This window comes from Tepidiforma flava, from assembly GCF_027594505.1.
Classification (GTDB): Bacteria; Chloroflexota; Dehalococcoidia; order Tepidiformales; family Tepidiformaceae; genus Tepidiforma; species Tepidiforma flava.
This window is the reverse complement of the sequence record NZ_CP115149.1, coordinates 1,384,364-1,440,238: the sequence shown is the minus strand read 5'-3', so window position 1 is coordinate 1,440,238 and position 55,875 is coordinate 1,384,364. Positions and strand designations below refer to the sequence as shown.

The following is a 55,875-nucleotide window of genomic DNA, read 5'->3' as shown; positions in this document are numbered from 1 at the left end:
CGGTCGAAATCGTCCGTGCGCGGCCGGAGCGGTTCGCCGCGGTCATGCTGGACCTGGTGATGCCGGGAATGACCGGCTCGGAGACGTTCCGCGCCCTGACCGCGATTCGCCCGGACCTCCCGGTCATCGTCTGCACGGGCTACGCGGCGGATTCGCACATCGACACGGACGTGAAGCGGCGCATCGCCGGGCTGGTGCAGAAGCCGTTCACGGCGGAGCGCCTTGCGCGGGCGCTGGAGGCGGCCGGGGCGCGGCCGCCGCGGAAGTAGGCGGGAGCAGGCGGTTCAGAACGCCACGAAGGGCCCCGCCGGAGCAGGGCCCTTCGGTTCACCGCGGAGGGTGAGGGTTAGCGGGCGCGGCGGGCGACCGCCACACCGCCGATGCCGAAGGCGAGGATGCCGAGGCCGGCGATGGCGAGGAGCCAGCTGGCCGAGGCAGCGCCGCCGGCGGCGACGGTGTCGCCGGTGGCCGGCGGGCGCGGCGTCGCGGTAGGCGACGCGGTCGCGGTCGGCGTCGGGGTCGTGTAGGTGAGGTTCAGCTCATTGAGCTGGTAGTTCGCCCACGTGCCCGTCTCAGCGGCGCGCTTGCCGCCGATGTAGAAGGTGACGGTGGCGCCATCGACGCCGCAGTTCGGGGTTGCGCCGGGGTTCAGGGCCGGGACGTCGAGGACGTACCGGGACTGGTTGCCCTGCATGAACGTCTGGGTGACACCGCAGGCGGCATTCCCGATGCGGGCTTCGATGACGGTGCCGGCGGGAACCGGCTGGCCATCGACCGTGACCGTCCCGGCGAACCGGGCGGGCGGGCTCGGCGGCGATTCCGCGGAGACGGTGCCGGCGCCGAGGGTGCCGGCGGCCGCGAGGAGCGCGACGCCGAGGACCGCAGCGAGCCATCCGCCAGCGAGCACCTTGAGAACTTTCGTCATGGTTTGCTCCATTCCTGTCTGTTCGGCCACATCAACCGCCGGGGGCGGCGACCGCCCCTCCCGGAGGAGGGACGGCCGCCGGGGAACCCGGTGTTAGTTGATGTTGGTCGCGATAGTCCAGGTGACGGACGACGGACCGGTGATGGCGATCCAGTAGGCCTCGCCAGTCTTGAGGACGGTCAGGTCGTTCGCGCCGGGCACGTTGACGCCCGCCGGGAAGAACCCGAGCCACTGCTGGGCCGCAGCGTTCCAGCCGTAGATGGCGGTCACGCTGGCGGAGATGTCGTTGCCACCGGGGTTCTTGCCGGAGGAGCCGGTGCCCTTGATGGCATCCATCACCGGGATGTCGTTGGCGCCAGCCCAGGTGATGAGGCTCCAGCGGAAGGTGAGCGTGTAGCTCGTGGTGGTCGACAGGTCGATGACGCGGTCGAAGCCGATGTTGCCTTCGTCATCCTTGGCGATCGCGAGGACGTTGAGGATGCCGAGGAGGCTGTTCGAGACCTTGATCCAGGCCTGGCACTCATCGGTCTGGCCGGAGGCCGCGAGCGGGCTCAGCGGGAACTCCTTGATGCCGGTGACGGCCGGGTCGTTCGCCGCGACGGAGAAGGTGGTCACGCCGGTGGCGAAGCGCCGCCCATCGTTGATGGTGCCGCCGCCGGACTGGCCGACGATGATGCCCTCACCGCTGTCGATGAGGAAGTCGACGTTCTCGACCGGGTCGCCGTTGTAGCGGGCGCCGAGCGAGCTGAAGTCGTTGAGCGCATCCGCGCTGCTCAGGACCGGGTGGAGGCTGACCGCGCCGGCGGGCACGGAGCAGAAGCCATCGCGGTCGAGCGCGTGGAACACGATGTACTTGAACTGGTCGGTCTCACCGTCGTGGACGGTGACGTCCTTGTAGCCGCCCCAGGTCCAATCGACCGTGACTGCGTTGGAGAGCACCGGGAAGTGCTTGCCGCGGAAGTCCGGGTAATCGGCGGTGGCGGTGATGGTGGCGCGGCCGACGTTGTCGCCCGGCTTGCAGTGCTTGCCGCCGGCGAGGGCGTTGGTCGCGCACTGGCTGAGGTCGGTCTTGAAGTCGCCGTTCGCGGCAACCATGAACTCGCCGTGGTTGTCCGTGTAGACGACCAGGTCGCGGGCGATCGTGCTGTCGCCGTAGTAGGTGCGGATGAGCCCGAGCTCGGCCACGTCGGTTGCGTTGAGCGACGGGTCGCCGATGCCGGCGCTGTTCACGCCGATGCGAACCGGCGTCCAGAACGGGTACGGCCCCCTCGGGGCGCCATTGGTGCCCCAGCTATCCCACATGTAGCCGCCGCCAGCCGCGACTGCGCTGATGAACGGGCTCTCGGGGATCTCCGTCCAGTAGTACGGGTTCGGGTAGACCTGGCTGGCGGTGTTCGGCGTGCCGAGGTAGTAGACCTCGTCCTTCAGGACCATCTTGATGAAGCCGGTGCCGCGGAGCGCGACGCTGACCGGGGCCGGCGGCATCGGGGCATCCCACCAGTCGACGTCGCCGTCCTTCCAGGCGGTGTCCCGGACCGCGTACGGCGACAGCGTCGTCGGCGCGGTGGTGCCGAAGCCGAGCGCCGTCAGGCCGACGATGTCGAGCGCGCTGTACGGGCCGATGAACGGCGTGCCGGAGGCGATCAGCAGCGTCGTGCCGGCAGCCGGGGCCGAGGAGAGCGCCGGGGTGAAGACGAGCAGCCCGCTGGCGCAGGAGACGACCGTCCGCGACGTCGCCAGCGAGGCCGGGAAGTAGAAGACCTGGCCCGCCGGCAGGTACGCGCAGCTGGCGACCCGGACAGGCGAGGTCGCGGAGCCGACGCCGGTGTTGTTCGGGGCGACCACGGTCGCGACGGAGTACCCGAGACCGGACGGCGACGCCAGCGAGAAGCCGCCGACGTTGTTCGGGGCGATCATGATGTCGTAGTACGGCCGGAACTGCTCGGCCGTGCAAGACCGGGTCGCACGGTCAGGGTCGCCGGGCCCGCAGATCTCTTCGCCGTCGGGACCGCCCGCGAGCAGCGGCCAGTCGTTCGGCATGACCCAGCGGTTGGCCGGGAGGACGTTGAGCGGGTTGCTCGTATCGGCCGGGCGGCCGGACGGGTTGCTGTTGACGAACCAGCCGGAGACGCGGCCGCGGACGAGGATGTCCTTCGAGACGTTCCACTCGGTGGTGCCGTCGGCGTCATCCTTGGAGGCGTCCCACGGGTTGCCCGGGGCCCAGTCCGGCAGGCTGCTGCTGTTGTGGAGCGGCTTCGAGACCTGCGTGACCAGCGAGAGGTTCACGCGCTCGATCTTCATGTAGTAGATGACCCACGCGACCTTCGAGGCCGGGGCGCCCTGGGGGCCGCCCTCGCCAACGAAAGCGAGCCACGCCTCGACATCGACCTGGCCCTGGTCCTCCGACTCGTAGACGGCGACGGAGGTGCACGCCGGGTACGCGAAGCCTTCGACGGTCGCGCTGCCGCCGGCCGGAGCCGTCAGGCCAGCGAGCGCTTCGTCGCTGCCGATGATGCTGTAGACGGTGCCGCCGGGGATGAAGTTGCCGGGGCCGCCGCCCTTCACGTACTGAGCGCCGATTGCACCACTCTGCGTCGGGCAGGACTCCGCGGTGCTGCTGAGGCTGTTCGGGTTGAGCGCCCAGTTGTGCTCGAGGACGACGCGCTGGCCGGCCCAGGCGAGGAAGACGTGCTTCGCCGGGATCTGGGCGACGAAGGAGAAGGTGACGGTCTGGGTCACCGAGTTCGGCGTGCCGGAGCCGAGGGCGCCGGGCTCCGTGCCGGTGATGGTGATCGTCGCGGTGTTGCCCGGGGCGCACCCGGTCGGGTCGAAGGTGACGTTCGGCTGATTGTCGACGACGTGGGTGTTCGGGCCGGAGGCCGGGGTGCTGGTCAGCGTCGTCGTGCCGGAGCCGAGGCCGCTAGCGGAGCCGCAGCCGCTGAGGGTCGCGACCCAGTTGACGCCGGCGAGCGGCATCGGGCCTTCCTTCTGGCCGGCGCTGTTGGTGTGGCTGCCGTTGAAGACGTCGGTGATGGTCACCGTGCTGCCCGTGTACTGGCCGTTGAGCGGGTTGAGGACGAGCGGAACGGTGAGCGGCAGGTTCACGTTCGCGCCGGTCGCGGTGCCGGAGGCGCCGCCGGAGGCGCTGACGGTGCTCGTCTCGAGCCGGTTCCACTCCTTCACGACGCCCTGGGTGCCGCTGAACAGCACGTTGTACTGCTGGCTGCCGACCGTGTAGACGATGCTGATCGTCTGGTCGCCGGCGTCGAGCGAGCGCCAGATGATGCAGGTGGCGCCGTTCGGGCCGTTGGTGCCGTTGCCGACGAAGATCTGGACGTCGGTGAAGGTCGGGTCGGTGTCCGCCGTCGAGGCGTAGCCGCCGCCGTTGGTGACGACGATGTTCGAGAGCGTGATGCCGACGGGGAGGGCGAGGCCGGCGTTCGTGTTCGGGTCGACGGTGCAGACGGTGTGCTGCGAGCCGCGAACGTTGTTGTTGACTTCCTGCTGCGTGATGACCGAGCCGTCATCCGCGATGTGGCGGAGCTGCGGCAGGATGACGTTCACGGTGGCCGCCTGGCCGTTCGCCGCGCAGTCCGTCGTGACCGGGCTCGTTGCGAGGTGCGTGCGGAGGGCAACCGTGAACGAGCCAGTGAAGCCGGGGGCCGGCGCCACGGTCACGGTGACGACGTTCGGGTTGTTGTTGCCGTCCGTCGTCGCCGAGACGAAGGTCGCAGCGGTCGGCGGCGTGATGACCACGTCGGACGCGGTCGGGACGAACGAGCCCACGTCGGAGGCCGTGACCTCGCCGCAGACGTCGAGGCCCGCGGGGATGGTGAACGACACGGTGGCGTTCCCGCCGGCGGCAACGGTCGCGCCGGTAGCGGTGACGCCGTTGATGGTCAGGGTGCCGAGGCCCAGGCTCGGGGAGGCAGGGATCGGATTCTCCGGGCCGGCATCGTCGGCAGAAGCTGACGCCACCCCAACGGTGCCGGAGGCCGCAGCAGCGACGGTCACGGTCATGTTGCCGCTGGGAATGGCGGCCGTGAGGATGCCGCTGGACGTGCAGGTGAGCGTGCCACTGCCGGCGCCGGCTCCTGTCCAGGTGATACCCGCGCCGCCTGTGTTCGCCGGGGGACAAGTGACCGCGGACGTCGAGGTCTGAACGCCCGACGGCAGGGTGACCGTCAGAACGACGGCCCCCACCGTATTCGGCGCTGAGGTCTGGATGTTCAGGGTATAGGTGATGGTCGCGCCGGGGTTGATGCTGCCGGGGCTCGCCGGGGACTGGGACAATGCCAGCTGGGTGGTCGGCAGCGCCGCGTCGGACTTTCGCCACTGGGTGCCCAGGGCTGCCACGACGGCGAAGGCGGCGAGGAGCGCGAGGAGCCATGCGACGCGCTTGCCGCCTACGGTCTGAGCAAGTTCCTTACTCAAATTCTGTTACCTCTCCAGTCATGTGAGCGGTTTCGGTTCGTTCCCCGCCGGCGCCCCGGGCGGGGGTTCGGCGGGTGGCGGAGCGAAACGCTCCTGGCTGCTGGCGGGGGCGTGTGCCCCCCTTACGTGTTCAGGGTTGCTGGCGGGCGGCTCTGCACCCTGCGGGGGTGCCGGGCTGCCCTGTTCCGGATGCGCCCGGACTGCGGGCGATGGTGCACTTCGCTGCCGGCGGCGCCGGCTTCGGTTGCTGGCGAGGTCGCCCGCTCGTCTGCCGCGCCTGGCCTGGCGCAGGCCGTGGGCGGATCCGGGCATTCCCTCTGGTCGGTTCGTGTGTCGGATTTCGTTGGTGCGGAGCCTGGGTGCCACACGGGAGCGTCACGGCGTTCCCGGCGCCGGGCGCCCGGCTGCGCTCAGCGAAGCCCTCCTTTCGTGCCGAGTGTGGTAGCCCTGCCACCCCGCGGCCCGGCGTGGGGCGCGCGGAGGTTGGAGGAGAAGGAAGGGAAGCGGGAACCGGGACGCGGGAGCGCCGAAGCGGGTGCGGCAGCGGGGACGGCGCGGCCGGCGCGGGGCGCGCCGGGGAGCGGGGCCGTCGCGGTGCTGCGGGCGAAGGGCATGGCGCCTCCCGGGATCGACACGGAGTATCGCCGCGGGGCATGCCCCGGGCGAGGGTAAAGTCTTGCGAAAGGTACTGACCGGTGGCGCAAGGGTCAATCCTTTCGTCGGCGCGCGGGGAAGCGCGGGGTACGGCGAGCCCGCGGGGGTGCTCTCCGTCCGGGAGGTGTAACGCGCGAGGGGGAAGGGGGGTTAACGGGGGAGGGAGGTTGGAGGTTGAGAGGTTGGAGGTTGGAGGTTGGAGGTTGGAGGTTGGAGGTTGAGAGGTTGGAGGTTGAGAGGTTGGAGGTTGAGAGGTTGGAGGTTGAGAGGTTGGAGGTTGAGAGGTTGGAGGTTGAGAGGTTGGAGGTTGAGAGGTTGGAGGTTGAGAGGTTGGAGGTTGAGAGGTTGGAGGTTGAGAGGTTGGAGGTTGAGAGGTTGGAGGTTGGAGGTTGGAGGTTGGAGGTTGGAGGTTGAGAGGTTGGAGGTTGGAGGTTGAGAGGTTGGAGGTTGAGAGGTTGGAGGTTGAGAGGTTGCGTGCGAGTCTAGTCGCCCGCTGAGCGGAGCCGGTCGATGAGCGATGCAAGCATCGCGCTCACTTCCACAGCCCGACCGTGCAAGGCAACGTAGGTCGCATCTTCGATGAGTTGCCGCTCGGCAGCGAGGTACAGCCAGTAATCCAGTTCGAACACCGAACCGCGAGCCTTGGCAGCGAACCCCGCGTAGTCGTTCCGGGTTCGTCGTCCGCGCCCCTCAGCGATGTTCGCTGGCACCGAGGTCGCCGCCCGGCTCAACTGGTCACGGAGGAACGGCACCCTGCGAACCCGCGGCGTCTCCGCGAGGTCCAACACGTCCATCGCCAGCCGGTGCGCCTTCCGCCAGACCTCCAGCTCCCGGTACGGCAGGTCCACCCGCGCATCCTACACCAACCTCCAACCTTCAACCTCCAACCTCCAATCTCAGCCGACGATTTCGAGGCGGGCGGAGCCGCGGGCGGGGATGCCGTCGCAGCGGGGCTGGACGCGGCCGTTTTCGCGGCTGGCGGTATCGAGGGCGGCCCATTCGGGGACGGTGAAGGTCCAGCTGACGCGGCCGCCGGGGCCGGTGGGCGTCGGGCCGCCGCGCGCGAGTTCGTTGAGGGCGACGTCGTAGGCGGTGTAGCTGCAGCGGATGCCGGCGGGGCCGGGGACAGGGGTGCCGCCTTGGCCGGGGGGTTCCTGCACGATGATGGTGACGGTGACCTGCTGGCCGCGGCTGACGCGGATGGGGTCGACGTGGACGAGGAGTTCGAGCACGGGCCCGGGGGTCGGCGTGGGGGTGGGGCCGAAGGGCTGGGCGGGGTCGCAGTCGGCGCTCCCCGCGAGGGCGAAGCTGAGGACGGGGGCGAGTTCGATGCCGCTCGGGGCGCCGTCGGTGCCGGAGGGGCGGGGTTCGCCCCAGGCCGGGATGCCGGCGAGCACGGCGCGGCCGCCGAGGGGGCGCCACTGGCTGGCGGTGGGGACACCGCAGGCCTGGAGGAAGGCGACGCGGGCGGCTTCCATGGCGTCGCGGTCGGCCGGGCTGGCGCCGGCGGCGCATTCGGGGGAAGGGAAGCTGGCGCGCAGGAGGGGGCCGTCGGGACTGGTGGAGATGAGGAGTTCGACGCCGCCGCCGGGGGTGCGGATAGCGGCGCGGAGCCAGGCGTCGAGGGCGACGGCCTGTGTTTCGGTGCCGGGCTGGCGGGGGCTGGCAGAGGCCAGGCCGGCGGGCCGGTCGAGGGCGAGGAGGCCGCCGATGGAGCCGTTCGCGGGGGTGCGGTCGACGGCCGCCGCGGCAGGGTCGCTGAGGGTGCGAACGGGGCCACGGTAGCCGCAGGCGGCGCTGGCGGGGGTGCCGGTCGGCGCGGGGGTGGGGGTGGCGAAGGCGGAGCTGCCGGCGGCCGAATCGGCGGCGAGCGCGGGGAGGAGGAGGCGGTGGGGGAGGGAGGAGGCGGAAGTTTGGAGCTGGGAGTTGGGAGTTGGGAGCTGGGAGTTGGGAGTTTGGAGCTGGGAGTTGGGAGTTGGGAGCTGGGAGTTGGGAGCCTGGGCGGCGGCGATGGTGAGGAGGAGGGCGCCCGCGAGGGCGGGGAGGAGGGCGGCGAGACGTCGCATGGGTGACAGTTTCGCCGGGGAGCGGGGGTTGGGGGAACGGGGGCGGGTAAGGGGCGGGCAAATTTGCGGGGAAATCCCGGGGTTCGGCGTTCCGCGTTCGGGCCGGGGGGAGGACACTGGAGGGGTGCGCGGGATCGGGCTTCGCGAAGTGGTGGCGCTGCTGGCGCTCGCGGTGGTCGGGGTGATTTTCTGGCAGTTCCTCGGACCCGGCGGCGAGCGAGGGGGGCGGCCACGGGGGGGTTCGGCCGAGCCCGACGGTGAGCCGCGGGCTGCCGGCGCCGGAGCCGACGTCGACGCCTGCGCCGACGCCGACGCCGCTGCCGCCGCCGCAGGAGCTGGCGCGGCCGGCGCGCTTCCGGGTGGAGTTTTTCGATGACCGGCCGACGAGCGGGCACGTGAAGGTGGCGGACGGCGCGGTGGACGGCCTGGCGCTCTCGTACGCGGGGGCGCCGTTCGTGGACCTGGTGGACGACCGCTGGAGCCTGGTGGCGAGCGCGCAGGTGGAGCTGCCGGCGGAGGGGCGCTACCGGTTCGTGCTGGCGTACCGGGGGGAGCTTTCGGTGCGGGTGGACGGGGAGGAGGTGGCGCGGGCGGCGGGGCCGTCGGAGGCGGGGCGGCTGGAGGTGGTGTTCGCGCACGGCGGGGGGCCGGCGCAGCTGGAGATCGAGCTGCGGGACCGGGGCGGGGAAGCGGCGGTGAGCTGGGAGTGAGGAGTTGGGAGTTGGGAGTTGGGAGTTTGCGGTAGGAGGGGAGCGTTGGGTGTTCTAGGATTGCGCTGTGTCGGAGCTCCCCTACCGGAGGTTGCTCGCGTGGCAACGCGCCCACGCGCTCGCGCATGAGGTGCTCGACCTCGCCGAATCCGAACCTTTCGCGCGCCGGCCGTGGTTCCGGGACCAGGTCGCCCGCGCCGCGCTCTCAGTGTCGGCGAATATTGCCGAAGGGAGCGGACGCCACTCCCGGCGCGAGTTTGCTTCGCACGTCGCGATAGCCCGGGGATCGCTCTTCGAACTCGACAGCGCGTTGCTCCTGGCACGGGAGCGGGGCTGGCTCGAGCACGAACGGGGTCGCGAGCTGCAGTCGGCGATCCAGGAGCTCAGCGCCATCCTTTCCGGGTTGGGACAGTCGCTCAGAGACTCTTGACTCCCAACTCCCAACTCCCAGCTCCTCACTCCCAACTCGCGAAGCGAAGGTAGATGAGGCGCCAGGCGATGGTGAGGGAGGCGAGGAGGGCGACGAGGGCGAGGGCGAGGTAGCACTGGCCCAGGATGGCGCCGATGGCGAGGAGGAGGCTGCGGACGTCGCGGCTGGCGAGGCCGAAGATGCTGTCGAGGTTGCCGCCGCGGACGGCGCCGGGCAGGTCGGCTTCGATGCGGGCGCGGCTGTAGCTGATGATGAGGGAGGCGCCGAGGGCGAGCATGCCGACGAATTCGGGCCGGGGCCAGTCTTCGAAGCGGACGGCGTAGACCGTCATGCCGGCGATGATGGCGGCGTCGGCGTAGCGGTCGGTGACGGCATCGAAGATGGCGCCGAAGCGGGTGGCGGCGTTCTTGAGGCGGGCGAGTTCGCCGTCGACGCCGTCGATGACGGAGACGGCCTGGATGGCGATGCCGCCGGCGATGTTCCAGCCGGCGGCGAGCATGGCGCCGGCGGCGAGGGCGAGGAGCAGGGTGGCGGCGGTGACCTGGTTGGGGGTGACGGGCGTCGGGCGGAGCGCGCGGGCGGCGGGCCGGCTGAGCCGCCGGTTCAGGTGGCGGGAGACGAGGCCGTCGTAGGTCATTGGCGGGCGGCGAGGAGGGCTTCGGCAGCTTCGAGGTCGGCGCCGGTATCGATGTCGTACCAGTGGGCGCCGCCGATGTCGACGGCGCGGAGGGTTCGCCCGGCGGCGAGCCGGGCGAAGATGGCGGAGAGTTCGCAGCTTTCCGGGGCTGCATCGACGGCGCGCCACGCGGCGGGGTCGAGCAGGAAGGCGCCGGTATCGAGAGCGTCGTACGGTTCGATGCGCTTACCGATGGCGGTGACGAAGCGTTCGGGGTCGAGCGCGAGCCGGGTGGCTTCGTCGCGGTAGTCTTCGGGCCAGCGGGCGGGAGCGTCGGCGGCGACGAGGGAGACGCCGGCGGGCTGCGCTGCCCGGGCTTCGACGAGGCGCCGGAGGATGGGCGCGGAGAGGAGGTGGTCGGCCATGAGGAGGAGGAAGGGGTCGCTGCCGGCCCAGTGGCGGGCGGCGGCGAGGGAGAGGGAAGCGCCTTCGCGGAAGCGGGCGTTATATATGAAGGAAAGGGCGAGGCCGTGCGGGGCGGCGGCGAGGGCTTCGCCGAGCTGGGCGGCGCGGTAGCCGAGGATGACGGCGACGTCGCGGATGCCCGCGGCGGCGAGGGCTTCGAGGGTGTAGGCGATGATGGGACGGCCGGCGAGCTCGACGAGGGGCTTGGGCCGCTCGCGGGTGAGGTGGCCGAGCCGGCCGCCGTCGCCGGCGGCGAGGATGACCGCCTTCACCTGCTGCCCCGCGGTGCGCTGCGCATGGAGATATCGTAGCGGTTCGGCAGCGGCGTCGCGTGTGGGCGCGGGGGGAGTTACGATGAGGGCGCCGGGCGAAACGCGCCGGAGTCCAACGGGAGGGTGGACTGCCATGTGGCAGACGATTGGCTGGCTGACGCTGATCTGCGGCGTCTTCATCGGGATGCTGATCTCGCTGTCCATCATCGGACTCAAGGCCTGAGGCTGCCGGGCCGCACGGCAGCGGGCCCGTCGCAGGAATGAGGAAGGCGGCCAGCCGGAGGGAAAGGCTGGCCGCCTTTTCGTGCGCATCCCGCAGGGGGAGCTGCTCAGCGCCTGAGTAGTGTGCGCGGGGTGACGTTAGCCGATGGTTAACCGGGCGATCTTTCATTCCGGCCGCGTTTGCGTCAGGCTAGACGCGTGACGCAGGCGGCACAGGCTCCGCTCCCCGGGCTGCAGGAGGCGGCGCAGCTGCGCGGGCTCAGCTCCGCGGAGGCGATGGCGCGGGCTGCCGCCGGGCTGACGAACCGGGACGGGGGCCGCATCCGGAGCGACGCGGACGTCATCCGCGCGAACGTCCTCACCTTCTTCAACGTCATCCTCGGCTCGCTCATCATCGCGCTGCTGGCGATTGGGGAGTTCAAAGACGGCATCTTCGTCGGCCTCGTGGTCATCGCGAACGTGCTGGTGGCGACGCTGCAGGAGCTGAAGGCGACGCGGACCTTGCGGGAGCTGCGGGCGCTGACGGCGCCGCACGTGACGGTGGTGCGCGACGGGCAGGAGCTGGACATCGCGGCCGAGGACGTGGTGCAGGGCGACCTCATCCACCTGAAGAAGGGCGATCAGGTGGTGGCGGACGGCCGGGTGGTGGCGCGCGAGGCGGAGGTGGACGAATCGCTGCTGACGGGCGAGTCGGACTCGGTGAAGCGCGGCCCGGGCGATGAGCTGCGGAGCGGGAGCTTCTGCACGGCGGGCGACTGCTACTACCTCGCGGAGAAGGTGGGGCAGGAGGCCTACGCCATGCGGCTGACGGCCGACGCGCGGCAGCTGGTGAAGCGGCTGACGCCGCTGCAGATCCGCTTCAAGCGGATCCTGCGGGTGCTGCTGACGGCGACGGGCGTGCTGGCCGCGGCGCTGATGATCCAGTACCTGATGACGGGCCGCGAGCTGGCGGATGCCCTGAAGGCGACGACGGCGACAGTGACGACGGTGGTGCCGACGGGGCTCCTGCTCGGGATGACGGTGGCGTTCGCGGTCGGCGCGGTGCGCGTGTCGCGGTCCGGCGCCATCGTGCAGGACATCAATGCGGTGGAAGCGCTGAACTACACGGACGTCATCTGCCTCGACAAGACGGGGACGATCACGGCGAACCGGATGTCGCTGCGGGAGGTGCGGTGGCTGCCGGGCGCGGAGGGGTATGCCGGCTGGCTGGGGGCGTTCGCAGCGGCGAGCCGGGAGGAGAGCAAGACGGCGGAGGCGCTCGCGGAAGCGCTCGGGAACACGACGAACCTCGCGCGGCCGACGGGCTCGGTGCCGTTCAATTCGGAGCGGCGGTGGAGCGCGGTGCGGCTGGAGAAAGACGGCGAGGTGCGGGTGTTCGTCCTCGGGGCGCCGGAGACGGTGCTGCCGCGGTGCGCGAACGGCGCCGAGCTGGAGCCTGCCTACCGGGAGGCGGCGGAGCAGGGGCTCCGCGGGGTGGTCTTCGCCGAGGCGGAGCAGCTGCCGGGGCCGGGGACGGACCCGGGGCCGCTGCGCGCGCTGGCGCTGCTGACGCTCGGCGATGAGCTGCGGCCGGAGGTGCGGAACGCCTTCGCGATGATGGAGCAGCTGGGCATCGAGCCGAAGATCATCTCCGGCGACAACCCGGAGACGGTGCGGGCGCTGCTTGCGCAGCTCGGCATCCGGCTGAAGGGCGGGGTCGTCGCCGGGCCGGAGCTGGAGCCGCTGCAGGGGGAGGCGTTCCAGCGGGCCGTGGAGGAGCACAGCGTCTTCGGGCGCGTGACCCCGGCGCTGAAGGCGCGCATCGTGGAAGCGCTGAAGGAGAACGGGCACTTCGTGGCGATGGTGGGCGACGGCGCGAACGACGTGCAGGCGCTGCGCACGGCCGATGTGGCGGTGTCGATGGCGAGCGGGACCTCGATGACGCGGGCCGTGGCGGGCATCGTGCTCCTGAACGATTCGTTCCTCGCGCTCATCCGGGGGGCGAAGGAGGCGACGGCGGTCCTCGGGAACGCAGCCCGGCTGAGCAAGCTGTTCATCGCGAAGAGCCTGTACGCCTACCTGATCATCGTGGCCACGAACATGCTGGGGCTCGATTTCCCGTTCCTGCCGCGGCACGGTTCGCTGACGGCGCTGCTGACGCTGGGCATCCCGGCGGTCTTCATTTCGATCAGCGTGCCGCCGCCGGATGCGGGGCGCGATTTCACGCGGAACGTGCTCCGCTGGGCGCTGCCGGCTTCGGTGGCGCTGGCGGTGGCGGCGATTCTCGTCCACCTGCTGACCGAAGGGGTGCTGCGGCGGGACATCGCGGAGGCGCGGACGCTGGTCTCGCTGACGATGGGCATCACGGGGCTGTTCTTCATGGTGGAGGTGCTCGGGTTCCAGGGCGCCTCGTGGCGGAGCCTGACGCGGCCGGTGCTGACGAGCTTCCTCGGGCTGCTGCTGGTGGCCGGCTTCCTCGTGACGATCTACACGCCGCGGCTGCGGCAGTTCTTCGATTTCACCGAGGTCCACACGGGCGACTGGGTGATCGTGCTGACGGCGGTGGCGGGGGCGCTGCTCGGGCAGTACCTGCTGAGCCGGTACTGGCAGCAGTTCCTCGATTTCCTGACGGCGGCGCCGGGGAAGCAGGACCGGCTGCGCGGCCGGGCGGTCTGACGGAGGTGAAGGCGGGACTCGCTGCGATGGCGGCTATCGCGGCGCGGCAGCGGGTGGCGTAGACTTCCCCGAATTACCTCAACGGGGGATTGAGCACATGCGCGGACGCCTGCTCGTTGCCCTGCTGGCGGCGGCCGCGCTCGCGACGGCGGCCTGCGGCGGCGGGGACAGCAACGAAGATCCGACACCGACATCGGCAGCCACCTCGGCGGCGACGCCCGCGGTCATCGCGACGCTGACACCCCAGCAAATCGTCGAGAAGCTTTCGACGTCTGTGGTCCGCATCCGGGCCACCTACCCCGAGGGGGTGGGCGGCGGCTCGGGTGTCGTCTGGGAGGACGGCCGGCACATCCTGACGAACGCGCACGTGGTGCTCGGCGCGGGGGCCATCAAGGTGGTCGACCCGAAGGACGGGCGCGAACTGAGCGCGAAGGTGGTGGCGCTGAGCCCCTGCGACGACGTGGCGCTGCTCGAAGTGGACCGGGGGAACTTCACCCCGGCGCCGATCGGGGACAGCGACAAGGTGGAACCGGGCGAGGAGGTGGTGGCACTCGGCTACCCCGGCACGTTCACCGACCAGGGTTCGACCAAGCTGACCGTGACGCGCGGCATCGTGAGCAAGGTGCACGACACGTTCGACGGGCTGAACGACCTCATCCAGACGGACGCGGCGATCAACCCGGGCAACAGCGGCGGGCCGCTGGTGAACAACCGGGGCGAGGTGATCGGCATCAACACGCTCGGATTCCGCGGCAAGCAGGCGCAGAACTACGCCATTGCGGTAAACGAAGCGAAGTTCGTCGCCGACAAGCTGAAAGCCGGGAAGAACCTGAACTACATCGGCGTGCGGCTCGAGCAGAACTACCGGGGACTGGCGCAGGAGCTGGGCATCCAGCTGGCCTATATCGACGGGCTCGTCATCACCGGCGTCGACGCCGGCAGCCCGGCCGACCAGGCGGGGCTCGGCTATTCGGACCTCGTCTACTACGTCGATAACGTGTGGGTCGAGACGGTCGGCGAGTTCTGCGATGTGCTGCGGTCGCGGAAGCCGGGCGATACGGTGCGGGTCGACATCACGCGAACGTACCGGGACGGGACGTACGAGGACCTGTACGCGAACGTGACGCTGAAGTAGCGGCGCGCGGGCGGGGCCCGGCGGGGGTAGACTCCGGCGCGGATTCCTGCGCGGGAGGTGCTGCGATGCCGGGCACGGTGCTCTACGAACGGGACGGCCGGGTGGCAATCATCACGTACAACCGGCCGGAGGCGCTGAACGCCATCAATGCGGAGCTGCGCGCGGACCTCGATGCGGCGTGGGCGCGGTTCCGGGACGATGAGGAGGCGTGGGTCGCCATCGTGACCGGCGCGGGCCGGGCGTTCAGCGCGGGGGCGGACCTGCGCGGGAGCGCGCCGCCGCGGGGAGCGACCCACTGGGAGACGCCGAGCCTGACTTCGCTGGAGAACGGGCTGGAGGTGTGGAAGCCCGTCATCGCGGCGGTGAACGGCTACTGCCTCGGCTTCGCCTGCACGCTGGTGGCCGCGTGCGACTTCGTCATCGCGAGCGAGCGGGCGGAGTTCGGCTTCCCGGAGGTGCGGCTCGGGGTGCCGACCATCCAGGGGGCGGTGCGGATGCCGCAGCGCGTCGGCTGGCAGCATGCGATGGAGCTCCTGCTCATCGGCGAGCGGGTGGATGCGCAGCGGGCGAAGGAGATGGGACTCGTGTGGAAGGTGGTGCCGCACGAGCGGCTGATGGACGAGGCGCGGGCGCTGGCCGACCGGCTGCTGAAGTCGGCGCCGCTGGCAGTGCGGGCAACCAAGGAGGTTGCCTGGCGCGGCCAGCAGATGCCGTGGGTGGAGGCGATCCGGTTCGGCGAGACGATGCGGCGGGTGGCGCAGGCGACGGAGGACGCGCGGGAGGGGATGGCTGCGGCGCGCGAGCGGCGGGAGCCGCAGTGGCGGGGCCGCTGACTCCTCAGCGGACGGCGGCGAGCAGGATGTCGCGCGCGATGGGGCCGGCCTCGATGGATCCGGATTTGCCGTCATCGAGGACGACGGCGGCGATGGCGCGCGGCTGGCGGGCGGGCGTCATGGCGACGAAGAGGGCGTGGGATTGCTGGTTCGCGTCCTCCGCGGTGCCGGATTTGCCGGCGAAGTTCGTGTAGCCGGCGAGCGCGAAGGCGGCGGAGGCCGTGCCGGAGGGGCCGGTGACGAGTTCGAGGCCGCGCTGGAGGTGGGCGTGCTGCTCGGGCGTGAGGGGCAGCGTGCCGCGCACGATGGCCTCGGCCCCGGCGAGGAGCCGTGGCGTGCGCAGCTGGCCGGTGACGAAGGTGCTGTAGGCGTTGGCGAGCTGGAGCGGGGTGACCTGGAGGTCGCCCTGGCCGATGCTGAGGTTCACTTCGTCGCCGGGATACCAGGGCTGGCCCGTTGCGCGGCGCTTCCAGGCGGCATCGGGCACGAGGCCGGCTTCTTCGACCACGCCAACGGTGCCAGTCGGCGCGCCGAGGCCGAACTGGCGGGCCATCCCGGCGAGGGCGTCATCGAAGTTTTCGTAGAGGCGGAGGCCGATTTCGTAGAAGACCGGGTTGCAGGAGCGCATGAGCGCCTCGGCGATGGTGAGCATGCCCTGCGCGCCCTCCCAGTTGCGGCGGGGCGGGTCGACGCCGTACCAGGCGGCGCCGCATTCGAGCCGGTCGGTCGGCGTGAGGCCGAGGTAGACCATGCCGGCCGCCCCGGTGATGAGCTTGAAGGTGGAGCCCGGGGCGTAGAGGCCGGACGCCGCGCGGTTGGCGAGCGGTGCGCCGGGGGCGGCGGTGATGGCGGCGAGGGCGGCGGCATCGCCGCGTTCGAAGGCGTCCGGGTCGAACGAGGGGGAGCTGACGAGGGCGAGGATGTCGTTCGTGGCGGGGTCGATGACGACGGCGGCGCCGGCGCGGCCGCCGAGCCGCTCGTAGGCGCGCTGGAGGGTCGGCGCGTCGAGGGTGGTGCGGATATCCTCGCCCTGGCGGAAGGGGCGGGAGATGAGCACCTCGGCGACGGCGCCGTCGGGGGCGATGAGGCGGAGTTCGGCGCCGATGGCGCCGGCGAGGCGGTCATCGAGGAGGGCTTCGAGGCCGACCGCGCCGGTGCGGTCGCCGGGGCGGTAGCCCTGGCCTTTGCGGGCGGCGAGCTCCTCGGCGGTGTATTCGCGGGTGTAGCCGACGACGTGGGCGGCGGCCGGGCCGAGGGGGTGGACGCGCTGGGATTCGACGTAGATGACGATGCCCTGGAAGGGGCGGAGGAGCTGGTTGGCGAGTTCGACTTTGTCCTCCGGGATGGGGCCGACGCGGACGCGGTGGTTGAGGGGCGCGGGGGAGGCGAAGGCGGCATCGACCTGCTCGCGGGTGAAGCCGAACTGGAGGAGGGCGGCTTCGAGGGCGGCCCGGTCGGTGATGACGCTGCGGTTGAGGCCGACGTGGCGGATATCGCGGGTGACGGCGAGTTCGATGCCGTTGCGGTCGTAGATGGTGCCGCGGACCGGGCGCTGGATGATGGAGTTGAAGGTGTAGCCGCCGGCCATGCGGGGATGGATGGCGGAGGGGTCCCAGGCGGCTAGGTAACGGGCCGGTGCAGGGACGAGCTCGAGGTCGGTGGAGTATTCGAGGGTGCCGAAATAGGCTGTATCGAGGCGCACGTCGAGGCGGGCGCTGGCGCCGTCGACAGCGGCGACGCGGACGGCGGTGCCGGTGACGGTGAGCTGCTCTTCGAAGGTGCGGTAGGCATCGGCGAAGGCTTCGAAGGCGTAGGCGCGCTGGGAAGCCGGGGAGAGGAGCAGGTAGAGAGCCTGGTAATCGCCGGCGCTCCAGGCGGCGGCGAACTCGGCGGCGGCAGCGGCGGGCGAGCCGGGCTCGGGTTCGGCGGCAGCCTCGCCGGGGCCGCCGCGGGATGCGAGGAGGCGCGCGCCGGCGACGGCGCCGCCAGCGAGGAGGCCGATGATGATGGCTGCGATGAAGGCTGCGCGCACGGGCATGCGCCGCTCCTCGTGGTTCCCCGCCGGGTGGATTGTAGCAGCGGCGGCCGTCGCAGCTGCCCTGGTCTTGACCGGCTGCGGCGGCAGCGGCGGGAACGGCAGCGGGGAGACCGCGCCGGCGGGGCCGGGGCCGGCAGTGGAGCGGCCGGAGCCGGCGGGCGAGCCGCGCTCGCTGCTGCTGGGCTTCAGCTCGCTGCCGCCGGAGCTGACGAGCGCGGCGTACATCCAGGCGTTCGCGACGGCGGCGCAGTACGCGGACCTCATCCTCATCCAGCGGACGCCGCCGTGGGCCGATTTCCTGCCCGGCGGGAATATCTCGCAGGAGACGGCCGAGACGACGCGGCTGGAGACGGCGCTCCTGAAGCAGTATGGCAACCTGAAGCTGTACTTCGCGATCGACCCGACGGACGGGGCGGTGCAGCGAAGCCGGCTGGCGAACCTGCCGCCCTCGGTGGACGTGCAGGCGGGCTTCACGGACCCGGGCGTGCGCGCGGCGTTCGTGGCCTACGCGGCGTATGTGGCGAAGAACTACCGGCCGGCCTACATGGCGCTCGGGGTGGAAGTGAACATGATCTACGAGCGCGCGCCAGAGCAGTTCGAGGCCTTCGTCTCGCTCTACCAGGAGGCGTACGCGGTGGTGAAGGGGAACAGCCCGGAGACGAAGGTGTTCCCGACCTGGCAGCTGGAGGACCTGGAGGGGACGTTCGGGCAGGTGCACCCGCCGCGGTGGGAGCTGCTGGAGCGGTTCCGGGGGAAGATGGACGCGCTGGCGATCAGCACCTACCCGTTCCTCGGCGAGGTGCGGAGCGTGGCCGACATCCGGGAGGATTATTACCGGCAGCTGCGGAACCGGTGGGACGGCGAGATCCTCATCGCGGAGACGGGCTACCCCTCGGCGCCGGTGGAGGGGCGCGAAGCGGTGGGCACGGAGGCGGAACAGCGGGCCTACCTGCAGCGGCTGCTGACGGAGGCGGAGCAGCTCGGGTTCACGGGGGTGGTGTGGTTCGCGCCGCTGGACCCGGCGTTCGCGACGACGGGGCCGGCGGTGGCCTTCCGGGATATCGGCCTGCGCCGGGCGGACGGCTCGAACAAGCAGGCGTGGCCGCTCTGGGAGGAGTGGGCGCGTCGGCCGCTGGCCGCGGGGAAGTAGGCGCGGGGCCGGGCCGGCGGCCTCAGGGGATGGCGGTGGGGGCGGCGGGCCGTTCTTCGTCGACGGCGGGGTTGTTTTCGCCGAGGGATTCGGCGAGCTGGAGCCGCTCGAGGATTTCGCGGCGGGTGACGAGGCCCACCATGCGGCCGTCTTCGAGGACGGGCACCTGGTTGAGCGCTTTTTCGCCGAGCATGGTGAGGATTTCGACGGCCGGGGTGGACGCCTCGACGGTGATGACCCGCTCGCGCGGGGTCATGACGGCCTGGGCGGGGGTGTGCGCCCACTCGGCGCGGGGGACGCGGCGGACGTCGCTGACGGTGAGGATGCCGAGGACGGCGCCGCCGTTGGCGACCATCACGGCGCGTTCGCCGTGGCCGACCATGTAGTCGTCGACGACGGCGGAGAGGGGCATGCCGGGGACGACGGTCGGGAAGTCGGTGCGCATGAGGTCGCGCGCGGTGAGGCGGCGGAGGACGCCTTCGAGCTGGAGGTTGGAGGCTTCGCCGCGGGCGGCGCCGAGGAGGAACCAGCCGATGAACATGAGCCAGAGGCCATCGAGGAGGAAGCCGCCGAGGAGGATGAAGAAACCGATGCCGAGCAGGGTGTAGCCGAACAGTTCGCCGACGCCGGCGGCGGTGCGGGTCGCCTTGCGGAAGCTGCCGGAGCGCTTCCAGGCGATGGAGCGGAGGACGCGGCCTCCATCGAGGGGGAAGCCGGGCAGCATGTTGAAGACGCCGAGGAGGGCGTTGACGGCGGCGAGGTAGAAGAGGATGGCTTCGAGCTGCTGGTTCAGCGAACCGAGGAGGAGGCCGGCAGCGCCCGTGAGGGCGGCGATGACGAAGCTGGTGGCCGGCCCCGCAGCCGCAATCTGGAACTCTTCGCCGGCGGAGGATGGCTGGCGCGCGAGGTGGGAGACGCCGCCGAAGATGAACAGCGTGATGCGCGGCACGGGGAGGCCGCGCCGCTTCGCGACGAGGGCGTGCGCGAGTTCGTGCAGGAGGACGGTGAAGAAGAGGAGGAAGGCGGAGGCGGTGCCGACGGCCCAGTAGGTGCCGGTGCTCCAGTCGTTGTAACGGGCCGGGAAGAGCCCTTCGGAGAGGGAGTAGGAGAGGAAGGCGATGATGAGGAGCCAGGAGGGGTGGATTTCGATGTCGATGCCGAAGAGGCGGGCGACGCGGAAGGAGCCTCCGAACATGGCGCCTAGCATAGCGCAACGGCGGGAACGGAAGGGTCAGGCGTCGAGGAGGGCTTCGTAGGCGCGGCGGAGCTCGTCGACCGGGAGGTCGACCGGGCCGAAGCGGAAGCGGGGCTCGCGGGTGGTGCGGCCGAGGAAGGTGACCGGGACGCCGAGCTCTTCGCCGAGGTCGCGCAGGCGGGCGAGGCCGCCGCCCTGCCGGAAGACGTCGGCGGCGATGGTGACGACGATGCGGGACTGGGCTTCGCCGAAGAGGGCGGCATCGAGCCGGCCGGGGAGGTCGCGGACGCCGTCGAGGCCCCAGCCGCCGAGGATGCAGCCCTCGGCGAGGGCGACGGCGAGGCCGCCTTCGGAGCAGTCGTGCGCGCTGAGGAGGAGGCCTTCGGCGTGGGCGCGGAGGACGAGCTGGTGGAGGCGCTGTTCGAGTGCGAGGTCGATGGCGGGCATGCCGGCGACGCGGCCGTGCTCGGCTTCGAGGTATTCGGAGCCGCCGAGGGCGGCGGCCGGCTGTTCGAGGCCGGCGCCGAGGAGGACGACCTGGCAATCGGGGCCTTCGAACCCGGCGCGGAGGTGGTGGCTGACGTCCTCGAGGAGGCCGAGCATGCCGATGATCGGCGTGGGGTAGACCGGGCGGCCGCCGGCTTCGTTGTAGAGGCTGACGTTGCCGCTGACGACCGGGGTGCCGAGCTGGAGGCAGGCTTCGGCGATGCCGCGGATGGCCTGTTCGAGCGTGTAGTAGACATCCGGGCGCTCGGGGTTGCCGAAATTGAGGCAGTCGGTGACGGCGACGGGCGCGGCGCCGGTGCAGACGACGTTGCGGGCGGCCTCGGCGACGGCGATGGCGCCGCCGGTGTAGGGATCGAGGTAGACGAGGCGGGCGTTGCAGTCAGTCGAGACGGCGATGCCGCGGGTGGTGCCGGGGACCCGGAGGACGGCGGCGTCGCCGCCGGGCGGGACGACCGTGTTGGCGAGCACCTGGTGGTCGTACTGGCGGAAGACGCCGCGCTTGGAGGCGATGTTGGGGCGGGCGAGCATCCGCAGGAGGGCGGGCGCGGCGTCCGCCGGCGCGAGGTCGGGCAGGGTGCCCGGGTCGAAGGCGTTCAGCTCGGCGAGCTCGGCAGGGCGGACGCCGTCGCGGCGGTACTGGGGCGGGTCTGTGGCGATGTCGACGGGGACGCGGGCGACTTCGACGCCGTGCTCGCGGACGACGACGTCGCGGCCGGCAGTGACGACGCCGATGGGGGCGCAGTGGAGCTCCCAGCGCTCGAAGAGAGCGGTGACCTCGGCGACGTGCTCCTTCTTCGCGATGACGAGCATGCGCTCCTGGCTTTCAGAGAGCATGACCTCGTAGGGCGTCATGCCCTGCTCGCGGCGGGGGACGTTTTCGAGGTCGAGGATGGCGCCGGAGCCGCCCTTCGCGCAGCATTCGACGACGGAGGAGGTGAGGCCGGCGGCGCCGAGGTCCTGGAGGCCGACGACCCAGTCGCGGTGCTGGGAGGCGAGTTCGTAGCAGGCCTCCATGAGGAGCTTTTCGAGGAAGGGGTTGCCGACCTGGACGGCGGGGCGCATCTCTTCGAAGCGGGCCTCGGGGTCGGTGCGGGAGGCGAGGCCGCTGGCGCCGTGGATGCCGTCGCGGCCGGTATCGGCACCGACGAGGAGGAGGACGTTGCCTTCGCCCTGGGCGCGGGCGCTGAGGAGCTTGTCGATTTCGGCGATGCCGACGCACATGGCGTTGACGAGCGGCGTGCCGGCGTAGGCGGGGGCGAAGAAAACTTCGCCGCCGACGGTGGGGATGCCGAGGCAGTTGCCGTAGCCGCCGATGCCAGCGACGACGCCGTGGAAGAGGTAGCGGTCCTGCGGGTTGTCGAGCGGGCCGAAGCGGAGCGAATCGAGGATGGCGACGGGGTAGGCGCCCATGGCGAAGATGTCGCGCACGATGCCGCCGACGCCGGTGGCGGCGCCCTGGTAGGGTTCGATGGCCGACGGGTGGTTGTGCGATTCGATCTTCATGACGACGCAGCGGCCGTCGCCGATGTCGATGGCGCCGGCGTTTTCGGCGCCAACTTTGGTGAGGATGCGTTCGCCGCTGGAGGGGAGGAGGCGGAGGAGGGGCTTGCTGTTTTTGTAGCCGCAGTGCTCGCTCCAGAGGGAGCCGAACATGCCGAGTTCGACCTCGTTCGGCTCGCGGCCGAGGCGCTGGACGAGGAGGTCGTACTCCTCGCGGCTGAGGGCGACGGCATCGAGGGCGGCCTGGTCGACGGGCATGGGGCTATGGTACGCGGGCGCGTTCGTACGGGATAAGGTGCGGGAGGGGGCGGAGGCGGCGTCAGCTCATGCTGAAGGGCGGGTACTCATCGGTGAGGAGGAGCATGTAGGCGCCGACGCGGGTGTTCCAGCGGAGGTAGCCGGACACGAAGTCGTGGATGAAGCCGGGCAGGCGGCCGATGAAGATGCCGGCGACCCAGCCGATGAAAAGGAGGACGCTCGCCACGATCTGGAGGATGTAGAGGACGATGGCGTGGGGGATGACCATGAACAGGCGGAAGAAGACGGTGAGGCGGCTGCGGCCGTCGAGCTTCGCTTCGCCCCAGAAGCGGACGGGGTAGGCGGCATCGGGGCCCATGGCGAACGGCGGGTATTTGCCGGTGAGGAGGTAGATGTAGGCCTGCATGCGCACGGCCCAGTGGTAGACGTTGAGGACGAAGCTGGCGAACCCGCCGGGCAGCTTGCCGGTGATGACGATGATGAACCAGGCAAGGACGACGAGGATTTCGACGACGAGGCTGAGGATGCCGACGACGATGATGTGGGGGATGGCGAGGAGGTAGCGGAAGAAGATGGTGAGGCGGGATTGCGGGGCTGGCGGATCGATGTCGAGTCCGAAGGGATAGGAGGGTGCGGCTGCGACCATCGGGAGCGACTCCGTGCGGCCGGCCCTGTGGGCCCGCGCCGGCGGACGCGACACGAGCGCGCCGCATCCGCGCCGCGGATTCTGCGCGGTCGCATGTTGCCGTGTAAAGATTTGGTTGACGTGGCGATGATTCGCGCCGCGTTAGCTGACGGCGGCGAGGGCGGAGCGGATGACGGATTCCCAGATGCGGTTGCCGTCGTCGCCGCCGACGAGCGGTTCGCCGGCGCGCTCGGGGTGGGGCATCATGCCGAGGACGTTGCCGCGCGCGTTGATGATGCCGGCGATGTTGCGGGCGGAGCCGTTGGGGTTCGCCTCCGGGGTGACGTTGCCGGCGGCGTCGCAGTAGCGGAAGACGACGAGGCCGCTGGCTTCGAGCCGGTCGAGGGTTTCGGGGTCGGCGTAGTAGTTGCCTTCGCCGTGGCTGATGGGGATGCGGAGGACGGCGCCTTGCGGGATGGCATCGACCCAGGGGCTGGGGCCGCCTTCGCGCCGGAGGTAGACCCATTCGCAGCGGAACTGGAGGCTGGCGTTGCGGACGAGGGCGCCGGGCAGGAGGTGGCTTTCGCAGAGGACCTGGAAGCCGTTGCAGATGCCGATGACGGGCTTGCCGGCCTCGGCGAAGGCGGTGACAGCCTCCATGATGGGGGAGAAGCGGGCGATGGCGCCGCAGCGGAGGTAATCGCCGTAGGAGAAGCCGCCGGGGAGGACGACGGCATCGAAGCGGGCGAGGTCGGTCTCCCGGTGCCAGAGGATTTCGGCCTGCTGGCCGAGGATGTCGTGGAGGACGTGGTAGGTGTCGCGGTCGCTCCAGGTGCCGGGGAAGCGGACGATGGCGAAGCGCATACGGTGATTGTGGGGCCGGGCGGCGCGGTGTGTCGAACGGGCGCGGCGGTTCAGGGGCTGCGGACGGGGGTTTCGCCGCGGGCGACGGAGGCGAGCTCTTCCGGGGTGGGCTGCGGGTAGCGGACCCGCGGGTGGTAGACGGCGCGGAAGGTGGCTTTGAAGGTGCGGGCGATCGCCTGGAGGTCGCGCATCGTGATGTCGCACTCGTCGAACTGGCCTTCGGCGAGCCGCTCGGCGATGACGGCGTCGACAGACTGGTCGATGGCGGCCGGGTCGTGGTCGCCGGCGCGGATGACGGCTTCGCAGGAGTCGGCGAGCATGACGATGGCGGCTTCGCGGCTCTGGGGGCGCGGGCCTTCGTAGCGGAAGTCGGCCGGGTCCGGCTGGCGGCCTTCGCGGACGGCAGTGCGATAGAAGTAGGAGACGAGCCGCGTGCCGTGGTGCTGGGGGATGAAGTCGCGGATGACATCCGGCAGGCGGTGCTTGCGGGCGAGTTCGAGGCCGTTGGTGACGTGGGCGCGGATGATGCGGGCGCTCTCCTCGGGCGGGAGGCCGTCATGGGGGCTGGGCGCGCCTTCTTCGAGCATGTTTTCGATGTAGTAGCGGGGCATGGCGAGCTTGCCGATGTCGTGGTAGTAGGCGCCGACGCGGGCGAGGAGGGGGTCGGCGCCGATGGCGATGGCGGCGCGCTCGGCGAGGGAGCCGACGAGCATGCTGTGGTGGTAGGTGCCCGGGGCCTCCTCCTGCAGGCGGCGGAGGAGCGGGTGCTCGGGCTGGGCGAGTTCGAGCAGCTGGATGCGCGAGGTGATGCCGAGGGCGAAGGCGAGGAGGGCGAAGATGCCGAGCCCGAGGACGGCGCTGGCGGCGCCGTGGATGCCGGCGGCGAGGCCGATCCATGCGAGGTCGATGTTGGCGCGGGGCATTTCGAACAGCCAGAAGGAGGCCATCGCGGCGGCGGTGGCGAGGGCGGCGGCGATGCCGGCGAGGGCGTAGCGGTTGATGCGCTCGGCGCGGTTGATGGCGGCGGCGCCGGCGAGGCCGCCGGCCGTGGCGACCGTGGCGAATTCGAGCGACTGGAGCGGGCCGATGTAGGTGGAGCCGGCGACCTGCGGGAAGCTGCCGCCGATGAATGCGGCGAAGATGCCGACGGCCGCGGCAACGACGGCCGCGTAGGAGAGCCGGGCGAACGAGCCGACGACGATCGCCGCCGTGGAGACGGGGATGGCGTGGAGGAGGAAGGTCCGCTCGGCATCGGGCGTGAGGACGGGGAAGGCGACGCGCGCCCCGAGCAGGACGGCGAGGATGGTGAGGGCGGCGGCGATGAGGCGGCGGTTGGCGGGGCTTTCGAACGGCTGCAGGAGGTAGGCGTAGAGGCCGAGGAGGAGGCCGAAGCCGGCAGCGATGAGGGCCGCGCCGCCGAGGGTGTAGGGGTCGAGGCCGGAGCGGAGGGTGCCGGTGGCGCGGAGAGCTTCGATCTCCTGCGCGGTGATGCGCTGGCCTTCGGTGACGATGACCTGCCCGGCGGTGATGGTGCGGACGACCGGGCTGACGGCGTCGCGGGCCTGCTGGCGGGCGCGCTCGGTCGCGGCGGCATCGACGCGGAAGTTCGAGACGGCGAAGGCGCGCAGGAGGGTGGAGAGGGCCGCGCGCTCGCCTTCGGAGGCGGAGCCGCGCTGGGCGATGAGCTGTTCGACGGCGGCGGCGATGTCGCGCTGCTGCTCCTCGGGCGTGGCGCCGCGGCCGATGGGGCTGCTCATCAGCGCCCGGAGGAGGTCGGCGGCGCGGGATTCGAACAGGGCGAGGCCGGTCGAGTCGAGCGAGATGAGGTAGAGGCGGGTGGTGCTCCCGATGGTGCCGGGGGCCTCGAGCGCGGCGACCTGATCGGCTTTCTGCTGGGTGGAAAGGTCGGTGCGGGCGACGATGCTGCGGACGCTGGCGAGGTAGCGCTGGAGGGCGGCAACCCGGGCGTCGGTGAGGGCAGGGTCGGGCGGGAGGGGGACATCCTGAACGGCGGCAGCGGCCTGCTCGCGGGCGGCTTCGGTGAGGGCCTCGGAAACGAACTGGGCGTCGTGGGCGGCCTCGAAGGTGCGCGGCGCGTAATCGCCCTCGGCGAGGTCGGAGCGGAGGCCGGCGACGGGCGCGACGAGGAGGGCGGCCCCGGCGGCGAGGATGAGGCCGAAGGCGGCGGCGGCAACCCGCGTGACGGCGGGGGAGGGCGGGCGGAGCATGACGGTGATGTCAGGATACCAGAGCGGGATGGGCGGGCCCGGGGGCTCAGAAGCCGTACCGGGGCGAGAGGCCTTCACCGAGGAGGTCGGCGAGGCCGGCGAGCCGTTCGATGACGAGGTAGCCCGCGGCTTCGCGCTGGCGGCCGCGGCGGTCGAGCAGGACGGCGCGGAGCCCGGCGGCGCGCGCGCCGGCGATGTCGGTCGCGGGGGTATCGCCGACGAAGATCGCTTCGTGCGGTTCGAGGCCGAGGTCGGCGAGCGCGCGGCGGAACGGGGAGGGGCTGGGCTTGGCGAGCCCGACGTCGGCGGAGGAGACGACGGTCTCGAGGTAGCCGGCGAGGCCGAGGCTGTTGATGAGCGGGTGCCAGAAGGCCGCGGGGAAGATGGAGTTGCTGACGACGCCGAGGCGGTAGCCGCGGTATTTCAGGGAGGCGAGGATGGCGCGGGCGTCGTCGTAGACCTCCTGGCCGCGGCAGGCGGCCTCGAAGAAGAGGCGGGCGGCAGCTTCGACGTCGCCGGCGGCGGCGGGCCAGCCGAGCCAGGTGAAGGCCTGGCCGAGGATGGCGCAAATCTCGGGCGCGCGGCCGCCGGGGTGCGGCCCGCGGTTGGGCAGGACGGCATCGAAGGCGCGTTCGACATCGGCAGCGCGGGCTTCGACGCCGAGTTCGCGGGCGGCATAGGCGGCGACGGCGGCGCAGGCTTCGGGAACCCGGTCGGCGCCGGGGCGGGCGATGGTGCCGTCCCAATCGAAGAGGACGCCGCGGATGGCCATGGCGGGCCGCCTCAGCCGCCGAGCAGGCTGCGGACGATCTCGTTGATGGTGCGGCCGTCGGCGCGGCCGGCGAACTCCTTCGTGAGCACGGGCATGACCTTGCCGAGGTCGCGGGCGGAGCTGGCGCCGGTTTCGGCGATGACGCGGCGGGCGGCGGCTTCGATCTCCTCGCGGCTGGCCTGCTGCGGGAGATAGCTTTCGAGGACGGCGACTTCGGCAGATTCTTTGTCGACGAGGTCCTGGCGGCCGGCCTTCTGGAACTGCTCGATGCTCTCCTTCCGCTGTTTGATCTGCTTCTGGATGAGTGCGAGGACGGCGGCGTCATCGAGGACGAGGGGCGGGAGTTCGGCCATGCGGGCGAGCTCTTCGTCGCTGGCGCCGGAGGGCGGGGTGCGGATCTCGGCGTTCTTGATGGCGGAGAGGAGCATGCGGAGGGTGGATTTCCGGGTTTCGTCGCGGCTGCGCATGGCGTCGGCGAGGTCGGCCTGGATGCGGTCGCGGAGGGTGGACATGGCGGTGCTCCAGAACGGGATGGCCCGGCGAAGGTGCCGGGCCATCGGTGTCGGTGGTGGTGCTGCGAGGCGGCTCAGCGCCGGGCGGCGGCTCGGGCTTCGCTGCGAAGCTGCTTCTTGCGGAGTTTGCGAAGGCGCGCTGCTTCCTTCTTCTTGCGCTTGACGCTGGGCTTTTCGTAGTGCTCGCGGCGCCGCGCTTCGGAAAGGATGCCGTCCTGCTGGACGCGCTTGTTGAAGCGCTTGAGGGCTACCTCGAACGGCTCGCCTTCGGCAACGATGACTTCGGACAAGAGCTGCTCTCACCTCGCCTTCTGGGTGGGATGGAGGGTGCGCGCGGAGGCGCGTCCTTTACTGTAACACGGCCGAGCGCCGTCAGGCGAACAGGTGGCGGAGGGCCGCCGGGATGCGGCTGTCGAGGCGCTCGAGGTGGTACTCGACCCAGATGCCGGGGCGTTCGGTGCGGATGCCGGGGGCATCGAGGTTGAAGCGGTCCTGCTGGCGGCGGATGTCGCGGGCGAGCTGTTCGTACCGCTGGCGGGCGTGGAGGATGGCTAGGCGGTGGCCTTCCCAGTCGCCGGTGGCGGCGGCCTGCTCGCAGAGCCGGCGGTGGGCCTCATCGATGCCGGCGAGCCGTTCGAGGGCGGCTTCGATCTCGCGCGCGAGGTTGAGCCATTCGGGGAGGACGCCGGCGTTCTTGAGGATGTGGTGGCCGAGCCAGTTCGGGTCGTTTTCGTTGCCGTCGAATCGGAGCGGCTTGCCGGCGCCGGGGAGGTTGTCGAAGAGGCCGGCGGCCATGGCTTCCTGGATTTGCGATTCGATGGCTTTCTCGAGCGACATGCGGACCGGCGCCGAACGGGAATGGCCCGCCGGGCGGCGGGCCATTTCATGGTAGCGGACTGCGGGCCGCGGGGGCTGTCAGTCGGCCGAGGGGAGGACCTTCGGCTGGAGGAGCTCCATCGGGCGGCCGTCGACGTTGAGGGCGCACGGGCCGGGCTTGACGACGAGCACTTCGATGCCGGTCTGCTCGTCGCGGTAGCGCTTGCCGAGCTGGACGGTTTCCATGCCGGTGGTGTCGACGGTGACGCTCGGGTCTTCCTGGCCGCGGATTTGCATGGGGACATCGCCGCAGCGGAGTTCGCCGTTGCCCCCCTTGGTGACGATGAATTCGGCGACGCCGCCGGGCACGACGTAGCGCTTGCCAGTCTGGGCTGCTGCCATCCCTTCTTCCCCTGTCCTGTGGAAATGGGCGCCCGGCGCGGCCGGGCGCGGTGTTTGGCCGGATCCTACGGAGGCGGCGGGCCGGGGTCAAACCGAGAGGGGGCCCTGCGGCCCCCTTTCGTGCGCTGCCGGCGGGCGAGGGTTATTCCTCGACCCAGATGTAGGCGAGCATCGGCGGGTGGTAGTCGCAGGTGACTTTGAACTCGCCCGGGGTGTTCATGGTGATCTGGCGGGTATCGCCCTGGCGCAGGTCGGGCCCCTGCACCTGGCCATTGAAGACGATGTTGTGGAGGCCGACGATGGAGGTGAAGGTGATGGTGGTGCCGGGCTTCACCTTCACGCCGCCCTGGTTGGGCGGCTGCTGCTGGCCGTCGGCGATGACGGTCCAGTCGCTGGCGTGGGCATCGATCTTCACGTCCGTGCTGAAGTTCTCGGGCTTGGTGATGCTCACCGGGGTGCCGAGGCCGGGAAGCGTTTCGAACACGGCGTTCGGGATGGCGTACTGGACGCAGGCGGTGCCGGGGTTGATGGCGTCAGGCGGCGCGGTGCCCCAGGCCGAATCCGGCAGCTTCAGCGCCGTGCCGATGGCGAGGATGCTGTTCGCCTGGATGCCGTTGGCCTCGGCGAGGGTGGCGGCGGTGACGTTGGAGAAGCCGGCCGCGACTTCTTCGAGGTTTTGTCCTTTCACCGTATAGCGGTCGATGTTCGGCAGGCGGATGACGACGTCCTGGCTGAGCGGCGTGGCCGGGTCAGCGTTGTTGGCGCGGGCGAGGTCGGCCACGGTGGTCTTGTGGTCGTTGGCGACCGACTGCCAGGTATCGGCGAGCCCGACGATATAGCGGGTGCCGGCGGGCAGGCGGATCTCCTGCCCGGGGTTCACGACCGGCGAGGCCGGGTCGAGGTTGTTGAGGGTGGCGAGGGCGGCGACGTCGGTGATGCCGTGCAGCTCGGCGATCTCGGCGAGCGTCTGGCCTTCCTTCGCGACGTAGACGAGGTTGGGCAGGGTGAGCCGGCGCCGATGCTCGAGCTCGGCGGTGTCGGCCACGCCGTTGAAGATGTCGGGGTTGAGGCGGCGAAGATCGGCAACGGCGATGCCGTGCTGCTGCGCGATGGAGGACGGGGTATCGCCGGCGGCGATGATATAGGTCGCGCCCTCGGGGAGCCGGAGCGTCTCGCCGGGGAAGAGGCCCGCGCGGGGCTGGCCGTCGGCGGTGAGCAGCTGCATCGTGGCGATGCCGCGCTTCTCTTCGTAGGTGTACTTCAGCCCGTTGAGGTCGGCGATGATGACGGGACCGACGAACTGGGCATCAGCGATTTTCCGCAGCGTCTCGTTGTCCTTGTAAACGGTGTAGATGTACCCGTTCGGCATCGCGCTGAAGCCGGGAATGCGGACGCGGGTGTACTTCGGCAGGACCTCGTCGACGTTTCGATTGCCGTTGGCCGCAGAGATTTCCGCGTAGCCGATGCCGTGGCGTTGGGCGATGGTGGTGAGGGTATCGCCGCTGACGAGGGCGGTGAGCTCGGTGTTGAGGTTGTGGGCGAAGTGCTCGGCCTCGAGCCACCATTTGGAGGTAGGAACGCCGTTGACCTCGGTGTCCTCGGGCGCCGTGATGAGGTTGATGAGGTGCTCGATCTGGATGGCGTTGAGGGAGCCGCCGTTCGTGTTGAGCCAGGCGGGCATGCGGGTGCCGGCGCGGCCGCAGTAGAGGGTGCGGCGGAGCATCGCCTTGTTGGCGGCGAGGGCGAGGGGGTCCTGGTTCTTGAGCTCAGGCGTATCGAGCGGCAGGCCGACGCCGCCTTCGCCGCGGTTGCCGTGGCAGGTGCGGCAGTTGTTGGCATACAGGAGGGCGCCGCGCTCGCGCGACTGGTCGAGGGTCCAGGTCTGCTGGGATTCAGCGCGGACGGGGAGGTCGATGGCGGCGTAGGCGGCGCAGCCGCCGACGGCCATGAAGAGGAGGGCGACGATCAGGATGATCTGCTTTTGGGTGTTCAATCGAACCTCCTCTTCTCAGGCGTACGGGACTTCGCGCAGCGGGTTTTCGGAGGAGCCGCTGGTGATCTGGCCGGTGTTGACGTTGACGGAGCCGTCGGCGTTGACGGTGAGGCGCATGGTATCCATGGAACGCGGCGCAGGCCCGTAGACGCGGACGCCGGCCTTCGAATAGGTGGAGCCGTGGCAGGGGCAGCGGAACCAGCCGATGATGCCGGGGAAGTTGACCTGGGCGCCGTTGAAGGCCGGGTTCCACGGGACGGTGCAGCCGAGGTGAGGGCACTTCCAGTAGAGGGCGAGGAGGCCGCCGGTGCCGCCGACCTGGAGGACGTCGCCCTCCGGGCCGTTGAGGTTGACGAGCCAGAACTTGCCCTCGGGGATGCGGACGGGATCGGCGCCGGGCCGGGGGATGCGGTCGGCGGTGACGGTGACGGTGCCGCCGAAGCCGGTGGGCCGGCGGAGGTTGAAGAAGCCGAGGAAGCTGGCGAGGAGGCTCCCGGTGAAGAGGGTGAGGCCGGCGAAGGCGCTCACGCGGAGGAAGGAGCGGCGCGCAAGCTTCCGCGCTTCGATCTGGCGCGCGCGTTCGATGCGCCCGGTGGCGCGGGGTGCGGTTTCAGCTGCCATGTCAGTGTGCCTCCTGCCCCGGGATGCCTTCGCTCACCTTGAGCTGCCACGGGAGGACGAGCTCCTGGCCCTGGCCGCGGAAGGCGGTGCCGACGAGGGTGAGGACGCCGAAGACGACCACGAAGCCGGTGAAGAGCGCGAGGAGCGCATCGCGCCGGCTGACGACCCAGCCCATCCGCCAGAGGGTGTAGATGAGGAGGCTCGGCAGGCCGACGAGGGCGACGATGGGGATCGCCTGTTCGACGAGCCAGGCGGGGAGGTCGAGGTGCTGGAACGTCGTCGGGCCCCCGCGGCCGGTGCCGTCGAGGATGCGTAGCTCGAACGGAAGGTAGGTGATGCTGCGGGACCATTCGGGCCACGGCAGCTGGGACTGCATGGAGCGGACGTTTTCGAGGAAGCGGAGGGTATCGCCGCCGGAGAGGCCAAACCAGGCGTGGAGGAAGTAGGCGACCTTGCCGGTATCCCAGAGGATGAGGACCCAGGTGCCGACGAAGGCGACGATGCCGGAGGCGATGGTGATGCGCCAGGCATTTTCGGTGGCGAACCAGGCGCCCTGGCCTTCGTTATCGCGGTCGAAGTAGGGGAAGGCGGCGAGGAGGATGAGCCAGACGGTCGGCACGATGATGCCGGCCATCGCGGCGTTCATGTGGAGGAGGAGCTCCTGCAGGTTGAGGAGGTACCACGGCGCCTTGGAGGGGTTCGGCGTGACGTCGGGGTTCGCCTGGTCGAGCAGGGGCGCGTTCATGAACGTCGACAGGATGAGGAGGCCGACGGTGAAGACGAGCGCCGAGATGAATTCGATGAAGATGAGGTCGGGCCAGACGAGGACTTCTTCGTCGCGCGCGCGGGGCTGAGGCCGCGCGACGGGCCGGGCTACGACTGCGGTTGCCATGCGTTCCCCTCTCTCAACCTGGAGTGTGGCGGCGGCTTAGAGCGGCCGCGCGAGGCCGCCGTCGCGGCGGATGCGCCAGAAGTGCACGGCCATGAAGATGGCGGCGAGCAGCGGCAGGCCGATGACGTGGAGCGTGTAGAAGCGGATGAGGGCGTTGGGGCCGACTTCGAAGCCGCCGAGCATCCAGAAGCGGGTCTTCGGGCCGAGCACCGGGGCGGAGCCGGCGATTTCGGAACCGACGGTGATGGCCCAGAAGGCGAGCTGGTCCCACGGCAGGAGGTAGCCGGTGAAGCTGAGGAGGAAGGTGAGGACGAGGAGGATGACGCCGACCACCCAGTTGAATTCGCGCGGGGGTTTATAGGCGCCGGTATAGAAGACGCGCATCATGTGGAGGAAGACGAGGATGACCATGGCGTGGGCCATCCAGCGGTGCATGTTGCGCATCAGCTGGCCGAACTGGACGGTGGTGGTGATGTTCTGGATATCGAGGTACGCCCGCTCGACGGAGGGCACGTAGTAGAACATCAGCAGGATGCCCGTGACGGTGAGGCCGAGGAACATGAAGAAGGAGAGGCCGCCCAGGCAGTAGGTGTGGGTGATTTTGACGTGGGTGCGGTGGATGCGGGTGGGGTGGAGGTGGAGGAACACGTTCGTCGCAACGATGAGCATCTGGTTGCGCGGCGTGTTCGGGTAGCCGGTGCGGAAGATGGACTTCCAGACGTAGTTATGGAAGAGCTTGTCGTAGATCTTATCGGCGAGCGTTGGCTTGGGCGGTGCTTCGACGGCCATGTTCCTTCCTTACCTCTGCCACCACTGCCCGAAGAGCACGAGGATCCCGAGCATCGCGGTGATGGTGATCGCAACGATGACGAGTTCGAGGGGCTCTGCGAAGTCGTGCGGTAGATTAGCCCATTCCATGCGGCCGGCCTCCCCCTCCCCGGCTCCGGGGCGCAAGGAGCCCCGGTACGGAGACTTTGTGAATCCTGTAGCAAGGCTGAGTTATACCATCGGCCCCGTACCGGATCAAACCGGGAATGCCCGGATCGAGGCCGCGCTTACGTTCTCCGCGAAGGCGGCGCGGAACCGTCACGGCGGGGCCGCCCCGGACTGGCGGCGGCGCCGGAAGCGCATGCGGGCGAGCCCGCGGATGTCTTCGAGGGCGGTGCTGACGATCTTCACCTTCGTGTCCGGGTCTTCGACCCAGCGGACGGGGAGTTCGCAGATTTTGAGGCCGGCCTGCTGCGCGAGGATGAGCAGCTCGGTATCGAAGAACCACATCCGGTTTTCGATGTGGGGGACGACGAGCTGGACGGCGCGGCGGTTGAGGGCCTTGAAGCCGCACTGGGCGTCGGTGATGCGCAGGCGGGGGAAGGTGAGCCGGATGAGGGCGACGTAGCCGCGGCTGGTGATTTCGCGCTTGAGCTGGCGCTTCACTTTCGCGCCGCGGGCGAGCCGGGAGCCGATGGCGACGTCGCAGCCGCGCTCGGCGACCATGGCGATGAGCTCCGGCAGGTGGGCGAGGTCGGTCGAAAGGTCGACGTCCATGTAGCTGACGATGTCGGCGTCGCTCTGGAGCCACGCTTCGCGGAGGGCGAGGCCGCGGCCTTTGACATCGAGGACGAGGGCATGGACGCGCTCGTGCTCCGCGGCGAGCCGGCGGGCGAGCTCGGAGGTGCCGTCGGTGGAGCCGTTGTCGGCGATGACGAGCCGCCAGTCGTACTGGGGGTTCTGCGCGAAGAGGGCGAGCGTGGCGAGGGTGCTCTGCTCGAGGACTTTGACCTCGTTGTAGCAGGGGATGACGACGTCGACGCGGGGCCGCGGCGCGGTCATGGGGTGATTGTGGGGCCGGCCGGGCGGTGTGTCGATGCGCGGGAACCGGGAACCGGGAACCGGGAAGCGGGAGGCGGGAGGCGGGAAGCGGGAGGCGGGAACCGGGAGGAGGGAGGAGGGAGGAGGGAGCAGGGAGCAGGGAGCAGGGAGGGAGAATAACCTCCAACCTCCAACCTCCAACCTCCAACCTCCAACCTCCAACCTCCAACCTCCAACCTCCAACCTCCAACCTCCAGCCTCGAGCCGGGGCGGCGGGACCGGGCGCTGTTCCCGGATGTTTCCCTTCACGGCGGCGGCAGGCTGCCGACACTCATTGCGTGATGGGTAAGGATGCTGCCGCGCTGCTCTCGAGGATCGACGACCTGCCGCCGCTGCCCGCCGTGGCCGCGCGCGTCATGGGCATGGCCGAGGACGACCGGACGAGCGCGATGGACCTCGCGCAGGTGCTGGCGACGGACCAGGCGCTGACCGCGAAGCTGATCCGGATTTCGAACTCGGCCTACTACGGCTTCGCGCGGCGTGTTTCAACGGTGCGCGAAGCGGTGGTGCTGCTCGGCTTCAAGCAGGTGCGCCAGGTCGCCATCGGCGCGAGCCTGATGACGACCTTCCGCAAACTGCCGAACGAATCGTTCGACCTCGACCTCTTCTGGGGGCACAGCGTGGCCGTCGCGGTGGCCGGCGAGGCGCTCGCGAAGAAGTCGTTCACGGTGAAGCCGGAGGACGCCTTCACGGCGGGCATCCTGCACGATATCGGGCGGCTGGTGATCCGGCAGGTGATGCCGGCGGAGTTCGAGCAGGCGGTGCAGATGGCGCGCCGCGGCGAGGCGCCGCTCCACATCGCTGAGCTGATGACGACGGGCTACGCGCACGATGAGGTGGGCCGGGCGCTGGGCGAGCTGTGGAAGTTCCCCGGGCACCTGGTGGAGGCGGTGCAGTGCCACCACGACGAGACGTTGACCCCGGAGCACGACGGGCTCGCGGGAGTGGTGGCGCAGGCGAACCGGCTCGTGCTCCACTACGGCCTCTTCTGCGGGTACGACGTGGAGGGCGGCGAGGTGGCGCCGCTGCCGCCGGACCTGGCGGCGGTGGAGGCGGCCTGCGGCGGCATCGAGCGGGTGCTCAACCGGGCGTTCTCCTTCATCGAAGCGGCCTCCGGGACGCCCGAGAGCTGGTACGCGCGGGCGAGCTGACACGGGCCCGGCCGGGCGCGCTAGGATGCGCGCATGGAGCCTGCCACGCGGGAGGACAGGCGGAACCCCTGGCGGCTGTGGTTCGCGGCGAGCGTGGCGGCCTGCTGCACGAGTTTCGGCCTGCTCGCGTGGTCGATCTTCGACGCGGCGACCGGCGGCGGGGCGGGGCCGGCCTCCGGCGCGCCCGCGGATGGCCCATCGCCGACACCGGCCCCGGCGCTCCGCTACCGCGGCGCGCTCCCGGCCGGGGCGGCAGGGCTGGGGCTCGCGCCGGCAGGCCCGGCGGAGGCGGCCGACATCGCGTTCGAACCCGCGCAGCCGGGCGACGGCGTGCCCGTGCGGCTGTTCGTCGCTGCGGCGGCGCCGGGCGCGGGCATCGATGCGCTGCGCCGCGATGAGCTGGTCGCGGCCCTGCGCGGCGAGGCGGCGGGCTGGGCGGCGTTCGGCGGCTTCGACCGGCCGATCGAACCGGCGTTCGTCGGCGAGCCGGCGGAGGCGCAGGGCATCCTCGAGGGGCTCGGCGCGGGCAAGTTCGACCTCTCGCGGTTCCGCTTCTTCGCCACCGCCGACGACTTGCGGGCCGCGCTCACGCTCGAATCGGGGGTGCTCGCCATCCTGCCGTTCGACGGCCTGCGGCCGCCGATGGTGGCGCTCGCGGTCGATGGCGCGGACCCGGCGCGGGGGTACGGCGACCCGCGCGCGTGGCCGCTGGCGGAGCGCGTGGCCGTCCGGGCGCTGACGCCGGCAGGCGAGGAGGCGCGGGCGCGGGTGGAAGCGGCCATCGCGTGGGCACCGCCCCCGGTGACGCGGGTGGTCGCGACGGGCGACATCCTGATGTCGCGCTGCACGCTGACCGCCATCCGGGCGACGGGCGACTGGGCGAGCCCGCTCCGTTCGCCGGTGGGCGACTTCCTCGCGGCGGCGGACATCGCGGCGGGCTCGCTCGACGGCTCGATCCAGGACTACGCGGAACCGTACGGCTGCGTGAGCACGACGAACCTGACCTCGCCGCCGGAGGTGATCGCGGCGCTGACGCACGCCGGCTTCGACGTGCTGACGGTGGCGACGAACCACGTGTTCGACTGCGCGGACGGGGGCTGCGGCGCGAAGGCGATGCTGCGGACGATCGAGCTGCTGCGCGCTGCGGGCATCGCGACGGTCGGGGGCGGCCGGAACCTGGAGGAGGCGCTGGCGCCGGTGATCATCGAACGGAACGGGGTGCGCTTCGGCTTCCTCGGGTTCGACGACATCGCGGCGGAGGATATCGGCGCGACGGAGACGGAGCCGGGCACGGCGCCGCTGGACGATTCGTACGCGGACGAGAAGGCGACGCCGCCGCGCGAACCGGCCTTCTACAAGCCGGCGGAGATGCTCTCGCTGACGCGGTTCGAAGCGGCGATCCGGGCGCTGAAAGCGGAGGCCGACGTGGTCATCGTGCTGGTGCAGTCGGGCTACGAAGACACGCACGCGCCGAGTCCGCGCAGCATCAAGGCGCTGCGGGCGGCGGCCGATGCGGGCGCGGACCTCGTGGTCGGGAACCAGGCGCACTGGGTGCAGGCGGCGGAGGTGCGGGGCGGGACGTTCATCGCGTATGCGCTGGGGAACTTCATCTTCGACCAGCGGTGGACGCCGGAGCACACGCAGGGATACCTGCTGGAGGCCACCTTCCACGGCGCGAAGCTGGCGACGGTCCGGATGCTGCCGTACCAGATCGAAGGCCAGTACCGGCCGATGTTCGCCGAGGGCGCAACGCGGTTGAAGATCATCGGCGACGTCATCGGGACGCCGGTGGAGTGAGGCGGGAGGAGGGAGGCGGGAAGCGGGAACCGGGAGGCGGGAAGCGGGAACCGGGAGGCGGGAGAAGGGAGGAGGGAGGCGGGAGGCGGGAAGCGGGAACCGGGAGGAGAAAGGAGGGAGCTGGGAGTTGGGAGGGTGCTTGAATGCGAACGCGGGGGTGGGCCTCCCGGCCCTTCGCGGGGACGGAGCCCCGCGGCTACGGGAGTTGGGAGCTGGGAGCTGGGAGGAGGGAGGGTGCTTGAATGCGAACGCGGGGGGTGGGCCTCCCGGCCCTCCGCGGGGACGGAGCCCCGCGGCTACGGGAGTTGGGAGTTGGGAGTTGGGAGGAGAGAGGAGGGAGAAGGGAGCCGGGAGCCGGGAGCCGGGAGAGAAGAATGACCTCCAACCTCCAACCTCCAACCTCCAACTCACAACTCCCAACTCACAACTCACAACTCACAACTCACAACTCACAACTCACAACTCACAACTCCCAACCTCCAACCTCCAACCTCCAACCTCCAACCNGGAGCTGGGAGGAGGGAGGGTGCTTGAATGCGAACGCGGGGGGTGGGCCTCCCGGCCCTCCGCGGCGGACGGAGCCCCGGGAGGTGTTCGGCTACGGGAGTTGGGAGTTGGGAGTTGGGAGGAGAGAGGAGGGAGAAGGGAGCCGGGAGCCGGGAGCCGGGAGAGAAGAATGACCTCCAACCTCCAACCTCCAACCTCCAACCTCCAACCGCACAGGTGTTCTATACTGGGCAGCTGTGACGGCGACGGGCGCGGGTATCGAGCGGGCGCGGGCGGTGCTCCGGGAGGTGTTCGGCTACGGGAGCTTCCGGCCGGGGCAGGAGGCCGTCATCGCCGACGTGCTGGCGGGGCGGGATACGCTCGTGGTGATGCCGACGGGCGGTGGGAAGAGCATCTGCTACCAGGTGCCGGCGCTGGTCCTCGGCGAGGGGCTGACGCTGGTGGTCTCATGCCGCTGCTCGCGCTGATGAAGGACCAGGTCGACGGACATCCGCGCGATGGGCGTCGCGGCGGCGGCGATCAATTCGACCCAGGAGACGGACGCGGTTCAGCGCGCCGCCGCTGGCGGCGCTGCGCTGAGGGGCGGGTGCAGCTCCTCTACGTCGCGCCGTCGAGCGGTTCCAGTCGGGCAGCTTCATGGCGGCGCTGCGGGCGATCCGCATCGCGCGGCTGGCGGTGGACGAGGCGCACTGCATCAGCCAGTGGGGCCATGACTTCCGGCCGAGCTACCGCGACCTCGGCGGCGGTGCGGGAGCGGTTGGGTGCGCCGCGCGACGGTGGCGCTGACGGCGACGGCCGACCCGCTGGTGCGGCAGGACATCGTCGAGCGCGCTGCGGCTCCGTGAGCCGGCCATCCACGTGGCAGGGTTCGACCGGCCGACACCTGCGCTTCGAAACGGCGCGCGCGGGGAGCCTCGCGGAGAAGGCCGAGGCGGTGGCCGAGGAGCTGACGCCGCTGCGGGGCGCTTCGGCGATCGTCTACTGCGCGACGCGGAAGCGGACGGAGGATCTCGCGCGGGAGCTGCAGCGGCGGGGCGATCCGCTGCGCTGCCTACCATGCCGGGCTGCCGGACAGCGACCGGCGGCGCATCCAGGACGCCTTCGCGCGGGACGCCGTGCGGGTCATCGTGGCGACGAACGCCTTCGGGATGGGGATCGACAAACCAGACGTGCGGCTGGTCATCCACCACGACCTGCCGGATTCGCTGGAGTCGTACTACCAGGAGGCGGGGCGGGCCGGGCGGGACGGCGACCCGGCGCGCTGCCTGCTGCTGTTCAGCGCGCGGGACCGGCAGCTGCGCGAGTACTTCATCGAAATGGCGCACCCGAGCGCGGAGCGCGTGGTGGAGATCTACCGGGCGCTCGCTGCCGCGGAAGGGCGGCGCGTGCGGACGTGCGCGACCTGATGAAGGAGGAGGACGAGCCGGGGTTCAACGCGGCGGTGCAGGCGCTGCTGCGAATCGGGGCTGGCGGTCAAGCAGGGCTGGACGCTGGCAGCGACGCGGCCGGACGGCGATGGGGCGATCGACACCGCGATGCTGGAGGCGCACCGGGCGCATTCATTCAGGAAGCTCGACGCGATGGAGGCGTACGCGACGATCGCGGACCTGCCTGCGATCGCGCGGCTGCTGGCGTACTTCGGCTAGGCGCCGCCGGGGGCCTGCAGCATACTGCGGGCCCTGCCTGGCGGGGAGCCGGGGAGCGGCCGCAGAGGAGCGGCCGGCGCGCCGACGCAGGCAGCTCTTCCAGGAATTGCGCGCCGTCCGGCGGGCGTACGCCGAGGCGCGAGGGGGTGCCGCCGTACATCGTGGCCTCGGACGCGGTGCTGCGGGAGATGGCGCGCCGGAAGCCGCGCAACCGGGCGGAGATGCTCGCGGTCCCGGGCATGGGGCGGGCGAAGTTCGAGCGGTACGGCGAAGGGTTCCTCGCGCGCGATCCCGTCGCTGGCGGCGCAGGCAGCGCGGCCGGTCCCGGCCGGGCGGCGCGCCGAGGCCGCCGGCGCGCCGATGCGGCGGCGTTCGCGCCTGACGGTGCGGGAGACGCTCTCACTCTATACGGACGGGCTGCGGGACGTGGGGGAGATGGCGAAGGTGCGGTCGCTGGCGCCGGCGACGATCGTGAGCCACCTTGCGGAGCTGCTGGCGGCTGGCGCGATCCCGTCGCTCGAGGGGCTGGTGGCGCCGGGGAAGGTGGAGCTGGTGCGGGCCGCGGCGGGCGGCGCGATTCCGATCGGGAGTCTGAAGCCGCTCAAGGAGCGGCTGGGCGATGCGGTGCAGCTACGACGAGCTCCACCTCATCCGGGCGTGGCTCTCGCGGAGGTAAGGGAGGAGGGAGGAGGGAGTTGGGAGCTGGGAGTTAGGAGCTGGGAGCTGGGAGGAGGGAGTTGGGAGGAGGGCGTTGGGAGGAGGGAGGCGGGAGGCGGGAGGCGGGAGGGTGCGTGATTTCGAACGCGGGGGTGGGCCTCCCGGCCCTCCGCGGGGACGGAGCCCCGCGGCTACGCGAGTTGGGAGTTGGGAGAAGGGAGGCGGGAGGAGGGAGACGGGAGGCGGGAGGGTGCGTGATTTCGAACGCGGGGTGGGCCTTACCGGCCCTCCCGCGGGGACGGAGCCCCGCGGCTACGCGAGTTGGGAGTTGGGAGTTGGGAGTTGGGAGTTGGGAGGAGGGCGTTGGGAGGAGGGAGGCGGGAGGCGGGAGGCGGGAGGGTGCGTGATTTCGAACGCGGGGGTGGGCCTCCCGGCCCTCCGCGGGGACGGAGCCCCGCGGCTACGCGAGTTGGGAGTTGGGAGTTGGGAGTTGGGAGTTGGGAGTTGGGAGGAGGGCGTTGGGAGGAGGGAGGCGGGAGGCGGGAGGCGGGAGGGTGCGTGATTTCGAACGCGGGGGTGGGCCTCCCGGCCCTCCGCGGGGACGGAGCCCCGCGGCTACGCGAGTTGGGAGTTGGGAGAAGGGAGGAGGGAGCCGGGAGGCGGGAGGAGGGAGGCGGGAAGCGGGAGGCGGGAGGGTGCGTGATTTCGAACGCGGGGGTGGGCCTCCCCGCCCTCCGCGGGGACGGAGCCCCGCGGCTACGGGTTGGGCGGGAACCGGGAACCGGGAAGCGGGAGGAGGGAGGAGGGAGTTGGGAGGCGGGAAGCGGGAACCGGGAGAAGGGAGGAGGGAACCGGGAGAAGGGAGGAGGGAACCGGGAACCGGGAGGCGGGAGGGTGCGTGATTTCGAACGTGGGGGTGGGCCTCCCCGCCCTCCGCGGGGACGGAGCCCCGCGGCTACGCGAGTTGGGAGTTGGGAGGCGGGAGTTGGGAGGAGGGAGCTGGGAGCTGGGAGCTGGGAGCTGGGAGCTGGGAGCTGGGAGCTGGGAGCTGGGAGCTGGGAGCTGGGAGCTGGGAGGGAGGATAACCTCCAACCTTCAACCTCCAACCTCCAACCTCCAACCTCCAACCTCCAACCTCCAACCTCCAACCTCCAACCTTCAACCTCCAACCTCCAACCTTCAACCTTCAACCTCCCTCACCCCTCGCGGCGGTATTCTTCGACCATGCGGCGGCGGCGTTCGAGGACGTCGGCGAGGGTTTCGCCGAGGGCGGTTTCGAGGCGGGCGATGCGCTCGCGGTCGCGGTCGGCCCAGCGGAGGAGGTACCGTTCGAGGGTGACCGGTTCGCCGGCGAGCCGGCCGGTGCGGGCGAGGTGGCGGGGTTCGAGCGAGCGGACGATGGCGAGGGTGGACTGCCGGTGGAGGGCGAAATCGCCGAGCAGGTGCTCTTTGCGGTCGCGGCTGCGGTGGCGGTCGCGGAGCCAGGCAGCGCGGTCGAGCTCGTGCAGCTCGGGCGCGGGCTCGGCGAGGAGCCGTTCGAGGCCGGGCCGGAGCGCGAGCACCTCTTCATCGCGGAACCATGCGAGCCAGAGGCGCGGCGACCAGCCCTCCCGGTCGAGGTCGTCGAGCCGGTCGTCGCCGGCTTCGGCGACGAGGTGGGCGAGCACCGTCGGGGTGCTGGCGAGGGCGGCGAGGGCATCGGCGACGGGCGGCGGGAGGCTCATGAAGAGAGGGTAGCAGGAACGGGAGCGGGGGCCGGGCTAGACTGTTCGGTATGGACGAAGGGTTTCGAACGGACGCGCCCCGGGCGTTCCGCGTGGCCGGCGACGGGGTGGAGCTGCAGGCGTATGAGTGGCCAGGCGACGGGCCGACGGTGTTCTTCGCGCACGCGACGGGGTTCCACAGCGCTGCTGGGATGCGGTCATCCGGCGGCTGCCGGGGATGCGCGCGATCGCCGTCGACATGCGGGGCCACGGGCTGAGCGACAAGCCGGAGCCGCCCTACCGGTGGTCGCATTTCGGGCGCGACGTGGCGGCCGCGGCCCGGGCGCTGGGGCTGGAGGGCGCGCTCGGCGTCGGGCACTCGAAGGGCGGCCACGCGCTGGTGCGGGCCGCGGCGCTGGAGCCGGGCGCGTTCGGCGCGCTGCTGCTGCTGGACCCGGTCATCGGCCCGCGGGGCTTCCGGCGGGAGATGGCGGAGGATGAGCACTTCGCGGCGCGGCGGCGGAACGCATGGGCGTCGCCGGACGAGATGTTCGAACGGTTTCGCGGGCGGGAGCCGTTCTCGCGGTGGGACCCGGAGGTGCTGCGCGATTACTGCGCGCATGGGCTCGTGTCGAACCCGGCGGGCGAGGGGTACGTGCTGGCCTGCCCGCCGCGCATCGAGGCGGCGGTCTACGCGGGCGCGTACGCCGACCCGGAAGGGGACGACGTCTACCTCGCCATCGAAGCGGTGCAGGTGCCGGTGCGGGTGCTGCGGGCGCGGCAGCGGGCGGAGGATGCGCCGATGGACATGAGCGGCTCGCCGACGGCGCCGGACCTCGCGCGGCATTTCGCGCAGGGGAGGACGTGCCGGTGCCGCAGTATTCGCACTTCATCCCGATGGAGGACCCGGGGTTCGTGGCGGCGCAGGTGCGGGAGATGCTCGCGAAGCTGGCATAACGCGGCGGGGGCGGCCCGCACGGCGCGGGGAGGCTACAATCCGGGCGTGACCGAGCTTTCTGTAGTAATCAGCGGGACGGGCCGGATGGGCCGGCAGGTGGCCGCGGCGGTGCTCGCCGAGCCGGGGATGACGCCGGCGGCGTACATCGACGGGCTTGCGGAGCGGGGGCGATGGACGGCATCCCCGTCTTCCGGGAGGCCGGCGCGGGGCTCGATGAGGCGAAACCCCACGTCGTGGTCGATTTCACGAATGCCGCGTGGACGCCGGTCATCGCCAAGGCTGCGCTGGAGCGGGGCATCCCGATGGTGATCGGGACGACGGGGCTGCCGGCGGACTTCATGGGGTGGCTGGAGCGGGAGGCGGCGGCGCGGGGAGTCGGCGTGGTCGTGGCGGCGAATTTCGCCATCAGCGCGGTGCTGATGATGCATTTCGCGAAGCAGGCGGCGCGCTTCTTCGACTGGGCGGAGATCATCGAGCTGCACCACGAGGGGAAGGTGGACAGCCCCTCCGGGACGGCGAAGGCGACCGCGGAGGGGATGGTGGCGGCGCGGGGCGGCCGTTCGAGCACCGGGTGCCGGAGACGGAGACCGTCCCCGGCGCGCGGGGTGCGGAGCTGGGCGGGGTGGCGATCCACGCCGTGCGGCTGCCGGGGCTGGTCGCGCACCAGGAGGTCATCTTCGGCGGGCTGGGGCAGGTGCTGACCATCCGGCAGGACAGCACGGGGCGGGATTCGTTCATGCCGGGCGTGCTGCTGGCGATCCGCGAGGTGGTGGGACGGAAGGGGCTGGTCGTGGGACTGGAGCGGCTGCTCGGGCTCGAATGACGGTCAGCCGGCGGGCGGGCCGTAGCGGCCGTAGGCTTCGCCGGGGTGCAGGCCGAGGCGCTCGCGGGCGAGAGCGGACTGCCGGGCATGGAACCGGCTGCGGAGCACGGCGACGACGCGGGCGAGCTCACGGCAGGCGGCGCTTTCGGGGCTGGCGCAGAAGCGAAGGCGGATGACCCAGCCGCCGAACGGGTCCGGGTCGACGGTCACGAGTTCAGCCGGGACGGCGAGGGCCGCGCTGCCATCGGGGCCGCGCAGTTCGAGGACGAGGTCGTGCGCGGCAGCCGGGCGGCGGTCGGCGAGCAGGGCGGCGCCGCGGACCGAGATGTCGAGCAGGGTGCCGGCGGCGACAGGGCGGCCCGCCGCCAGCAGCCGGTAGGGCAGGCTGGCAGGGATGCGCGCGACCGCGCGCCGGGCCGCGCCGTCGAGCCGTTCCATATCGAAAGGATCGTCAGCGAAATTCCGGGGCTGAAGGGGGCGGCGTCAGTTCACCTGGCGCTCGCGGCCCTGCCAGTAGGGCGCCCGGAGTTCGCGCTTGAGGATTTTGCCGGAGGGTTGCGCGGGAGCGCCTCGGCGAAGTCGATGGACTTCGGGACTTTGTAGCCGGCGATGCGTTCGCGGGCGAAGGCGATGAGCTCCTCGGGCGTGACTTCGGCGCCGGGCTTTTTCACGACGATGGCCTTCACGGCTTCGCCCCACTTTTCATCCGGGACGCCGATGACGGCGACGTCGGCGACGGCAGGATGGCCGAAGAGGGCGGATTCGACCTCGGCCGGGTACACGTTCTCGCCGCCGGAGACGATCATGTCTTTGACGCGGTCGTGGATGTAGAGGTAGCCGTCTTCGTCGAGGTAGCCGGCGTCGCCGGTGTAGAACCAGCCGTTGCGGATGGCTTTGGCGGTTTCTTCGGGCAGGTTCCAGTAGCCCTTCATCACCTGCTTCGTGCGGCAGATGATTTCGCCGACCTGGCCGACGGGGACGTCGTTGCCCTCGGCATCGACGACGCGGATTTCGACGCCGGCGATGGGGCGGCCGCAGGAGCGCATGCGCTTGTTGCCGTTCGGGTCGTGGTCCTCGGGCGGGAGGTAGGTGACGGCGCCGGTGGTTTCGGTGAGGCCGTAGAGCTGGGCGAAATCGCACTTGAAGGTGGCGATGGAGTTTCGCAGCAGGTCGAGCGGGATGGGCGAGGCGCCGTAGGCGATGAATTTGAGGGTGGAGAAGTCGGTCTCCTGCACGCCGGGGGTCTGGAGGAGGAAGAGGAGGACGGCAGGGACGAAGAGGGCGCGGGTGACGCCGTACTGGGGGATGACTTTCAGAATCTCCGGCGGGATAACGTCGCGGAGGATGACGTCCTTCGCGCCGGCGTAGAGGCCGACGATGCCCCAGCCGCTGCCGGCGATGTGGAAGAGGGGCATGCAGACGAGGTTGACGTCGTCGGTGGACCAGCGGGGGCCCCATTCGCGGGTGGCGCCGGGGAGGAGGGCGAAGAAGTTGCCGTTGGTGAGCATGGCGCCCTTGGGGTGGCCCGTGGTGCCGGAGGTGTACATCTGGATGGCGACGTCGTCCTCGGCGACGGGGACGCGCGGGTCCTCGGCGGACTGGGCGTCGCGCCAGTCGGGGTAGTGCTCCCAGCCATCGCGCGGGGCATCGATGGCGATGACCTTCTTCACGGTGCGGAGTTCGGGGAGCACCTTTTCGATGACGGGGAAGAAGTCCTGGCCGACGAAGACGACTTCGGCCATGGCGTCGTTGATGACGTAGGCGACTTCGGGCGGGGCGAGGCGCCAGTTGACGGCGACCATGACCTGGTTGGCCTTGGCCGCGCCGAAGAGGACTTCGAAGAAGCGGTCGGAGTTCTTGTCGAGGTAGGCGATGCGGGCCTGGGGCTGGAGGCCGGCGGCGATGAGGCCGTTGGCGACGCGGGAGGCGCGCTCGTCGAGTTCGCGGTAGGTGGTTTCGCGGCCCTGGTAGACGAGGGCGACGGCGTTGGGGCGCTCGGCGGCGTGGACGCGGGTGATGTCGGCGAAGCTGGCGATGTCGATGTTGGCGGTCACGGCGGTGCTCCGGGAAGCTGCTGGCACGCGATCCTGCCACTCTGCTGGCCGGTTAGCAAGGAATCGGGGAGCGAAATGGGGCGAAGGCGCACAGAGGCCGCCCCGCGGGGAGGCGGGGCGGCCGGGGCGATGGTGCGACGGCGGGCGCAGGTCAGGCCCGGCGGCGGGCGAGGGCGAGGAGGCCGAGGCCGCTGCTGAGGGCGATGAGGCCGGCGGCGGCCGGGAGGAGACCGAACGGCTCACCGCTGGCAGCGCCGGTGCCGGTGGCGGGCGGGCGCGGCGTCGGGCCGAGGATGCCGCCGCTCACGCTCGTCACCGAAGGGCTGGGCGAGGCAGGCGCCGGGGTGGCCGGGGCGGTGGTGGGCGACGGCGAGGGCGTGGAGGTCGGGTTCTCGATCGGCGCAGGCGGCGCAGGCGTCGCCGGCGGCGTCGGCGTCGCAAACTCCGGCGGCTGGCAGCGCGGGTCCGCAGGGTCCACGCACGGCGGGTTGAACTCCCGGATGTTCAGGAACTCCACCGTCGCCGTGCTCCCGCCTTCCCGCGGCTGCACCTGCTGGCTCACGTACTGCGGCACCCAGCCCGCCTGCACCGTCTCCGTCACCGTGTAGCTGCAGCCGACGGCCGGCGGCAGCCCCGGGAATTCGACCACCCCGTTCGCGTCCGTGGTGCCGACGAGCGGCCCGACTCCGCACCCCTCGAGCGTGAACTCCCAGCCCGCGCCCGGCGAGCTGAAGCCAATCACACTCAGCGTCTTCACCACCCGGATGGTGACGGGGCAGAGGGCCGGGTCGCCTTTGAGGATGACGGAGGCGGAGGCTTCGAGGGTGACGTCGACGATTGGGTCCCACCGGTCATCGGTCATCCGGACGGCGACGGTGTTGGTGATGACTTGGTCCTCGCAGGTGCGCTGCGGCAGCGTCCTCGGCGCCACCCGGAATTCCATCGAGAGGCCATAGATGTCGGCCCCGATGGACTTACAGTCGCCCCAGGCAACCGGGGTCCCCAGCGGGCTGTCCAGGAGACCCTCGAAGTGACTCGCATACTGCGCCGGGGGCGGCGTGCCGCAGCTGACGTTGTTCAGAACCGGGCCGCTGACGAGGCTGACGTTCGGGTCGTAGAGGTCGATGTGCAGGGAATCGTGCTGGTTGTTGGGATAGCGGTAGTAACTGAACAGCGAGATGTCGAACTGGATGTCGGCGGGGTCATCGACGACGGCCTGGACGGGCGCCTTCTTCAGGACGAAGGGGCTTTCGGTGAGGGCGGCGCGGCCGTTGATGATGGTCACGGTGCAGGCCGGGTCGGGGATCTCTCCGCCGTCCCATCGCTCGAGCTTTTCGAGGGAGCAGGTGTTGGGGTAGAGGTAGAGCAGCAGGCCGGACGCCGGGAGCGGGGCGGGGCTGCTCGGCGAACCCTTGTACGGCTGATACGTGAACGAAGGGACGTAGCCAGCAGTATACGTCTCGGTGACCAGGACCACGGCCGGGGCATCGAATTCGAAAAGCTGACACTCCATGCCGTTGGGGCCCGGGCGTTCGATGACGGGATAGAAGTAGTGCGGAGCGGCGGTCTCCGGCGGGCTGGCGAGCTGGATCTCGAACTTCTCGGCGCCATCGAGGCCTTCCACGCCCTGGATCATCTTGCAAACTTTCAACACTGCGACGGCGGCCGACTGCTGGGCTTCGACGCCGCCGTCAGCCGGGACGCGGGCGCGGGCGCCGGTCGACCAGGCGAAGAACGCGGCCGCGGCGAGCGCGAGGAGGGCCAGCGCGGCGAACCCGCGCCGGGCGAGCGGGGGGTGGGACGTGTGGGAGCGCATCGCTGCGTTCCGACCTCCTGGAGCGTAGGGGTGGTGGCCGCCGACCGGGCGGCGCTGCGGGGTTGACCGCGGAAACGCTCCCATCCTTACACCCGCTGGCGACATCCGTGGTCGGCTGGTGAATCATCGGGGATTTCGCGGTGACGAATCCATAGGAAACGTGTGAAAACTGCGCGGCGGCGCGGTTGCCTGGCTCAGCGGCGGCGGACGGCGCACGCCAGCCCGAGGGCCGCGGCGAGCACGAGCGCCCCGGCGGCCGGGACGGGCGCGCCATCCCGGGAGGCCGCGGGGCCGGTACCGGTGGCCGGCGGGCGCGGCGTCGGGCCGAGGACGCCGCCGCTCACGCTCGTCTCCGAAGGGCTGGGCGAGGCAGGCGGCGGGGTGGCCGGGGCGGTGGTGGGCGACGGCGAGGGCGTGGACGTCGGGTTCTCGATCGGCGCAGGCGTCGCAGGCGTCGCCGGCGGCGTCGGCGTCGCAAACTCCGGCGGCTGGCAGCGCGGGTCCGCAGGGTCCACGCACGGCGGGTTGAACTCCCGGATGTTCAGGAACTCCACCGTCGCCGTGCTCCCGCCTTCCCGCGGCCGCACCTGCTGGCTCACGTACTGCGGCACCCAGCCCGCCTGCACCGTCTCCGTCACCGTGTAGCTGCAGCCCACCGCCGGCGGCAGCCTCGGGAATTCGACCACCCCGTTCGCGTCCGTGGTGCCGACGAGCGGCCCGACTCCGCACCCCTCGAGCGTGAACTCCCAGCCCGCGCCCGGCGAGCTGAAGCCAATCACGCTCAGCGTCTTCACCACCCGGATGGTGACGGTCTGGGCGGCCGCCGCCGGCGCCGCGGTGGCGGTGGGGGTCGGGGTCGGCGTTGGGGTCGGGCTGGGCGTCTCGGTTGGCGGCGGGCTGGGCGTCTCGGTTGGCGGCGGGCTTGGGGTCTCCGTTGGCGTTGGGGTTGGCGTCTCGGTTGGCGTCGGGGTGGGCGTCTCGGTTGGCGTCGGGGTTGGTGTTTCGGTCGGCGTCGGGGTTGGTGTTTCGGCCGGCGTCGGGGTTGGTGTTTCGGTCGGCGTCGGGGTTGGTGTTTCGGTCGGCGGCGGGGTGGGCGTTTCGGTCGGCGTCGGGGTTGGTGTTTCGGTCGGCGTTGGGGTGGGCGTTTCGGTCGGCGCCGGGGTGGGGGTCTCCGTTGGCGGCGGGGTGGGCGTTTCGGTCGGCGTCGGGGTGGGCGTCTCGGTGGGTGTTGGGGTGGGCGTCTCGGTGGGTGTTGGGGTCGGTGTTTCCGTTGGCGTCGGGGTTGGCGATTCGTACCGGACCAGCAGGCAGAGCACGGTGCGCTGCCCGGCGGTGACCTGGACCGCTGGCGACGGCACGGAGTAGCTCGAGGCAGCCGCGGGGCATTCGGGGCCCGCCCCGTACGAGCCGCTCGCCCAGCCGGTGATGCTCCAGCCTGGTCCGAGAGCGGGCGGGCCCACGGTGTACGCGCCGGGGCGAGGCCCATCGGCTGGCCGAACCCGTTCAGCGGCGCCTCCCAGCCGGGCGGGCTCGTGCTTGCATGCGAGAGGGCGCCGGAGAAGGCCGGCGTCCCGGGCGGAGCGTGCGAGGCCGGGTCGAGCTGCGCGCCGACGATGAGGACGCCGCCCCTGAAGGTGTTGCGGATGCAGATCTTGGCGTTGCCGTTGCCCGGGCTGACCGAGTTGATGGCCGGGTTGAGGGAGGTATCGGTCGAAAACCCGGACGTTCCGCAGGCCGCGGTGGAGGAAACGGACTTGTAGCCGCCGAGGGTCCAGCCGGACCACGCGGGCAGCGGGTCTTCGAAGACGGTGTGGGCGAGGTTGACGGAGACGGTGAAGTCGCGGGTGCGACTCGCGGTGGTCACGGACCATGCGGCGGATTGCCCGTTTGCGGGGACATTCGAGATGGTGCCGGTGAAGGTGCTTTCCGGGGCGATGCCGAAGTTATCGACGATGACTTTTCGATGCGGATGGTGCGGGTGGCGGTCTGCGCGCCGGCGAACGAGAGGACCGCGCCGAGCGCAAGGGCGAGCGCGCAGGAGAGCGCGAGGACGAAGCGGCGGAGGGCGGTTCGGCGTGCCACGGGCGCACTCCGGCGGGATTCCGCTCACGAGCCGGTCCGCCGCTCACGACCGAGTCACCATGCCCACCTGCGGGGCGCCTGCCCGGAAGCGGCGGGATTGTGGGCGTGGCGGCAGCGGGGTGTCAAGGGGTGGGTGCATCTTTACCCAAAAAGGCGGCCTCCGCCATCTTGACGACCTTCCCGCCAGTCCCCACTATTCCGCCAGCGACGTATGCCAGACCTTCACTTCACCGCGCACGGCAACCTGGTCAACATCCTCGGTACAAAACTCATCGACGAGCTGTCGGTGGCTGTCCTCGAACTCGTCAAGAACTCGTACGACGCCGACGCAACGCTCGCGGAAATCAAGCTCGAGAAGATCTTTGACCCCGAAGACGCCATCGTCATCGTCCATGACGACGGCAAAGGAATGACCCTTGACGACATTCAGAACCGCTGGCTCGTCGCAGGCTTTTCCGAAAAGGAAGGCCAGGTGCTCCGAAGAGAGCGAACACCCCGGGAAGGTTCCCGCTCGGACGCATGGGCATCGGCCGCTTTGCCGCCGCACGCCTTGGCCGGCGCCTCATCATGGTCACGCGGGCGAAGGGCCATCCTGAACTCCGGGTCGACATCGACTGGGACAGGATAGCCTCCACCTCGGACCTGTCAGCTGCACGTATTGCGGTTGTGACGCACAACGAACCCAAGATCTTCACGGGCGCCACCACGGGCACCCGCCTTGCAATTTCCTCACCCCAGCAACCCTGGACCCGGGCGGATCTTCAAGCCCTGCAGACGCAGCTTCGCCGCTTCATCTCGCCGCATACACGAGTTCCGGATTTCTCGGTTCGCCTGACTGTCCCGGCGGCTCCCGAATTCGAGAATCTCGACCGCTTTCGGGAGTCAACTCCAAGTCATTTCGCATGTAGCGCGGAAGTTCTTGACGACGGCACCGCCGTGCTTAGATGGGACAACTTCATCACGGGCGATTCCAGCGAGGATTACATCAACTTGTTTTCTTTTTCTCCGCATCGAAGCGCGGCAACCGTTCCCGACCGGAATGCGGGCCGTTCTCTGTGCAGCTTGTTGCGTGGAAAGGAACGAAAACTGATCTCAAAAAATCGGCATCGCCGATCCCGACCATCTCGATGAAATAACTGGTATCAGCATATTCCGCGATGGTTTTCGCGTTCTTCCTTATGGCGATCCCGGTCACGATTGGCTTGAGCTCAATCTGCGGCGTGTAAATTCTCCATCGGAAAGGTTTTCTACCAACCGTCTTCTAGGCTCTGTTCATATTACTTCAGAAAATAACCCAGGGCTCGTCGATCAGGCTAACCGGCTCGGACTCATTGAGAATCAGGCTTATTCAGACTTCAAAGAACTAACTCTTCAAGTAATCGGAGCGCTCGAGAAGCGAGTGCTTACCAAGCGTACGCGACTCACTCTTACGGCTAGAGAGACTCCTCAGTCTTCAAGGTCTTCTATAAATCGCGCCGATTATGATAACAAAAATCACTGAAAATTCATCGTTGGCGCCCCTTCGGCCGTTCGATTCTTATGATAACGACCATCGAACGACTGGGCGTCGGAATCGTTCCGAACCTGATTCGCGCACGATTATCTCAGATGAATATTCGAAATTTACTGACGACCCATTAGTTGCCGCGCTTTCTGAGCTTCTTCTCTCGTTCGAGAAAGTTATCGAGCTCGCTGGTTCTAATTCGCAGATTTACCAGAAGCTATCTCAAGCTCGAGATGCTGCAGCAGAAGCGTTCTCTCAGCTCGTGTCATAAGAACGCCACTCTCGGCGCAGTTCCGCATGTGTTTGATGTTGCCATAACATCCAAGATCGCCCAGTTGTACTCCTTCCACCGGGATTCTGGCAAGAGGGACGCTGCGAAGGCGTGGAACGCGCGGTCCCGCCGCGTGGAGTCGGTGACGGGGAAGCCGAACACCCGGCTGTAGAAGCGGACGACGTTCGCGTCCACGATTGCGACGCGCTCGCCGAAGGCGAAACATCTGACCGCGGATTCAACATAGTGCCCAACTCCCTGTGCTCCGCGGAGCCGCTCCGGCGTCTCCACGTCGGGCAGCGATCGGATCAACCGAATCAAGTTCTGAATCCGCCAGTTGAGACCGAGAGGCGCCAGCGCCTCAGCGAGTTCTGCGTCACTTGCGCGCCTCGCTTCGTCGAGCGTCGGCCAGCGCGAGATGAAGGCCGACCACACCGGCTCGACCTGAGCAGCGCGAGTGCGCTGGAGCATCATCTCCGCCATGAGCACCTGGTACGGGTCAGTGGTGCGCCGCCGGGAAAGTCGCGGCCGTTCCGGTCAAACCAGTCCAAGAGGCAGCTGTTCAGGCGGGACTTCTGCTCCGGTGTGACCGTCGGGTACCTCGGTTCCATCCTGTTCAAGATACGGCACGAGGGCCCGGCAATCTCCGCAACGACCGGAACGACGACGGAGTTGCCGAACTGGCGGTAGGCCTGGGTGTCCGATACGGGAATCTGGAACCAGTCGGGAAAGCCCATCAGCCGCCTGCACTCGTCGGGCGTCAGCCTTCTCGGCGGCTTCCCCTCCTGCGGGATGAGAATCTCCGACCCGTCCTTGTAGTAGCGGGCGCTCAGCGTTCGGGCGATGCCGTCGGGCGCAGCCAGCCCGAAACCGAAACCATTGCCCCGAGCCTGATGGCGTTTCGCGTACGCTTGCAGGTATTCCCAGAGGTGTTCGGACAGGGTGTACCGGTCAGGCACCGGTCCCGGCTCCAGAATATCGGCGAGGACGGGGTACCGACCCTCCGGTGTGAGTGTAACGGGGAATCTGAACTTCGGGCCGCCTCGAAGCCCGACGATGAATATCCGCACGCGCGACTGTGGCACGAACGGCCGGGCGCTAACGAGCTGCCAGTTGAGCACGTACCCTGCGGCCAGAAGGTGCCTGCGAATGACTTCAAAGGTGCGGCCGCGGTCGTGATTGAGCAGATGCTTCACATTCTCGAGCACGACAGCCCGCGGCCGCTTTGCCAGGAGGATTCTCTCTATTTCGAAAAAGAGCGTGCCCTGCGTTTCGTCCCGAAAGCCGTGGGGACGGTCGAGCGCGTTCTTCTTCGACACTCCAGCGATCGAAAACGGCTGACACGGGAACCCGGCGAGCAGCACATCGTGGTCGGGGACCGCTCGCTCATCGATCTTCCGGATGTCGCCCCGGGGAGCTCACCGAAGTTAGCGAGGTAGGTTGTTTGGGCCCAGCGGTCCCACTCGCTGGAAAAGACACACCGTCCGCCCGCCTCCTCGAAAGCGATGCGCATCCCCCGATGCCCGCAAACAGGTCGATGAAGGTGAAACGCTGGGGGGCAGGGGCGGCCGCGCCGGCGGGTCGGCTTGACCTCCTCGTCCATACGGGGCTTATATACCCCATTCCGCGGAGGAGCAACCCGATAGGCGAGACCGAGGTCCTGTACTTCGTCCTGCAGCCCAATGAGACCGGCCAAACGGGCAGTCATCAGACGGGCGAGGTCCACGTTCGCCGGGAGCAGGTCGGCGAGTTCCTGCCCCATCTCCGCCACTTCGGGAAGGAGACCCATAACCGGGTCTTCTGGGCATTTCATGCGCAGCGCGCCGAATGGGGCCAGGTGACCTACACGTGCTTCGGAGCCCGATACACGCCAGAGGAACGGCTGCGGCGATTCCCGCCGACGTGGCGGAGTGAGTTCGTCGCGGGGCGAGTTCTCGTCCTTGTCGCAATGGGCCCCGTCGCAATCCTCTACCTGCTCGACCCCGTCAACCCCGACTCGTGGCCGCCCGGATTGATCGAAGTGTGTAAGGTAGTCCGGGACAACGGCAGGACGTTCGGTCGCGTGAGGGTCACAGGACCGGACTTCGTCCCCGCTGATTGGCTCATAGCACATTTGTTCGCTCTCAGGTAGAACGCAGCCACCCATCGCGGGGAGCTGCGCGATGATTTCGCTTCGGGACCTTCGTACCGGGGACCTCGGGGACCTCGTCGCCGCCGCGGTGCTGGCGCCGACGGAGGACGGCGAGCCGGTGCCGGCGGCGTACCGGGGGTTTCGGCCCCGGAGGACCGGCGGCTCCCCGGCGTGCAGGACCTGGCCCGCGGCTTGGAATTCGCGGCCCGGCGGCGGGAGCAGGTGAACTGACGCCGCCGCGCCGAAACGGCGTATAGTTCGGGGCACACGAAGGTTCGGAGGCCCCTGCACCGATGCGTTTCCGCTATGACCCTGAAACCGAAGCCTTCCGCGAGGAGGTCCGCCAGTTCATCCGCGAGAACCTGCCCCCGGAAGAGGAGCGCCTCCGCCGCGGCTACGAGGGCGGCTTCCGTTCGAACGAGGAAGAAAAGGAATACACGATGGGCTTCCAGCGGAAGCTCGCGGCCCGCGGCTGGCTCGCGATGGCCTGGCCGAAGGAGTACGGCGGCGGCGGCGCTTCCCACCTCAAGCAGCTCGTCTACAACGAGGAGATGGCCTACGCGCAGGCCCCCGTCGGCAACATGGGCATCGCGTGGGTCGGCCCGAGCCTGATGCTCTACGGCACGGAGGAACAGAAGCGCACCTTCATCCCCCGCATCGCGCAGGCGCAGGACTGGTGGTGCACGCTCTACAGCGAGCCGGGCGCGGGTTCGGACCTGGCGGCCCTGCAGACGCGCGCGGTGAGGGACGGCGACGACTACATCATCAACGGCCAGAAGATCTGGACCTCCGGCGGCCACCTGGCGGACTGGGGCTGGCTGGCCGCGCGGACGGACCCGGATGCGCCGAAGCACAAGGGCATCACGATGTTCATGGTGAACATGAAAAGCCCGGGCATCACGGTCCGGCCGCTCATCAATATGGCGAACCGGCACGGCTTCAACGAGGTGTTTTTCGAAGACGTGCGGGTGCCGGCGACGCAGGTGGTGGGCGAGGTGAACCGGGGCTGGTACCACATGGCGGTGGCGCTCGATTTCGAACGGTCGGGCATCCAGGCGTACGCGGGCGGCCGGCGGTCGGTGGAGCGGCTGGTGGCGCTGGCGAAGGAGCACCCCGCGCTCACGCGGCAGCGGCCGAGCATCCGCCACGAGCTGGCAGAGCGGGCGGTGGAGGTGAACGTGGGGACGTTCCTCGCCTACCGGGTGGCGACGATGCAGGCGAAGGGGCTGGTGCCGAACACGGAGGCCTCGGCCTCGAAGCTGTTCGGGAGCGAGATGAGCCAGCGGATCGCGCTGACGGGGATGCACCTCCTGGGATGGCCGGGCAGCTCCGCGACGGCAGCCCGCATCAGCTCATCGACCAGGCGACGGCCTACCTGCAGGCGGTCAGCGCGACGATTGCGGCAGGGACGAGCGAGATCCAGCGCGGCATCATCGCGACGCGCGGGCTCGGGCTGCCGCGCGGGTAGGGGCATGCGCTACCGGCTCATCGCCATCGACCTCGATGGCACGCTGCTCGACCGAGCGGGCGGGCTTTCGCCGCGGACGGCCGCCGCGCTCCGGGCCGCCCACGAGGCGGGCATCGTGGTGGCGCCGGCGACGGCGCGCTGGTACCAGGCGGCGGTTCGCCCGTTCGAAGGGATCGGGCTGGCAGCGGCGGCGATCGCCTCGGCCGGGGCCGACGTGCGCGCGCCCGGCGGCGAACCGGTGGCCCAGCGGCCGCTGCCGGCCGAGTTCGCGCGGTTCGCGGCAGAGCTGTGCGACCGCGCCGGGTGGCCGGCAACGGTGGCGCTGCCGGGCTTCGCCTACCGGCGGGCGAACGAACTCCCGCCCTGGGCGGCGAACGCGCCGGAGTGGCTGCGGCCGGTGACCTCGCTCCGCGATGCCGACCTCACGGGGGCGCTGGCAGTGCTCGCCGAACCGGGGGCCGAGGACCCGCGGCTGGCGGAGCTCCGCGCCTGGTCCGACCGCGTGGAGCTGTTCGACGCGCTGGCGTTCACCGGCGACGGCATGGTCACGGTGACGGCGAAAGGCGTGGACAAGGGCCACGGGCTGCGGGCGCTGTGCGCTGCACTCGGCATCGACCCGTCCGAAGCCGTGGCGATCGGGGATTCGGAGGTGGACGTGCCGATGTTCCGCGCGGCCGGGCTCGCCGTGGCGGTGGAGACGGGGACGCCGGGGGCGAAGGCGGCCGCGGAGCGCTTCATCCCCGGCCCGGCCGAGGACGGGGTGGCGGTGTTCATCGAGGGGTTGCTGAGGGAGTAGGGAGGAGGGAGGAGGGAGACGGGAGGCGGGCGAATTCGGCGATTCGGCTGGGCCTCGCCGGCCCTCCGCGGGGACAGAGCCCCGCGACTACGGCTTCGGAGGGTTCGGAGGGAGGCGGGAACCGGGAAGCGGGAGGCGGGAGGCGGGAGACGAGAAGCGGGAGGCGGGAGACGGGAAGCGGGAGGCGGGAGGAGGGAGGCGGGAGGCGGGAGACGTAGTCGCGGGGCTCCGTCCCCGCGGGCGCCATGCGCCCAACGGATGTTCCGGGAGGCGAGAAGCGGGAGGAGGGAACCGGGAGGCGGGAGGAGGGAGTTGGGAGGCGGGAGACGGGTAGATTCGGCGATTCGGGTGGGCCTCGCCGGCCCTCCGCGGGGACGGAGCCCCGCGGCTACGAAGTTGGGAGTTGGGAGTTAGGAGTTGGGAGCTGGGAGCGAGAATAAACTCCAAACTCCAAACTCCAAACTCCAAACTCCAAACTCCAAACTCCAAACTCCAACCTCCAACCTCCAACCTCCCCGGTGCGCCTGGGGAGCGGTGGCGTTATGCTCAGGCGAGCATTTCGAGGAGTCGGCGCATGGTGCGGCGAGGGGCCTGGCTCGTGCTCGTGGTGCTGGGGGCGCTGGCAGCCGCGGCCTGCGGCGGCGGCGCGGCGGCGGGGCCGGCCGACCGGCCCGGGGAGATCGGCGGTTCGCTCATCCTCGCGACGACGACGAGCACGCAGGACAGCGGCCTGCTCGACGTGCTGGTGCCGCGCTTCGAGGCCGAAACCGGCACGCGCGTGAAGGTCATCGCCGTCGGCTCCGGCGCGGCGCTGGAGATGGCCAAGCGGGGCGACGCGGATGCGGTCCTGAG

The 55,875-nt window shown here is 70.3% G+C and carries 51 protein-coding genes and 4 pseudogenes (2 of these 55 only partly in view); 23 read left to right on the top strand and 32 right to left on the bottom strand.

Going from position 1 to position 55,875, the window contains the following annotated elements; genetic code table 11:
* Positions 1-269, top strand: partial view of a response regulator gene (locus O0235_RS08120; protein ID WP_270055288.1) — the end only. 418 nt of this gene lie to the left of the window's left edge; the window shows 269 of its 687 coding nt (coding positions 419-687); its start codon lies off the left edge, out of view; it ends in the stop codon at positions 267-269.
* A 77-nt stretch (positions 270-346) separates the two neighbouring features.
* Here O0235_RS08120 and O0235_RS08115 read toward each other — a convergent pair whose 3' ends face one another.
* Positions 347-925 carry a hypothetical protein gene (locus O0235_RS08115; RefSeq protein WP_270055287.1) on the bottom strand — a complete coding sequence of 193 codons (579 nt, stop codon included), beginning with the start codon at positions 923-925 and terminating at the stop codon, positions 347-349.
* A gap of 93 nt (positions 926-1,018) precedes the next feature.
* Complete coding sequence (locus O0235_RS08110) at positions 1,019-5,359, bottom strand: autotransporter outer membrane beta-barrel domain-containing protein (RefSeq protein ID WP_270055286.1); 4,341 nt, start codon at positions 5,357-5,359, stop codon at positions 1,019-1,021.
* Positions 5,360-6,187: 828 nt separating this feature from the next.
* Between O0235_RS08110 and O0235_RS08105 the strand changes: the two genes are divergently transcribed.
* Positions 6,188-6,427 carry a hypothetical protein gene (locus O0235_RS08105; protein ID WP_506005433.1) on the top strand — a complete coding sequence of 80 codons (240 nt, stop codon included), beginning with the start codon at positions 6,188-6,190 and terminating at the stop codon, positions 6,425-6,427.
* Positions 6,428-6,495: 68 nt separating this feature from the next.
* Here the strand turns inward: O0235_RS08105 and O0235_RS08100 are convergent, their stop codons facing one another.
* Both O0235_RS08100 and O0235_RS08095 read right to left on the bottom strand, forming a co-directional pair.
* Positions 6,496-6,861: a four helix bundle protein gene (locus O0235_RS08100; protein ID WP_270055284.1), complete on the bottom strand. Its 366-nt coding sequence runs from the start codon at positions 6,859-6,861 to the stop codon at positions 6,496-6,498.
* Between the two features lie 48 nt (positions 6,862-6,909).
* A complete protein-coding gene (locus O0235_RS08095) occupies positions 6,910-8,079 on the bottom strand; it encodes a hypothetical protein (RefSeq protein WP_270055283.1) in 1,170 nt (389 codons plus the stop codon).
* Between the two features lie 257 nt (positions 8,080-8,336).
* On the opposite strand from O0235_RS08095, the gene O0235_RS08090 reads away from it, so the two are divergent.
* Complete coding sequence (locus O0235_RS08090) at positions 8,337-8,789, top strand: PA14 domain-containing protein (protein ID WP_270055282.1); 453 nt, start codon at positions 8,337-8,339, stop codon at positions 8,787-8,789.
* A 67-nt stretch (positions 8,790-8,856) separates the two neighbouring features.
* Positions 8,857-9,219 carry a four helix bundle protein gene (locus O0235_RS08085; protein WP_270055281.1) on the top strand — a complete coding sequence of 121 codons (363 nt, stop codon included), beginning with the start codon at positions 8,857-8,859 and terminating at the stop codon, positions 9,217-9,219.
* A gap of 25 nt (positions 9,220-9,244) precedes the next feature.
* Here O0235_RS08085 and O0235_RS08080 read toward each other — a convergent pair whose 3' ends face one another.
* Positions 9,245-9,856: a CDP-alcohol phosphatidyltransferase family protein gene (locus O0235_RS08080; protein WP_270055280.1), complete on the bottom strand. Its 612-nt coding sequence runs from the start codon at positions 9,854-9,856 to the stop codon at positions 9,245-9,247.
* Complete coding sequence (locus O0235_RS08075) at positions 9,853-10,779, bottom strand: phosphocholine cytidylyltransferase family protein (protein WP_270055279.1); 927 nt, start codon at positions 10,777-10,779, stop codon at positions 9,853-9,855. Before O0235_RS08075 ends, O0235_RS08080 begins: the two co-directional genes overlap by 4 nt.
* 213 nt (positions 10,780-10,992) lie before the next feature.
* On the opposite strand from O0235_RS08075, the gene O0235_RS08070 reads away from it, so the two are divergent.
* From O0235_RS08070 to O0235_RS08060, 3 genes are all read left to right on the top strand, one after another.
* A complete protein-coding gene (locus O0235_RS08070) occupies positions 10,993-13,449 on the top strand; it encodes an HAD-IC family P-type ATPase (protein ID WP_270055278.1) in 2,457 nt (818 codons plus the stop codon).
* A gap of 97 nt (positions 13,450-13,546) precedes the next feature.
* Positions 13,547-14,584 (top strand): S1C family serine protease, encoded by a 1,038-nt coding sequence (locus O0235_RS08065; RefSeq protein ID WP_270055277.1) that lies wholly within the window; start codon positions 13,547-13,549, stop codon positions 14,582-14,584.
* A 65-nt stretch (positions 14,585-14,649) separates the two neighbouring features.
* Positions 14,650-15,417, top strand: coding sequence for an enoyl-CoA hydratase/isomerase family protein (locus tag O0235_RS08060; RefSeq protein ID WP_270055276.1), 768 nt, complete (start codon positions 14,650-14,652; stop codon positions 15,415-15,417).
* A gap of 4 nt (positions 15,418-15,421) precedes the next feature.
* Here O0235_RS08060 and O0235_RS08055 read toward each other — a convergent pair whose 3' ends face one another.
* A complete protein-coding gene (locus tag O0235_RS08055) occupies positions 15,422-17,455 on the bottom strand; it encodes a penicillin-binding transpeptidase domain-containing protein (protein ID WP_270055275.1) in 2,034 nt (677 codons plus the stop codon).
* On the opposite strand from O0235_RS08055, the gene O0235_RS08050 reads away from it, so the two are divergent.
* A complete protein-coding gene (locus O0235_RS08050) occupies positions 17,433-18,605 on the top strand; it encodes a glycoside hydrolase family 113 protein (RefSeq protein ID WP_270055274.1) in 1,173 nt (390 codons plus the stop codon). The genes O0235_RS08055 and O0235_RS08050 overlap by 23 nt on opposite strands.
* Before the next feature lie 22 nt (positions 18,606-18,627).
* Here the strand turns inward: O0235_RS08050 and O0235_RS08045 are convergent, their stop codons facing one another.
* From O0235_RS08045 to O0235_RS07975, 15 genes are all read right to left on the bottom strand, one after another.
* Positions 18,628-19,800, bottom strand: a complete 1,173-nt coding sequence (locus tag O0235_RS08045) for a site-2 protease family protein (RefSeq protein WP_270055273.1) — start codon at positions 19,798-19,800, stop codon at positions 18,628-18,630.
* Positions 19,801-19,836: 36 nt separating this feature from the next.
* Complete coding sequence (purL, locus tag O0235_RS08040; protein ID WP_270055272.1) at positions 19,837-22,065, bottom strand: phosphoribosylformylglycinamidine synthase subunit PurL; 2,229 nt, start codon at positions 22,063-22,065, stop codon at positions 19,837-19,839.
* 61 nt (positions 22,066-22,126) lie between these two features.
* A complete protein-coding gene (locus O0235_RS08035) occupies positions 22,127-22,711 on the bottom strand; it encodes a DUF4389 domain-containing protein (protein ID WP_270055271.1) in 585 nt (194 codons plus the stop codon).
* Between the two features lie 141 nt (positions 22,712-22,852).
* Positions 22,853-23,554, bottom strand: a complete 702-nt coding sequence (gene purQ / locus O0235_RS08030) for a phosphoribosylformylglycinamidine synthase subunit PurQ (RefSeq protein WP_270055270.1) — start codon at positions 23,552-23,554, stop codon at positions 22,853-22,855.
* Between the two features lie 50 nt (positions 23,555-23,604).
* Positions 23,605-25,782: an HD family phosphohydrolase gene (locus O0235_RS08025; RefSeq protein WP_270055269.1), complete on the bottom strand. Its 2,178-nt coding sequence runs from the start codon at positions 25,780-25,782 to the stop codon at positions 23,605-23,607.
* Positions 25,783-25,828: 46 nt separating this feature from the next.
* A complete protein-coding gene (locus O0235_RS08020) occupies positions 25,829-26,554 on the bottom strand; it encodes an HAD family hydrolase (RefSeq protein ID WP_270055268.1) in 726 nt (241 codons plus the stop codon).
* 11 nt (positions 26,555-26,565) lie between these two features.
* Positions 26,566-27,066 carry a GatB/YqeY domain-containing protein gene (locus tag O0235_RS08015; protein ID WP_270055267.1) on the bottom strand — a complete coding sequence of 167 codons (501 nt, stop codon included), beginning with the start codon at positions 27,064-27,066 and terminating at the stop codon, positions 26,566-26,568.
* Positions 27,067-27,140: 74 nt separating this feature from the next.
* Positions 27,141-27,356: a 30S ribosomal protein S21 gene (gene rpsU / locus O0235_RS08010; RefSeq protein ID WP_098502930.1), complete on the bottom strand. Its 216-nt coding sequence runs from the start codon at positions 27,354-27,356 to the stop codon at positions 27,141-27,143.
* 82 nt (positions 27,357-27,438) lie between these two features.
* The gene (locus O0235_RS08005) at positions 27,439-27,948 is read right to left on the bottom strand and encodes a DnaJ family domain-containing protein (RefSeq protein WP_270055266.1); all 510 of its coding nucleotides are present in this window, start codon (positions 27,946-27,948) and stop codon (positions 27,439-27,441) included.
* A 33-nt stretch (positions 27,949-27,981) separates the two neighbouring features.
* Positions 27,982-28,284, bottom strand: a complete 303-nt coding sequence (locus O0235_RS08000; RefSeq protein WP_270055265.1) for a hypothetical protein — start codon at positions 28,282-28,284, stop codon at positions 27,982-27,984.
* Positions 28,285-28,426: 142 nt separating this feature from the next.
* Positions 28,427-30,277 (bottom strand): LysM peptidoglycan-binding domain-containing protein, encoded by a 1,851-nt coding sequence (locus O0235_RS07995; protein WP_270055264.1) that lies wholly within the window; start codon positions 30,275-30,277, stop codon positions 28,427-28,429.
* A gap of 15 nt (positions 30,278-30,292) precedes the next feature.
* Positions 30,293-30,898: a QcrA and Rieske domain-containing protein gene (locus tag O0235_RS07990; protein WP_270055263.1), complete on the bottom strand. Its 606-nt coding sequence runs from the start codon at positions 30,896-30,898 to the stop codon at positions 30,293-30,295.
* A gap of 1 nt (position 30,899) precedes the next feature.
* Entirely contained in the window at positions 30,900-31,790 is an 891-nt protein-coding gene (locus O0235_RS07985; protein WP_270055262.1) for a hypothetical protein, read from the bottom strand.
* Positions 31,791-31,826: 36 nt separating this feature from the next.
* Positions 31,827-32,579 (bottom strand): selenite/tellurite reduction operon b-type cytochrome ExtP, encoded by a 753-nt coding sequence (gene extP, locus O0235_RS07980; RefSeq protein ID WP_270055261.1) that lies wholly within the window; start codon positions 32,577-32,579, stop codon positions 31,827-31,829.
* 297 nt (positions 32,580-32,876) lie between these two features.
* A complete protein-coding gene (locus O0235_RS07975) occupies positions 32,877-33,908 on the bottom strand; it encodes a dolichyl-phosphate beta-glucosyltransferase (protein ID WP_270055260.1) in 1,032 nt (343 codons plus the stop codon).
* Between the two features lie 32 nt (positions 33,909-33,940).
* On the opposite strand from O0235_RS07975, the gene O0235_RS07970 reads away from it, so the two are divergent.
* Both O0235_RS07970 and O0235_RS07965 read left to right on the top strand, forming a co-directional pair.
* Complete coding sequence (locus O0235_RS07970) at positions 33,941-34,810, top strand: HDOD domain-containing protein (protein ID WP_270055259.1); 870 nt, start codon at positions 33,941-33,943, stop codon at positions 34,808-34,810.
* 33 nt (positions 34,811-34,843) lie between these two features.
* Positions 34,844-36,607, top strand: coding sequence for a CapA family protein (locus O0235_RS07965; RefSeq protein ID WP_270055258.1), 1,764 nt, complete (start codon positions 34,844-34,846; stop codon positions 36,605-36,607).
* A 598-nt stretch (positions 36,608-37,205) separates the two neighbouring features.
* On the opposite strand, the gene O0235_RS07960 is transcribed toward O0235_RS07965, so the two are convergent.
* Positions 37,206-37,328, bottom strand: a complete 123-nt coding sequence (locus tag O0235_RS07960; RefSeq protein WP_270055257.1) for a hypothetical protein — start codon at positions 37,326-37,328, stop codon at positions 37,206-37,208.
* Between the two features lie 22 nt (positions 37,329-37,350).
* On the opposite strand from O0235_RS07960, the gene O0235_RS07955 reads away from it, so the two are divergent.
* The 5 genes and pseudogenes from O0235_RS07955 (at position 37,351) to O0235_RS07940 (ending at position 39,555) form a co-directional block, all read left to right on the top strand.
* Positions 37,351-37,581 carry a DEAD/DEAH box helicase gene (locus O0235_RS07955; protein ID WP_270055256.1) on the top strand — a complete coding sequence of 77 codons (231 nt, stop codon included), beginning with the start codon at positions 37,351-37,353 and terminating at the stop codon, positions 37,579-37,581.
* 169 nt (positions 37,582-37,750) lie between these two features.
* Positions 37,751-37,900, top strand: a complete 150-nt coding sequence (locus O0235_RS07950) for a hypothetical protein (protein WP_270055255.1) — start codon at positions 37,751-37,753, stop codon at positions 37,898-37,900.
* Between the two features lie 221 nt (positions 37,901-38,121).
* Positions 38,122-38,520 (top strand): helicase-related protein, encoded by a 399-nt coding sequence (locus O0235_RS07945; protein WP_308445677.1) that lies wholly within the window; start codon positions 38,122-38,124, stop codon positions 38,518-38,520.
* Positions 38,521-38,906: 386 nt separating this feature from the next.
* Positions 38,907-39,032: pseudogene (locus tag O0235_RS15805) on the top strand (HRDC domain-containing protein); the annotation flags it as partial.
* 112 nt (positions 39,033-39,144) lie between these two features.
* On the top strand, positions 39,145-39,555 hold the full coding sequence (locus tag O0235_RS07940) for a helix-turn-helix domain-containing protein (RefSeq protein ID WP_270055254.1): 411 nt from the start codon (positions 39,145-39,147) through the stop codon (positions 39,553-39,555).
* 817 nt (positions 39,556-40,372) lie between these two features.
* Here the strand turns inward: O0235_RS07940 and O0235_RS07935 are convergent.
* A complete protein-coding gene (locus O0235_RS07935; protein ID WP_270055253.1) occupies positions 40,373-40,600 on the bottom strand; it encodes a hypothetical protein in 228 nt (75 codons plus the stop codon).
* A gap of 13 nt (positions 40,601-40,613) precedes the next feature.
* Positions 40,614-41,141: a hypothetical protein gene (locus tag O0235_RS07930; RefSeq protein ID WP_270055252.1), complete on the bottom strand. Its 528-nt coding sequence runs from the start codon at positions 41,139-41,141 to the stop codon at positions 40,614-40,616.
* A 127-nt stretch (positions 41,142-41,268) separates the two neighbouring features.
* Here O0235_RS07930 and O0235_RS07925 point away from each other — a divergent pair.
* The 3 genes and pseudogenes from O0235_RS07925 to O0235_RS07915 all read left to right on the top strand — a co-directional run.
* A pseudogene (locus O0235_RS07925) lies at positions 41,269-41,679 on the top strand (alpha/beta fold hydrolase); the annotation flags it as partial.
* A 569-nt stretch (positions 41,680-42,248) separates the two neighbouring features.
* The gene (locus tag O0235_RS07920; protein WP_270055251.1) at positions 42,249-42,779 is read left to right on the top strand and encodes a 4-hydroxy-tetrahydrodipicolinate reductase; all 531 of its coding nucleotides are present in this window, start codon (positions 42,249-42,251) and stop codon (positions 42,777-42,779) included.
* A complete protein-coding gene (locus O0235_RS07915; protein ID WP_270055250.1) occupies positions 42,701-42,901 on the top strand; it encodes a dihydrodipicolinate reductase C-terminal domain-containing protein in 201 nt (66 codons plus the stop codon). Before O0235_RS07920 ends, O0235_RS07915 begins: the two co-directional genes overlap by 79 nt.
* Positions 42,902-42,904: 3 nt before the next feature.
* Here the strand turns inward: O0235_RS07915 and O0235_RS07910 are convergent, their stop codons facing one another.
* The 5 genes and pseudogenes from O0235_RS07910 to O0235_RS07890 all read right to left on the bottom strand — a co-directional run bounded on the left by O0235_RS07910 (position 42,905) and on the right by O0235_RS07890 (position 48,853).
* A complete protein-coding gene (locus O0235_RS07910; RefSeq protein ID WP_270055249.1) occupies positions 42,905-43,339 on the bottom strand; it encodes a PilZ domain-containing protein in 435 nt (144 codons plus the stop codon).
* A 45-nt stretch (positions 43,340-43,384) separates the two neighbouring features.
* Positions 43,385-44,955, bottom strand: a pseudogene (locus tag O0235_RS07905) (fatty acid--CoA ligase).
* 151 nt (positions 44,956-45,106) lie between these two features.
* A complete protein-coding gene (locus O0235_RS07900; RefSeq protein ID WP_270055247.1) occupies positions 45,107-46,771 on the bottom strand; it encodes an MSCRAMM family protein in 1,665 nt (554 codons plus the stop codon).
* Between the two features lie 194 nt (positions 46,772-46,965).
* Positions 46,966-48,129 carry a hypothetical protein gene (locus O0235_RS07895; protein WP_270055246.1) on the bottom strand — a complete coding sequence of 388 codons (1,164 nt, stop codon included), beginning with the start codon at positions 48,127-48,129 and terminating at the stop codon, positions 46,966-46,968.
* Positions 48,130-48,631: 502 nt separating this feature from the next.
* Positions 48,632-48,853, bottom strand: coding sequence for a hypothetical protein (locus O0235_RS07890; RefSeq protein WP_270055245.1), 222 nt, complete (start codon positions 48,851-48,853; stop codon positions 48,632-48,634).
* A gap of 211 nt (positions 48,854-49,064) precedes the next feature.
* Here O0235_RS07890 and O0235_RS15800 point away from each other — a divergent pair, with 211 nt between their 5' ends.
* Positions 49,065-49,481 (top strand): ATP-binding protein, encoded by a 417-nt coding sequence (locus tag O0235_RS15800; RefSeq protein WP_373324292.1) that lies wholly within the window; start codon positions 49,065-49,067, stop codon positions 49,479-49,481.
* Complete coding sequence (locus O0235_RS07880; RefSeq protein ID WP_373324291.1) at positions 49,373-49,984, top strand: hypothetical protein; 612 nt, start codon at positions 49,373-49,375, stop codon at positions 49,982-49,984. Before O0235_RS15800 ends, O0235_RS07880 begins: the two co-directional genes overlap by 109 nt.
* A gap of 638 nt (positions 49,985-50,622) precedes the next feature.
* Here O0235_RS07880 and O0235_RS07875 read toward each other — a convergent pair.
* Positions 50,623-51,111, bottom strand: coding sequence for an endonuclease III domain-containing protein (locus tag O0235_RS07875; RefSeq protein ID WP_270055243.1), 489 nt, complete (start codon positions 51,109-51,111; stop codon positions 50,623-50,625).
* Positions 51,099-52,141 (bottom strand): annotated as a pseudogene (gene dcm, locus O0235_RS07870) (DNA (cytosine-5-)-methyltransferase). The gene O0235_RS07875 and the pseudogene dcm overlap by 13 nt, the downstream one beginning before the upstream one ends.
* A gap of 24 nt (positions 52,142-52,165) precedes the next feature.
* Here dcm and O0235_RS07865 point away from each other — a divergent pair.
* The 3 genes from O0235_RS07865 to O0235_RS07855 all read left to right on the top strand — a co-directional run.
* On the top strand, positions 52,166-52,759 hold the full coding sequence (locus tag O0235_RS07865) for a hypothetical protein (RefSeq protein WP_270055242.1): 594 nt from the start codon (positions 52,166-52,168) through the stop codon (positions 52,757-52,759).
* A gap of 293 nt (positions 52,760-53,052) precedes the next feature.
* Positions 53,053-55,023: an HAD hydrolase family protein gene (locus O0235_RS07860; RefSeq protein ID WP_270055241.1), complete on the top strand. Its 1,971-nt coding sequence runs from the start codon at positions 53,053-53,055 to the stop codon at positions 55,021-55,023.
* A 574-nt stretch (positions 55,024-55,597) separates the two neighbouring features.
* A protein-coding gene (locus O0235_RS07855; RefSeq protein ID WP_270057991.1) for an ABC transporter substrate-binding protein crosses the window boundary here: on the top strand, positions 55,598-55,875 show its 5' end (the start). It continues 595 nt past the right edge of the window; 278 of the gene's 873 nt are visible here — the first part of the coding sequence; it begins with the start codon at positions 55,598-55,600; its stop codon lies beyond the right edge, outside the window.

What these genes read in the sequence shown, in the direction of transcription:
- O0235_RS08115 (WP_270055287.1), bottom strand. Translation starts at nt 925, where the DNA reads ATGACGAAAGTTCTCAAGGTGCTCGCTGGCGGATGGCTCGCTGCGGTC.
- O0235_RS08095 (WP_270055283.1), bottom strand. Translation starts at nt 8,079, where the DNA reads ATGCGACGTCTCGCCGCCCTCCTCCCCGCCCTCGCGGGCGCCCTCCTC.
- O0235_RS08080 (WP_270055280.1), bottom strand. Translation starts at nt 9,856, where the DNA reads ATGACCTACGACGGCCTCGTCTCCCGCCACCTGAACCGGCGGCTCAGC.
- O0235_RS08075 (WP_270055279.1), bottom strand. Translation starts at nt 10,779, where the DNA reads ATGATGGACAGCGAGATCAGCATCCCGATGAAGACGCCGCAGATCAGC.
- O0235_RS08065 (WP_270055277.1), top strand. Translation starts at nt 13,547, where the DNA reads ATGCGCGGACGCCTGCTCGTTGCCCTGCTGGCGGCGGCCGCGCTCGCG.
- O0235_RS08060 (WP_270055276.1), top strand. Translation starts at nt 14,650, where the DNA reads ATGCCGGGCACGGTGCTCTACGAACGGGACGGCCGGGTGGCAATCATC.
- O0235_RS08050 (WP_270055274.1), top strand. Translation starts at nt 17,433, where the DNA reads ATGAAGGCTGCGCGCACGGGCATGCGCCGCTCCTCGTGGTTCCCCGCC.
- O0235_RS08055 (WP_270055275.1), bottom strand. Translation starts at nt 17,455, where the DNA reads ATGCCCGTGCGCGCAGCCTTCATCGCAGCCATCATCATCGGCCTCCTC.
- O0235_RS08045 (WP_270055273.1), bottom strand. Translation starts at nt 19,800, where the DNA reads ATGTTCGGAGGCTCCTTCCGCGTCGCCCGCCTCTTCGGCATCGACATC.
- purL (WP_270055272.1), bottom strand. Translation starts at nt 22,065, where the DNA reads ATGCCCGTCGACCAGGCCGCCCTCGATGCCGTCGCCCTCAGCCGCGAG.
- O0235_RS08035 (WP_270055271.1), bottom strand. Translation starts at nt 22,711, where the DNA reads ATGGTCGCAGCCGCACCCTCCTATCCCTTCGGACTCGACATCGATCCG.
- purQ (WP_270055270.1), bottom strand. Translation starts at nt 23,554, where the DNA reads ATGCGCTTCGCCATCGTCCGCTTCCCCGGCACCTGGAGCGACCGCGAC.
- O0235_RS08025 (WP_270055269.1), bottom strand. Translation starts at nt 25,782, where the DNA reads ATGCTCCGCCCGCCCTCCCCCGCCGTCACGCGGGTTGCCGCCGCCGCC.
- O0235_RS08020 (WP_270055268.1), bottom strand. Translation starts at nt 26,554, where the DNA reads ATGGCCATCCGCGGCGTCCTCTTCGATTGGGACGGCACCATCGCCCGC.
- O0235_RS08015 (WP_270055267.1), bottom strand. Translation starts at nt 27,066, where the DNA reads ATGTCCACCCTCCGCGACCGCATCCAGGCCGACCTCGCCGACGCCATG.
- O0235_RS08005 (WP_270055266.1), bottom strand. Translation starts at nt 27,948, where the DNA reads ATGGCCCGCCGCCCGGCGGGCCATTCCCGTTCGGCGCCGGTCCGCATG.
- O0235_RS08000 (WP_270055265.1), bottom strand. Translation starts at nt 28,284, where the DNA reads ATGGCAGCAGCCCAGACTGGCAAGCGCTACGTCGTGCCCGGCGGCGTC.
- O0235_RS07990 (WP_270055263.1), bottom strand. Translation starts at nt 30,898, where the DNA reads ATGGCAGCTGAAACCGCACCCCGCGCCACCGGGCGCATCGAACGCGCG.
- O0235_RS07985 (WP_270055262.1), bottom strand. Translation starts at nt 31,790, where the DNA reads ATGGCAACCGCAGTCGTAGCCCGGCCCGTCGCGCGGCCTCAGCCCCGC.
- extP (WP_270055261.1), bottom strand. Translation starts at nt 32,579, where the DNA reads ATGGCCGTCGAAGCACCGCCCAAGCCAACGCTCGCCGATAAGATCTAC.
- O0235_RS07970 (WP_270055259.1), top strand. Translation starts at nt 33,941, where the DNA reads ATGGGTAAGGATGCTGCCGCGCTGCTCTCGAGGATCGACGACCTGCCG.
- O0235_RS07965 (WP_270055258.1), top strand. Translation starts at nt 34,844, where the DNA reads ATGGAGCCTGCCACGCGGGAGGACAGGCGGAACCCCTGGCGGCTGTGG.
- O0235_RS07950 (WP_270055255.1), top strand. Translation starts at nt 37,751, where the DNA reads ATGGCGGCGCTGCGGGCGATCCGCATCGCGCGGCTGGCGGTGGACGAG.
- O0235_RS07930 (WP_270055252.1), bottom strand. Translation starts at nt 41,141, where the DNA reads ATGAGCCTCCCGCCGCCCGTCGCCGATGCCCTCGCCGCCCTCGCCAGC.
- O0235_RS07920 (WP_270055251.1), top strand. Translation starts at nt 42,249, where the DNA reads ATGGACGGCATCCCCGTCTTCCGGGAGGCCGGCGCGGGGCTCGATGAG.
- O0235_RS07910 (WP_270055249.1), bottom strand. Translation starts at nt 43,339, where the DNA reads ATGGAACGGCTCGACGGCGCGGCCCGGCGCGCGGTCGCGCGCATCCCT.
- O0235_RS07900 (WP_270055247.1), bottom strand. Translation starts at nt 46,771, where the DNA reads ATGCGCTCCCACACGTCCCACCCCCCGCTCGCCCGGCGCGGGTTCGCC.
- O0235_RS15800 (WP_373324292.1), top strand. Translation starts at nt 49,065, where the DNA reads ATGCCAGACCTTCACTTCACCGCGCACGGCAACCTGGTCAACATCCTC.
- O0235_RS07880 (WP_373324291.1), top strand. Translation starts at nt 49,373, where the DNA reads ATGGGCATCGGCCGCTTTGCCGCCGCACGCCTTGGCCGGCGCCTCATC.
- O0235_RS07875 (WP_270055243.1), bottom strand. Translation starts at nt 51,111, where the DNA reads ATGGCGGAGATGATGCTCCAGCGCACTCGCGCTGCTCAGGTCGAGCCG.
- O0235_RS07865 (WP_270055242.1), top strand. Translation starts at nt 52,166, where the DNA reads ATGAAGGTGAAACGCTGGGGGGCAGGGGCGGCCGCGCCGGCGGGTCGG.
- O0235_RS07860 (WP_270055241.1), top strand. Translation starts at nt 53,053, where the DNA reads ATGCGTTTCCGCTATGACCCTGAAACCGAAGCCTTCCGCGAGGAGGTC.